Origin of the sequence: Acinetobacter sp. SFA (genome assembly GCF_001647535.1) — a bacterium.
GTDB classification, from domain to species: Bacteria; Pseudomonadota; Gammaproteobacteria; order Pseudomonadales; family Moraxellaceae; genus Acinetobacter; species Acinetobacter pecorum.
In genome coordinates, this window is sequence record NZ_LSZI01000019.1 from 57,672 (window position 1) to 115,342 (window position 57,671).

At 45.2% G+C, this 57,671-nt stretch carries 53 protein-coding genes and 1 riboswitch (2 of these 54 cut by a window edge); of the genes, 27 read left to right on the forward strand and 26 right to left on the reverse strand.

Annotated elements, in window-relative coordinates; genetic code table 11:
- On the reverse strand, window positions 1-123 hold the 5' end (the start) of the coding sequence (locus AY607_RS11370) for a DUF924 family protein (protein WP_064102587.1). It extends 417 nt beyond the left edge of the window; only the first 123 of its 540 coding nucleotides appear in the window; the start codon lies at window positions 121-123; the stop codon falls past the left edge of the window.
- A 215-nt stretch (window positions 124-338) separates the two neighbouring features.
- Between AY607_RS11370 and gshA the strand changes: the two genes are divergently transcribed.
- Together gshA and AY607_RS11380 are read left to right on the forward strand one after the other, a co-directional pair.
- Window positions 339-1,916: a glutamate--cysteine ligase gene (gene gshA, locus AY607_RS11375; protein WP_064102588.1), complete on the forward strand. Its 1,578-nt coding sequence runs from the start codon at window positions 339-341 to the stop codon at window positions 1,914-1,916.
- Window positions 1,917-1,934: 18 nt separating this feature from the next.
- The gene (locus AY607_RS11380) at window positions 1,935-2,462 is read left to right on the forward strand and encodes a disulfide bond formation protein B (protein ID WP_064102589.1); all 528 of its coding nucleotides are present in this window, start codon (window positions 1,935-1,937) and stop codon (window positions 2,460-2,462) included.
- A gap of 53 nt (window positions 2,463-2,515) precedes the next feature.
- Here the strand turns inward: AY607_RS11380 and AY607_RS11385 are convergent, their stop codons facing one another.
- On the reverse strand, window positions 2,516-3,847 hold the full coding sequence (locus tag AY607_RS11385) for a hypothetical protein (RefSeq protein WP_064102652.1): 1,332 nt from the start codon (window positions 3,845-3,847) through the stop codon (window positions 2,516-2,518).
- Window positions 3,848-4,093: 246 nt separating this feature from the next.
- On the opposite strand from AY607_RS11385, the gene AY607_RS11390 reads away from it, so the two are divergent.
- The 3 genes from AY607_RS11390 to AY607_RS11400 are packed head-to-tail and all read left to right on the forward strand — an operon-like array spanning window position 4,094 to window position 7,123.
- Window positions 4,094-4,687, forward strand: coding sequence for a YqiA/YcfP family alpha/beta fold hydrolase (locus AY607_RS11390; RefSeq protein WP_064102590.1), 594 nt, complete (start codon window positions 4,094-4,096; stop codon window positions 4,685-4,687).
- Window position 4,688: 1 nt separating this feature from the next.
- The gene (gene parE / locus AY607_RS11395; protein ID WP_064095105.1) at window positions 4,689-6,569 is read left to right on the forward strand and encodes a DNA topoisomerase IV subunit B; all 1,881 of its coding nucleotides are present in this window, start codon (window positions 4,689-4,691) and stop codon (window positions 6,567-6,569) included.
- Complete coding sequence (locus AY607_RS11400) at window positions 6,569-7,123, forward strand: DUF6714 family protein (RefSeq protein WP_064102591.1); 555 nt, start codon at window positions 6,569-6,571, stop codon at window positions 7,121-7,123. Before parE ends, AY607_RS11400 begins: the two co-directional genes overlap by 1 nt.
- A gap of 60 nt (window positions 7,124-7,183) precedes the next feature.
- Here the strand turns inward: AY607_RS11400 and AY607_RS11405 are convergent, their stop codons facing one another.
- From AY607_RS11405 to urtA, 9 genes are all read right to left on the reverse strand, one after another.
- Entirely contained in the window at window positions 7,184-7,480 is a 297-nt protein-coding gene (locus tag AY607_RS11405; RefSeq protein ID WP_064095103.1) for an FmdB family zinc ribbon protein, read from the reverse strand.
- Window positions 7,481-7,589: 109 nt separating this feature from the next.
- The gene (gene fmdA, locus AY607_RS11410) at window positions 7,590-8,768 is read right to left on the reverse strand and encodes a formamidase (RefSeq protein WP_064095102.1); all 1,179 of its coding nucleotides are present in this window, start codon (window positions 8,766-8,768) and stop codon (window positions 7,590-7,592) included.
- 31 nt (window positions 8,769-8,799) lie between these two features.
- Window positions 8,800-9,924, reverse strand: coding sequence for an AAA family ATPase (locus tag AY607_RS11415; RefSeq protein ID WP_064095101.1), 1,125 nt, complete (start codon window positions 9,922-9,924; stop codon window positions 8,800-8,802).
- A 26-nt stretch (window positions 9,925-9,950) separates the two neighbouring features.
- Window positions 9,951-10,994 carry an aliphatic amidase gene (locus AY607_RS11420; RefSeq protein WP_004813842.1) on the reverse strand — a complete coding sequence of 348 codons (1,044 nt, stop codon included), beginning with the start codon at window positions 10,992-10,994 and terminating at the stop codon, window positions 9,951-9,953.
- A 240-nt stretch (window positions 10,995-11,234) separates the two neighbouring features.
- Window positions 11,235-11,933, reverse strand: coding sequence for an urea ABC transporter ATP-binding subunit UrtE (gene urtE / locus AY607_RS11425; protein WP_064095100.1), 699 nt, complete (start codon window positions 11,931-11,933; stop codon window positions 11,235-11,237).
- Between the two features lie 10 nt (window positions 11,934-11,943).
- Window positions 11,944-12,702, reverse strand: a complete 759-nt coding sequence (gene urtD, locus AY607_RS11430) for an urea ABC transporter ATP-binding protein UrtD (RefSeq protein ID WP_064095099.1) — start codon at window positions 12,700-12,702, stop codon at window positions 11,944-11,946.
- Window positions 12,699-13,862, reverse strand: a complete 1,164-nt coding sequence (gene urtC, locus AY607_RS11435) for an urea ABC transporter permease subunit UrtC (protein WP_064095098.1) — start codon at window positions 13,860-13,862, stop codon at window positions 12,699-12,701. Before urtC ends, urtD begins: the two co-directional genes overlap by 4 nt.
- A gap of 17 nt (window positions 13,863-13,879) precedes the next feature.
- The gene (gene urtB, locus AY607_RS11440; RefSeq protein ID WP_064095097.1) at window positions 13,880-14,800 is read right to left on the reverse strand and encodes an urea ABC transporter permease subunit UrtB; all 921 of its coding nucleotides are present in this window, start codon (window positions 14,798-14,800) and stop codon (window positions 13,880-13,882) included.
- A gap of 83 nt (window positions 14,801-14,883) precedes the next feature.
- Window positions 14,884-16,122: an urea ABC transporter substrate-binding protein gene (urtA, locus tag AY607_RS11445; RefSeq protein ID WP_064095096.1), complete on the reverse strand. Its 1,239-nt coding sequence runs from the start codon at window positions 16,120-16,122 to the stop codon at window positions 14,884-14,886.
- A gap of 203 nt (window positions 16,123-16,325) precedes the next feature.
- Between urtA and AY607_RS11450 the strand changes: the two genes are divergently transcribed.
- Entirely contained in the window at window positions 16,326-19,781 is a 3,456-nt protein-coding gene (locus AY607_RS11450) for an ATP-binding protein (RefSeq protein WP_064102592.1), read from the forward strand.
- Window positions 19,782-19,793: 12 nt separating this feature from the next.
- Window positions 19,794-20,714, forward strand: a complete 921-nt coding sequence (locus AY607_RS11455) for a response regulator transcription factor (protein WP_064095094.1) — start codon at window positions 19,794-19,796, stop codon at window positions 20,712-20,714.
- Window positions 20,715-20,770: 56 nt separating this feature from the next.
- On the opposite strand, the gene AY607_RS11460 is transcribed toward AY607_RS11455, so the two are convergent.
- From AY607_RS11460 to AY607_RS11475, 4 genes are all read right to left on the reverse strand, one after another.
- Window positions 20,771-21,478 carry a phospholipase D family protein gene (locus AY607_RS11460; protein WP_064095093.1) on the reverse strand — a complete coding sequence of 236 codons (708 nt, stop codon included), beginning with the start codon at window positions 21,476-21,478 and terminating at the stop codon, window positions 20,771-20,773.
- A gap of 66 nt (window positions 21,479-21,544) precedes the next feature.
- On the reverse strand, window positions 21,545-22,267 hold the full coding sequence (locus tag AY607_RS11465; RefSeq protein WP_064095092.1) for a hypothetical protein: 723 nt from the start codon (window positions 22,265-22,267) through the stop codon (window positions 21,545-21,547).
- Window positions 22,268-22,439: 172 nt separating this feature from the next.
- Entirely contained in the window at window positions 22,440-22,952 is a 513-nt protein-coding gene (locus AY607_RS11470; protein WP_064095091.1) for a GNAT family N-acetyltransferase, read from the reverse strand.
- A gap of 81 nt (window positions 22,953-23,033) precedes the next feature.
- Window positions 23,034-23,780, reverse strand: coding sequence for an outer membrane protein OmpK (locus tag AY607_RS11475; RefSeq protein WP_064102593.1), 747 nt, complete (start codon window positions 23,778-23,780; stop codon window positions 23,034-23,036).
- Between the two features lie 996 nt (window positions 23,781-24,776).
- Here AY607_RS11475 and AY607_RS11480 point away from each other — a divergent pair.
- The 4 genes from AY607_RS11480 (at window position 24,777) to dsbD (ending at window position 28,454) form a co-directional block, all read left to right on the forward strand.
- Window positions 24,777-25,142 carry an HPF/RaiA family ribosome-associated protein gene (locus AY607_RS11480; RefSeq protein WP_064095089.1) on the forward strand — a complete coding sequence of 122 codons (366 nt, stop codon included), beginning with the start codon at window positions 24,777-24,779 and terminating at the stop codon, window positions 25,140-25,142.
- A gap of 130 nt (window positions 25,143-25,272) precedes the next feature.
- Window positions 25,273-25,815 carry a hypothetical protein gene (locus AY607_RS11485; RefSeq protein ID WP_064095088.1) on the forward strand — a complete coding sequence of 181 codons (543 nt, stop codon included), beginning with the start codon at window positions 25,273-25,275 and terminating at the stop codon, window positions 25,813-25,815.
- A gap of 25 nt (window positions 25,816-25,840) precedes the next feature.
- Window positions 25,841-26,596 carry a transporter gene (locus AY607_RS11490; protein ID WP_064102594.1) on the forward strand — a complete coding sequence of 252 codons (756 nt, stop codon included), beginning with the start codon at window positions 25,841-25,843 and terminating at the stop codon, window positions 26,594-26,596.
- Window positions 26,597-26,612: 16 nt separating this feature from the next.
- Entirely contained in the window at window positions 26,613-28,454 is a 1,842-nt protein-coding gene (gene dsbD / locus AY607_RS11495) for a protein-disulfide reductase DsbD (RefSeq protein WP_064102595.1), read from the forward strand.
- 29 nt (window positions 28,455-28,483) lie between these two features.
- Here the strand turns inward: dsbD and AY607_RS11500 are convergent, their stop codons facing one another.
- A complete protein-coding gene (locus tag AY607_RS11500; protein WP_064095085.1) occupies window positions 28,484-29,680 on the reverse strand; it encodes a GGDEF domain-containing protein in 1,197 nt (398 codons plus the stop codon).
- 344 nt (window positions 29,681-30,024) lie between these two features.
- On the opposite strand from AY607_RS11500, the gene AY607_RS11505 reads away from it, so the two are divergent.
- Window positions 30,025-30,594 (forward strand): FMN-dependent NADH-azoreductase, encoded by a 570-nt coding sequence (locus AY607_RS11505; protein ID WP_064095084.1) that lies wholly within the window; start codon window positions 30,025-30,027, stop codon window positions 30,592-30,594.
- Between the two features lie 63 nt (window positions 30,595-30,657).
- On the opposite strand, the gene AY607_RS11510 is transcribed toward AY607_RS11505, so the two are convergent.
- Window positions 30,658-31,569 carry an alpha/beta hydrolase gene (locus tag AY607_RS11510; protein WP_064095083.1) on the reverse strand — a complete coding sequence of 304 codons (912 nt, stop codon included), beginning with the start codon at window positions 31,567-31,569 and terminating at the stop codon, window positions 30,658-30,660.
- A 156-nt stretch (window positions 31,570-31,725) separates the two neighbouring features.
- Here AY607_RS11510 and AY607_RS11515 point away from each other — a divergent pair, with 156 nt between their 5' ends.
- The gene (locus AY607_RS11515) at window positions 31,726-32,163 is read left to right on the forward strand and encodes a DUF2147 domain-containing protein (protein ID WP_064095082.1); all 438 of its coding nucleotides are present in this window, start codon (window positions 31,726-31,728) and stop codon (window positions 32,161-32,163) included.
- 71 nt (window positions 32,164-32,234) lie between these two features.
- Here AY607_RS11515 and AY607_RS11520 read toward each other — a convergent pair whose 3' ends face one another.
- Entirely contained in the window at window positions 32,235-32,585 is a 351-nt protein-coding gene (locus tag AY607_RS11520) for a Spx/MgsR family RNA polymerase-binding regulatory protein (protein WP_064102596.1), read from the reverse strand.
- 492 nt (window positions 32,586-33,077) lie between these two features.
- A complete protein-coding gene (locus AY607_RS11525) occupies window positions 33,078-33,896 on the reverse strand; it encodes an exodeoxyribonuclease III (RefSeq protein WP_064102597.1) in 819 nt (272 codons plus the stop codon).
- A 40-nt stretch (window positions 33,897-33,936) separates the two neighbouring features.
- On the opposite strand from AY607_RS11525, the gene pyrE reads away from it, so the two are divergent.
- Window positions 33,937-34,587 carry an orotate phosphoribosyltransferase gene (gene pyrE / locus AY607_RS11530; protein WP_064102598.1) on the forward strand — a complete coding sequence of 217 codons (651 nt, stop codon included), beginning with the start codon at window positions 33,937-33,939 and terminating at the stop codon, window positions 34,585-34,587.
- 570 nt (window positions 34,588-35,157) lie between these two features.
- Here pyrE and AY607_RS11535 read toward each other — a convergent pair.
- Window positions 35,158-35,367, reverse strand: coding sequence for a cold-shock protein (locus AY607_RS11535; RefSeq protein ID WP_004281299.1), 210 nt, complete (start codon window positions 35,365-35,367; stop codon window positions 35,158-35,160).
- 551 nt (window positions 35,368-35,918) lie between these two features.
- Here AY607_RS11535 and AY607_RS11540 point away from each other — a divergent pair.
- Entirely contained in the window at window positions 35,919-36,254 is a 336-nt protein-coding gene (locus tag AY607_RS11540; protein ID WP_064102599.1) for a hypothetical protein, read from the forward strand.
- A gap of 214 nt (window positions 36,255-36,468) precedes the next feature.
- Here AY607_RS11540 and AY607_RS11545 read toward each other — a convergent pair whose 3' ends face one another.
- The 4 genes from AY607_RS11545 to AY607_RS11560 all read right to left on the reverse strand — a co-directional run bounded on the left by AY607_RS11545 (window position 36,469) and on the right by AY607_RS11560 (window position 39,958).
- Complete coding sequence (locus tag AY607_RS11545; protein WP_064102600.1) at window positions 36,469-37,416, reverse strand: copper resistance protein B; 948 nt, start codon at window positions 37,414-37,416, stop codon at window positions 36,469-36,471.
- Window positions 37,403-39,169 carry a copper resistance system multicopper oxidase gene (locus tag AY607_RS11550; RefSeq protein ID WP_064102601.1) on the reverse strand — a complete coding sequence of 589 codons (1,767 nt, stop codon included), beginning with the start codon at window positions 39,167-39,169 and terminating at the stop codon, window positions 37,403-37,405. Before AY607_RS11550 ends, AY607_RS11545 begins: the two co-directional genes overlap by 14 nt.
- 41 nt (window positions 39,170-39,210) lie before the next feature.
- Window positions 39,211-39,633: a hypothetical protein gene (locus AY607_RS11555; RefSeq protein ID WP_064095074.1), complete on the reverse strand. Its 423-nt coding sequence runs from the start codon at window positions 39,631-39,633 to the stop codon at window positions 39,211-39,213.
- Between the two features lie 124 nt (window positions 39,634-39,757).
- The gene (locus AY607_RS11560) at window positions 39,758-39,958 is read right to left on the reverse strand and encodes a DUF3565 domain-containing protein (RefSeq protein ID WP_064102602.1); all 201 of its coding nucleotides are present in this window, start codon (window positions 39,956-39,958) and stop codon (window positions 39,758-39,760) included.
- 142 nt (window positions 39,959-40,100) lie between these two features.
- Between AY607_RS11560 and gshB the strand changes: the two genes are divergently transcribed.
- Window positions 40,101-41,051 (forward strand): glutathione synthase, encoded by a 951-nt coding sequence (gene gshB, locus AY607_RS11565; protein ID WP_064102603.1) that lies wholly within the window; start codon window positions 40,101-40,103, stop codon window positions 41,049-41,051.
- Window positions 41,052-41,101: 50 nt separating this feature from the next.
- On the opposite strand, the gene AY607_RS11570 is transcribed toward gshB, so the two are convergent.
- Window positions 41,102-42,304: a CynX/NimT family MFS transporter gene (locus tag AY607_RS11570; RefSeq protein ID WP_064102604.1), complete on the reverse strand. Its 1,203-nt coding sequence runs from the start codon at window positions 42,302-42,304 to the stop codon at window positions 41,102-41,104.
- A 424-nt stretch (window positions 42,305-42,728) separates the two neighbouring features.
- Between AY607_RS11570 and murG the strand changes: the two genes are divergently transcribed.
- The 7 genes from murG to lpxC all read left to right on the forward strand — a co-directional run bounded on the left by murG (window position 42,729) and on the right by lpxC (window position 50,843).
- Window positions 42,729-43,826, forward strand: coding sequence for an undecaprenyldiphospho-muramoylpentapeptide beta-N-acetylglucosaminyltransferase (gene murG / locus AY607_RS11575; RefSeq protein ID WP_064095070.1), 1,098 nt, complete (start codon window positions 42,729-42,731; stop codon window positions 43,824-43,826).
- Between the two features lie 12 nt (window positions 43,827-43,838).
- Window positions 43,839-45,287: a UDP-N-acetylmuramate--L-alanine ligase gene (gene murC / locus AY607_RS11580; RefSeq protein WP_064095069.1), complete on the forward strand. Its 1,449-nt coding sequence runs from the start codon at window positions 43,839-43,841 to the stop codon at window positions 45,285-45,287.
- Between the two features lie 57 nt (window positions 45,288-45,344).
- Complete coding sequence (locus AY607_RS11585) at window positions 45,345-46,274, forward strand: D-alanine--D-alanine ligase (protein WP_064095068.1); 930 nt, start codon at window positions 45,345-45,347, stop codon at window positions 46,272-46,274.
- A 2-nt stretch (window positions 46,275-46,276) separates the two neighbouring features.
- Window positions 46,277-47,131 (forward strand): cell division protein FtsQ/DivIB, encoded by an 855-nt coding sequence (locus tag AY607_RS11590; RefSeq protein ID WP_064095067.1) that lies wholly within the window; start codon window positions 46,277-46,279, stop codon window positions 47,129-47,131.
- A gap of 70 nt (window positions 47,132-47,201) precedes the next feature.
- Window positions 47,202-48,464 (forward strand): cell division protein FtsA, encoded by a 1,263-nt coding sequence (ftsA, locus tag AY607_RS11595; RefSeq protein ID WP_064095066.1) that lies wholly within the window; start codon window positions 47,202-47,204, stop codon window positions 48,462-48,464.
- A gap of 159 nt (window positions 48,465-48,623) precedes the next feature.
- Window positions 48,624-49,814, forward strand: a complete 1,191-nt coding sequence (gene ftsZ / locus AY607_RS11600) for a cell division protein FtsZ (RefSeq protein ID WP_064095065.1) — start codon at window positions 48,624-48,626, stop codon at window positions 49,812-49,814.
- A gap of 126 nt (window positions 49,815-49,940) precedes the next feature.
- Entirely contained in the window at window positions 49,941-50,843 is a 903-nt protein-coding gene (lpxC, locus tag AY607_RS11605; RefSeq protein ID WP_064102605.1) for a UDP-3-O-acyl-N-acetylglucosamine deacetylase, read from the forward strand.
- 99 nt (window positions 50,844-50,942) lie between these two features.
- Here the strand turns inward: lpxC and AY607_RS11610 are convergent, their stop codons facing one another.
- Entirely contained in the window at window positions 50,943-51,383 is a 441-nt protein-coding gene (locus AY607_RS11610) for a DciA family protein (protein ID WP_064095063.1), read from the reverse strand.
- A 107-nt stretch (window positions 51,384-51,490) separates the two neighbouring features.
- Between AY607_RS11610 and AY607_RS11615 the strand changes: the two genes are divergently transcribed.
- The 4 genes from AY607_RS11615 to AY607_RS11630 form a co-directional block, all read left to right on the forward strand.
- On the forward strand, window positions 51,491-52,174 hold the full coding sequence (locus AY607_RS11615) for a M23 family metallopeptidase (RefSeq protein ID WP_064102606.1): 684 nt from the start codon (window positions 51,491-51,493) through the stop codon (window positions 52,172-52,174).
- Between the two features lie 328 nt (window positions 52,175-52,502).
- On the forward strand, window positions 52,503-55,205 hold the full coding sequence (aceE, locus tag AY607_RS11620) for a pyruvate dehydrogenase (acetyl-transferring), homodimeric type (RefSeq protein WP_064095061.1): 2,703 nt from the start codon (window positions 52,503-52,505) through the stop codon (window positions 55,203-55,205).
- A gap of 2 nt (window positions 55,206-55,207) precedes the next feature.
- On the forward strand, window positions 55,208-57,220 hold the full coding sequence (locus AY607_RS11625; protein ID WP_064102607.1) for a 2-oxo acid dehydrogenase subunit E2: 2,013 nt from the start codon (window positions 55,208-55,210) through the stop codon (window positions 57,218-57,220).
- A gap of 122 nt (window positions 57,221-57,342) precedes the next feature.
- Window positions 57,343-57,483: riboswitch (yybP-ykoY riboswitch) on the forward strand.
- A gap of 73 nt (window positions 57,484-57,556) precedes the next feature.
- Window positions 57,557-57,671, forward strand: the start of a protein-coding gene (locus AY607_RS11630) for a TMEM165/GDT1 family protein (protein ID WP_064095059.1). Its footprint extends 461 nt past the window's final position; 115 of the gene's 576 nt are visible here — the first part of the coding sequence; the start codon lies at window positions 57,557-57,559; the stop codon falls past the right edge of the window.

Below are 57,671 nucleotides of genomic sequence, written 5' to 3' on the forward strand. Positions count from 1 at the left end.
TGCCTGCCGATGGGTGCTCATGAACTGCTGTGCAATACTTTGGTCGAATTCATGACTCTGGCTAAACCATAATGGCTGGCTGTCCGCATGAAACCAGAAGTCTAAAATATCTTGATAATTCATAATATTTACAATTCATTAGCATCTATTTGTTAATAAAATCACAAATTATCCATGTCTTATAGAGGAAGTTTGTGTTAAATATTTGCCAAATTAAAAATCAAAGGTTTGCCTGAAAACTAGGCAGCCTGTCATATGCCGGCATGAAATCACGTTATACTGATTAAACTGATGATTTTAATTTATTTAATAGTTTAGCCCCCTTAAGCGAGATTGTAATGAGTCAACCTGAATCGACTTCCCTAAATGTGTTACCGACCTGGGTCGAGTCGTCACTCATCAAAGGCATGCTGCGTGGTATTGAGCGTGAAAGCTTACGCATGCAAAGTGATGGATTCCTGTCACAGGCAGCGCATCCTCGTGCCTTGGGTTCAGCCTTGACTCATCCCCATATCACGACGGACTATTCTGAAGCATTGATGGAGTTCATTACTCCGCCACAAGACAGTATTAAAAAAGCGCTGGATTATCTCAGTGATATTCATGCGATTGTGCATCGTCATCTGGAAAATGATGAAAAACTCTGGCCCTTGTCGATGCCGTGTATGCTGGACAGCAGTGATGACAGTATTCCGCTGGCACAGTATGGCAGCTCGAACATCGGCCTATTCAAGACCTTGTATCGTCATGGTCTAGGTGTGCGTTACGGCCGTCGTATGCAGACGATTTCAGGCGTGCACTATAATCTGTCTTTTCCGGATCATCTGTTCGAGGCCTTACAGCAGCAGGAACAGGACGAATCTCTCAAGGCATTAAGCTTGCAGGATTATCGCAGCCACCGCTATATGGGGCTGATCCGTAACTTTATCCGCCTGACCCCACTGGTCATGTTCCTGATCGGGGCCAGTCCGGCAGTCTGCCAGTGCTTTATGACCGGCCGTGACCATTTCTTGTTGCCATTGGTCAAAGGCACCCTATATTCTCCATATGCGACTGCACTGCGTATGGGGCGTTTCGGTTATCAGAACTCTGCGCAGAAACAGCTCGGTATTCACTACAATAATTTGCAGGACTATCTGGATGGACTGCAAAAAGCCGTCAAAACGCCCTATGAGCCGTTTAGCCGTTTAGGATTGGACGATGCAAATGGTCAGCCGATCCAGATCAATGACCATGTGCTGCAAATCGAAAATGAATATTACAGCTTGGTGCGCCCGAAACAGGTACCGCAAGCGGGCGAAACACCGTCCCAGGCCTTGGAAAATCGCGGGATTGCCTATATCGAGTTGCGTGCCGTCGATGTCAATCCTTATAGTCCGACTGGTATCAATGAAGATACAGCCGGTTTTCTTGAAGTACTGGCCCTGTACTGTCTATTGCAGGACAGTCCGGCACTACTCGGTGATGAACAGGACCTCATTGAGCAGAATCAGGCCGAGGTCGTCAACCGTGGTCGTGCGCCCAATGCGGCGATTATAGAAAATGGTCAATCTTATCTGATTGAAGACTGGTGTGGCATGCATTTGCAGCGCATGCTGCCCCTAGCCAAGCTACTTGATTCGACCTATGACATCACCGTGTATACCGATGCCCTCAAAACCATGATGCTCCGGGTCGATGAAGTTGATGCTACCCTGTCTGCCCTGGTGGTCGGGGATATACGTAAACAGGGCGGTATGTGGCATTTTGGCCAACATCTGGCACAGCAGCACAGCCTGGTCTATGAAGAACATCAGCTCAGTCCCGAAACACTGGCTTATTTTGAAGAAATGTCACAAAAGTCATTGCAGCAGCAACAGCAACTCGAGCAAGATAGCAGCATCAGTTTTGCTGATTATTTAGCCCAATATCGATAAAAAACAAGAGGATTCACCATGCAATGGGGTTATCGCTTCGTGAGTGGGGTGTTGTTTCTGGCTGCTGTCATCGGCATGGCATTTGCCCTATATCTTGAGCATGTACAAGGGCTTGCACCTTGTCCGCTCTGTGTGTTTCAACGTGTCGGATTAATTGGACTGGGGATTATCTCCCTCATCGCATGTCTGCATAACCCTGCATCCAATCTCATGAAACGGTTTTATGCCTTGCTGGGTTCGCTCAGTATTTTGTGGTCTGTGGGGGTGGCGGCGCGGCATGTCTGGCTGCAGAACCTGCCCCCAGATCAGGTGCCGAGCTGTGGTCCCGGTCTGGAATACTGGCTGGAAACCTTGCCGATGCAGTCTGTATTACAACAGGTGCTCAATGGTTCAGGGGAATGTGCCACGGTTGACTGGACCTTCTTGGGCCAATCCTTGCCTGTCTGGTCCTTGATCTTTTTCAGTATTTTACTGCTGGTCAGTGTATGGCAATTGCTGCGTAAATATAAAACCGTACCGGTTAAACGACTGAGAGACAAATATTAATTCAGTCAGTCACAAAAAAGCCCTTAATCGAGGGCTTTTTTATATGCTTGAGTTCAGGTCAGGGCAATGCCTTTCAGGCTGTCCAGGTCCATTATATATTCATGAATCTGATCAAAGGCTTCATCTTCTATACTTGGATAAAACCAGCGTACGATCTGTTCGGCCACCAGTGGATGATACTGAATTTCAAAATGGTTCAGGCCATAGAAAATAGCCTTATGTGCATCCGGGACTTTGAGCTGGAAACGAGGATTAGGGTGCTCGCCCAAAGCACTTTTCAAACTGACCAGATAATCGCCAATCATATGCAGGGTCTTGTTCTTGCGGTGTTCAAACTCGATGGTACCTGCAACCAGATAGGTATCGATATGAGAGGGAATCGGGGCAGGTTTGCGGTGATCATCCATAAGGCCGATCCGAAGCGGATTATGCTCCCAGTCATCATCACGAACGCTACCATGGCGTAAATCCAGAATCCCGTTACTGCGGATATTGACCAGATGGCCAATTAGCCGGATCAGTGGAAAATGTCCAAGTTTGTCCTGCAGGCTAAAGCCAAAACGTTCCAGTACCGCACCATGATGCGGTGAACCCAGACAAACCAGATTCTCCACCATGTTGACCCAGCCATACATATTTTGCTTGCCATAGAACAGTGCACTGCGTGAGACCAGTCCACCCATACTATGTCCAATCAGGTCAATACTGGTAATTCGCGGATTGCGGGTGACCAGTTCCTGTAAGGTATTTGCCAGACTGCGACCATTGGCAGAAATCCGGCGTCCGGTATTGTAGTTCAGGTAGAGCATGGTATTGCGGCTGCGCTGCGCCAGTAATTTTTCACCGATTCCTTCATATTTGCGATTTGACCAGTCTAAATGGTTCATGCACAGGCCATGTACAAACAGGGTAATACGGCCGCTCAGCTCACCTTTTTGCAGCGAGCCATAATGGTCATAGATCACCATCGGTAGGGCGAGAGGGTTTTGATATTTCAGCAGGTAGTCCCCGATAATGCCATTTAAGGCACTGACCAGGAAATGCAAGGAAGGGGTCAACGGTTTGTTGTGCAGTTTTGGAAACCGTTCAATGATCTGGCGCAAAGCGGGAGCAATCAGGGTATTGCCATAATGAAACAGCATGTCATAAGACATTTGGTAGAGCCGCACAATCGAAGGAATATTCTGAATTTTCTGTGAATTGTTTTCACTTAAACCAAAAATACTCATTAAAATTTCGCGTTGAAGACTTTTGACCAGCTCCTGGATCACATCATTAAAGCGCATCGTGACCAGCTGCGCCAGACCTTCCAGTACATCGGCCTGACTCGGCGGGGTTCGGTCCCAGCGACAATAGGTTTCATGTAACGGTGTCAAACTTGGCATCTGATCCTGTCCTTTCATTGAGCCGCGTGTAGTACTGTCTTTCTTTTTAAAGAACTTCGCGGTATAAATTCTTTTTCTTGTTGGGTTTCCAGATTTTTAAGAGCCTTCGATTAAAATAACGAGAATGAGAAAAGATTTTGAGCTTTTTTGTCAGACAATTTAAGCAATTAACAGGTTATAAAAAGTAGTGTACTTCACATTTTTAAATTAAATTTTGATGATTGATGGGTTTTTTGTTGATAGTTGATGAATATCATTTATTTGCATGGATTTAAGAGTAATTCGAACTCGATCAAGGGGAGATTGCTGCAACACTACTGTGCACAGTATCCAGAGATCCGGGTACATTTACCTGATTTAAACATGCCACCGAATGCTGCCATTGCACATGTGTCCGCGCTGATTGAGTCAATGCAAAAGGTCGCATTGCTGGGCAGCAGTCTCGGGGGATTTTATGCGACACATCTGGTCGCACAGCATGCTGTGCCTGCTGTACTGATCAATCCGGCAATGCGACCATGGCAACTGTTTCGTGAACTGTTTGATGAGCAGTTACCTTATCAGGTACATCCAAACTGGTGTCTGGATGAGGCAGATCTGACACAACTGCAACAATTGGCCCTGCCGGTTGCACAAGATGCAGACAAAATACTGGTTCTGCTGCAACAAGGTGATGAAGTTTTGGATTATCGTGAAGCACATCGTTATTATAGTGCTGCGCATCCCCCGGCTATGCTGATGACTGAAGCGCATGGCAGTCACGGGATGGATGATTTTGCGGAAAAAATTCCGTTCGTCTTACAGTTTTTATTGGACTGCATAAAAAAGGAAACCGAATAACGTGTCTCAATATACGGCTCAATCTCTCGAAGTTCTGTCTGGTCTGGACCCGGTCCGTCGTCGTCCGGGCATGTATACCGATACTTCTCGTCCCAACCATTTGGCCCAGGAAGTGATTGATAATGCTGTCGATGAGGCACTGGCAGGGCATGCCAATAAAATTACCGTCACGGTCTATAAAGATGGTTCTTTGTCAGTCGAAGACAATGGCCGTGGTATGCCGGTAGATATACACCCGGAATATGGCCAGAGCGGTATTGAAATCATCATGACCAAACTGCATGCCGGCGGCAAGTTCAGTACCGATAACTACCAGTTTTCCGGTGGCTTGCATGGCGTCGGGATCTCGGTGGTGAATGCACTGTCGACCCGTGTTGAAGTTGCGGTACGGCGTCAGGGTAACCTGTATAAAATGGCCTTTGAAAATGGCGAACCGGTTGCACCACTTGAAGTACTGGCAGGTAAGGCACCAAAACGGGTATCCGGGACAACAGTTCACTTCTGGCCAGAAGCTAAATATTTTGATTCGCCTAAATTTGCCTTAAAAGCGTTAAAACATAATCTCAAAGCCAAAGCTGTTCTGGCCGCAGGTTTACAGATCAATTATATTGATCAGATCAATGATGAAAAGATCACCTGGCAGTTTGAAAATGGTCTGGTTGACTATTTGATGGATGAGTTGGAAGACCGTGAAATTATTCCGGCACCAGCTTTTGTCGCCACAGGTGATGCAGAGCGCGCCAGCGCAGAATTTGCGATTTGCTGGAATGTTGAAGGTGGTGAAAGTGTTCAGGAATCTTATGTCAACCTGATTCCGACCGCGCAGGGCGGCACCCATGTGAATGGTTTGCGTTCAGGCGTGACTGATGCGATGCGCGAGTTCTGTGAACTGCGTAATTTGCTGCCGCGGAATATGAAACTCTCTGCCGAAGACGTCTGGGACGGCGTGAACTATATCCTGTCACTGAAATTCCAGGAGCCGCAGTTCTCAGGTCAGACCAAAGAACGTCTGTCGAGCCGTGAAGCAGTAGGGATTGTGCAGAATATTGCCAAAGATGCCTTTGCATTATGGTTGAACCAGAATTCTGACATTGCCATGCAACTGGCTGAAATGGCCATTTCCAAAGCCGGTCGCCGTCTGAAAGCGGCCAAGAAAGTTGAGCGTAAGAAGATTGTCGCGGGTCCAACTTTGCCGGGGAAACTGTCGGATTGTGTAGGCCATGATCTAGACCAGTCAGAATTGTTTATTGTGGAAGGGGATTCTGCGGGCGGTTCGGCCAAGCAGGCGCGTGACAAGAATTTTCAGGCGATCATGCCAATTCGTGGCAAGATTTTAAATACCTGGGAAGTCTCTTCTGATGAAGTACTGGCATCTCAGGAAGTACACAACATCGCGATTGCCATTGGCGTGGATCCGGGTTCAGATGATCTGTCTGAGCTGCGTTATGGCAAGATCTGTATTCTGGCCGATGCCGACTCGGATGGTCTGCATATTGCGACCCTGCTTTGCGCCCTGTTTGTGAAGCATTTCCCAACTCTGGTCGAAGAAGGGCATCTGTATGTCGCCATGCCGCCTTTATTCCGGATTGATGACAACAAAGATGTGCACTACGCTTTGGATGAAGACGAGCTGAACAGCATCCTGAAAAAATGCAAAACCAAGAATCCGCAAATTACCCGATTTAAGGGTCTGGGCGAGATGAATGCCAGCCAGTTGCGTGAAACTACACTTGATCCGAACACGCGCCGTCTGGTGCAGCTGGATCTGGATGATGCGCATTTTACCGCAGGTCTACTGGATAAACTCTTGGCAAAAAAACGTGCCAGTGACCGCAAAGACTGGCTGGAGCAAAAAGGTAATCTGGCAGATTTGGTGGTTTAATGCAGACCTATCCTTCACCTGCAGATATTCAGGAGATGAAGCAGTGTGGTTATGATCGTTCATTCATAGCCGATGCTGAAGAAACGCTCTATTTATGGCAGGCCATGAAGGATATTCAGACGCAAATTGAAAATGCATTTGCTGATGTTACTCTTGGTGATGGCATTGGCTTATGGCAAGCACAAGGCATGGATGATTATAAAAGCGCAGAAGAATGTCTGGCTTTGCGTCAGCGTGATGAAAAAGTAGATTGGTCCAAAATTCCTGTTCAGGATTTAAAAGACTGTCACAGCAGTTTAAGTTTCTTTGATGCAGAAGGTATGCGTTTTCATTTACCAGCGTTTCTGATTGCCGATCTGCGTGGTGAATGGCTCTTTCACCTGACTTTTTACTTGTGCAGACCAACTGAACAGATGCAACAGTTTCATTTATTGAATCAGGCACAGCGAGAAGCTGTTAAGGCTTATCTAAACTGGATTGCATCAGATCGGGATTTTTCTTTGAACCGCGATTTGATTCTTCAGGTCCTGAAACAAGGATATTGGTCTCATTAAGCTTAGTTTTTGCCCATAAAAAAATCCCGCAAGTGCGGGATTTTTTTTAATGAATAGAGATTAGATATCGCATAAAGAACAGTTGACGCCGCGGCAATTATGTAAAACCGAGCTGCGTGCGCTATTTTTATTGGTACCTGGACCTTCTACCAGAGGTCCTGCAAGTTGTTCAGCGCCCGAACCCGGACGCCATTTGCTTTTCATATTGATTTGCTGATGACCGGTGATCATCGGTTTTGCTAAAGTCTGCTGTTTACAATAATTACATTCAATCGTATCGGTCGAGATACGGGCAATTGGAACACGTTGTTCAAAAATTCCCTCGCAATGCTCACAGCGGAAATCATATAACGGCATTTCTGTACTCCTGTAGCATGTAGGCCTCAAATTAAAAAGACGGGTAGCCGAAGGCTTTAGGTTGGATGACTACCCGTTGCGAAGCCAAAACAGCAATAAATCGTAAAACCTAGCGTTTATGCCCCCAGAACTTGTCATCGTTCAGTGCACCCTGAGGCAGGATGTTCTGTTCGAAGATTGAAGTTGGCAGAGATACGGTACAGGCACAGTTTGGAATATCCACGATACCGCCGATACGGCCTTCAACTGGTGCGGCAGTCAGTAACATGTATGCCTGTGAGCCGGTAAAACCAAAATTCTCAAGGTATTTGATCGCTTTTAAGCATGCCTGACGATACGCTACAGTGGCATCCAGATAATAGTTAACGCCATCTTCAACGCTGATGCCTTCAAAGGTCAGCCACTGGTCATAAGCCGGACGGACATTACTTGGCACGAAGATTGGAGAATCGATATTGTATTTTTCCATACCGCCCTTGATCAGGTCGAAGCCGACACGGGTAACACCGTCCATCTCGATCGCGCCACAGAAGCCAATTTCACCATCCCCTTGTGAGAAGTGCAGATCGCCCATCGAGAAGCCAGCACCTTTCTGGTAAACAGGGAAATAGATACGGCTACCTGCTGCCAGGTCTTTAATGTCCGTATTTCCACCATGTTCACGCGGTGGAACAGTACGTGCAGCTTCAGCCGCCATACGGTCGAATTCGGCACCTGTTACGCCACGTAGAACGGCAGTACGCGGATCAGGCGGGTTAGCCTGGCCTTTAGGCACCAGTAGTGCCTCGCGACGGTTCCATTCTTTTAGCAGGTCATGTGAGGGTAAGGTTCCCATCAAGCCTGGGTGTTTTAAGCCGGCAATACGCACGCCCGGAATATGACGTGAAGTCGCAAATAAGCCTTTCAGATCCCAGATGGCTTTGTCAGCCTCAGGGAAATAGTCAGCCAGGAAGCCGCCGCCATTTTCCTTGGCAAATACGCCCGAGAAACCGACATCTGAAATTGGCTGGATGTCGAGCAGGTCGATTACCAGCAAGTCACCTGGCTCAGCGCCTTCTACATAGAAAGGTCCGGTCAATGGATGGGCACGGGTAAGGTCGACATTTTTGACATCAGAAATGTCATCAGTATCTTTAATCTGTGCATCCAGGAAATCCAGACTTTCAATCAGGATTTCTTCACCTGGTTTTACCGAAGTCAGAAATGGCAAATCCGGATGCCAGCGGTTATGTCCAATTTCCGCCTGTTCTGCCAGCGGAACCCCCGGTTTAATTTTAATATGTTGCATGGTTTATCCCCTGTGTTGAGGTCGAATAAAGCTAGTTTTTGATGTTATTGCCCGTGTCATCCATGATGAACAGCAGATCTTCGATCACGCTTTCAACAGGAACTGACTGAACCTGGATCGTTTTACCGTCATAATCGATGATGATCTGACCGGCTTCTGGATGCTGAATAAAAAATCTGGCAAGTTGCGGCTCGACTAGAACCCGAAAATGGCGACTCAAGCCTCGTGCTCCGAAACGGACATCGTGTCCGGTAGACAGAAACTGAGTTGCAGCTGCTGTAAGTTCAACCGTACGGCTCTGCTTGCGGAGTCGCTGATTCAGTTTCTGGATTTCCAGACTGACCAGTGTTGGCGCAAAATCAGCTTCTACCGCTTCATAATGCAGAATACGTTCAATACGATTCAGAAACTCTGGATCGAACTTCTTGTACAGTGCACGTTCGGTAATCTGGCTATCATCCAGTTTTGCCAGTCGAGCCAGTTTCTGGATCGGTTTTGGAAGCTTGGCCAGCTGTCTTAAACGTGCCTGAGCATTTTTGGCACCGATGTTACTGGTCATAAAGATCATGCAGTTTTGAAAATCCAATACTTTGGTCCCTGCGGTCAGCTTTAATGTTCCGGTTTCCAGAACATTCAATAGACCACGAATGACTTCGGTACTGGCTTTTTCAATTTCATCAAACAGCACAATACCTGGCTTGGAAAAACTGCCTTGAATATGGGCTTCATCAAACAGAGTATTGCCTTCCTTGGAGCCGACATAGCCCGGAGGGGCACCTGTCAGTGCTGCAGCATAATGTTCCTGTGCCAGTGTGTTCATGTCGATCCGGCAGAATGCATCGGGCTTGCCATGAATCGCTTCCGCAATCAGCCGAACCGTTTCGGTTTTCCCAACACCCGTCGGCCCGAGCATTAATGTGACTGCCAGTGGCCGGGTAGGGGCATTAAAATCTGCCTTGACGGTTATGAGCATGTTTTCGATTTCATCCAGGGCAGCGCGCTGCCCGATAATATGACCACGGACATGCTGCATGACTTTTTCAGGATCGAAGCTAAAGCGAGAGGTACGTGCAATACGTTCTTTGCTCTGCATCTCATAACGCTGTTTCGCCAGGGTTTCCTGATTGGCACTGATGCGGTCACTGGCAAATGTCATATCGAATACCTCCTCTCAGACCAAACTTAAGATGCTTCTTTTTCTAAGCCTTCATGTGGCAGATTGCCGATTGGGCATTCCGCAACACCGATGGTAGAGCGGGTAATTTTTTCCACGTTCTCTTGCGCTTTTTGAGCATCCAGAACCCAGGTCTTGTAGAAGTCGAATGGACAGTCCGCAACGCCTTTATCGCCGTCACCGTTGTTATAGACACCGGTATAGCCGCGGTGCAGCAATTTAAATAAATGGTTTTGTGACTGGTCGTATTTACGTGCATCACGAATTTCATGCAGTGACAATTGTGCGTATTGGATGCCGTTTTCTTCCGTACCACATTCACCCAGGGTACGGCCGTCGAAGCCGACTACTGCAGAGTGACCGAAGTAGGTGTAGACCCCATCAAAACCGGTACAGTTGGCAACAGCAACGTAAACGTTATTTGCCCATGCCATGCATTTCGCCATGTTGATCTGCTGATCTGCAGCCGGGTACATATAGCCTTGGCAACGCACGACCAGTTCAGCGCCTTTCATGGCACAGTCACGCCAGATTTCTGGATAGTTACCGTCATCACAGATGATCAGTGACATCTTGATGCCCTTCGGTCCTTCGGTCACATAAGTGGTATCACCTGGGCACCAGCCTTCAATTGGGCACCATGGAATAATCTTGCGGTATTTCTGAACGATTTCACCTTTATTATTGATCAGGATCAAGGTGTTATAAGGCACCTTGTTTGGATGTTCCTCATGTTGTTCACCGGTAATCGAGAACACGCCCCAGACGTTGGCTTCAATACAGGCTTGCGAGAAAATCGCGGTTTCATCGCCTGGAATGGTGGCAGCAGTTGCCATCATCTCGTCATGGTCGTACATAATGCCCATGGTGCTGTATTCAGGAAAAACAATCAGGTCCATACCTGGAATACCCTGTTTGATTCCTTTCAACATCTCAGCAATTTTTTTTGCGTTCTCAAGAACTTCCGCTTTGGTGTGCAAACGAGGAATTTTGTAGTTTACAACTGCTACCCCTACTGTATCTGGGCTGCTTGAGATATCACCGTGACGCATTCAAATTTCTCCAACTCTTTTATTGATTCAACTTTATGATTCGAGTGTCGCGTGAAATGCGTTACAGCAAAATACGTTGAATTGCGTATATGGATGCGTAGACGGGAAGAAATTTTTAAATGTGAATAATCAAATAAAATAATAAAACCAGATACCAATTAATTAAGTGAAGTAGAAATTAAAAATCCCCCGACGAATCGGGGGATGTGGAAAAATTATAGCCAGATTAAACCGGGAATATTAAACAGAGAGATATTTACTGATAGTGGTCTCATCGACATTTTCACGGACATCTTCGTAGGCAAAACGACCTTTGTCGATCACCAGGAAGCGATCGGCCATCGCGATGGTAAAACTCAGCACCTGCTCGGAAACCACAATGGTCAGATCACGCTGGTCACGGATTTCTTTCAGAGTTCTGGCAATATCCTTGATGATAGAGGGTTGAATCCCTTCCGTTGGTTCATCCAGCAGAAGTACCTTCGGATTAGTCGCTAAGGCACGGGCAATTGCTAATTGCTGCTGTTGTCCACCCGATAAGTTTCCACCTTTACGTTTGCGCATATCCCAAAGTACAGGAAACAGTTCATACAGGTCATCCGGTACTTTGCCGTGCGCAGAAGCCGGTAAACCGGTCTGGATATTTTCCAGCACCGACATGGTGGAGAAAATCATCCGGCCTTGAGGAACATAAGCCACACCATTTTCTACGCGCTGGTAAGGATCCAGTTTTTCCAGATTCTTGCCATCCAGCTTGATTTCACCTTTGCTATTTTTAATATCTCCAATCAGGGTTTTGAACAGGGTGGTTTTACCCATGCCGTTACGGCCCATGATCGCTACGATTTCCTTCGGTTGGATTTTCAGTTCCAGGTCGTGAATCACCTGACTTTGTTTATATCCTGAACACAAAGAATTAATTTCTAATAATCCGCTCATAGTGGCCTCCTTAGTGTCCCAGATAAACTTCAATCACTTTTGGATCATTTTGCACATCGTCCATTTTGCCTGCTGCCAGAATTTTGCCCTGATGCAGTACCGTGACTTTGTCCGCAATGGTTTTGACGAATTCCATGTCATGTTCAATCACCAGCACAGAACGTCCTTTGCTAATCTCCCGCAACAGTTGTGCCGTCTGCTCACGCTCCGAGACACTCATCCCTGCGACTGGTTCATCGAGCATGAGGAGCTCTGGATCTTGCATGAGTAACATGCCAATTTCCAGCCACTGCTTCTGGCCATGAGAGAGCAGACCAGCTGAGGTATCCAGAAGATCAGTCAGGAAAATCTTGCCAGCAACTTCACGAATACGGTCATCAACATCTTTAGTCCGTCTGAAAAATAGCGCACCAAATACGTTACGGCCACGCGGGAAGGACATTTCCAGGTTGTCATAGACCGACAGGTTTTCATAAATATTCGGGTTCTGGAATTTACGCCCAACCCCTTTACGGACAATGTCGAACTCTTTCAGTTTGGTCAGTTCAATATCATTAAACTTGATGGTGCCTGAAGTTGCTTTGGTCTTGCCACAGATCAAATCCAGCACTGTGGTTTTGCCGGCCCCATTGGGACCAATCACCACATGTACTTCATTTCTATCCAGATAGAAGTTGAGATCACTGACTGCCTTGAATCCATCGAAGGACACGGTGAGATCTTCAATGACCAGAATCGGTTTATTCATTTCTACGCCGACTTTATTCATTTGACACCTCCTTCCACAATTGGATCGATAGTTTTATCCGGATCAGTACTTGGCGGTGGCAAAGTGCTGTCGATAGGTTTCTTTTTCAGGAACAATGGACGTACATATTTTTCATACAGACCTGCTAAGCCATTCGGTAAGAACATGACAACACCGATGAACAATGCACCGAGGAAGTACAACCATACTTCAGGGAAGGCTTCAGAGAAGTAAGTTTTGCCAAGATTCACCAGAATTGCACCATACACAGCACCGATCAGCGACAGACGACCACCAACCGCAGCCAGAATGACCATTTCAATCGAAGGCACAATGCCGATAATCGTTGGTGACATGAAGCCGACTTGCAGGGTAAACATCGCACCACCAATAGATGACACCACAGCAGCGAAACAGAAAATGAATACTTTGTACATTGCCACGTCATAACCAGAGAAACGCACACGTTCTTCTTTGTCACGCATCGCAGAAAGTAGACGTCCGAGTTTAGAACTGAGGACAAAACGGCTGATCATGATCACTGCAATGAGCAGCAAGGCATTGATGTAGTACAGAACATACTTGGCTTCGTCGGTACGGATATCCCAGCCATGCAGTGTTTTTAAGTCGGTGATACCGTTAATACCGCCAGTGAAACCTTGTTGACCAATAATCAAGATGGTCAGGATCGCCACAACCGCTTGCATGATAATCGAGAAGTACACATCACCGACACGACGGGTAAACATCGCGAAACCAATGATAAAGGCAAGCAAGATTGGAATGATGATGATGGCGAACAGGGTAAAGCCGAAACTATGGAAGGGTTCCCAGAAGCCTGGCAAGCTGGTGATCTGGTTCCAGTCCATAAAGTCTGGAATACCTGGTGTGGTTTGTGCTGCTGTAGATTGCATGTCCGAAGCTTCAAGTTTCAGGAACATGGCCATACAGTAGCCGCCAATGCCAAAGAAAATCCCTTGACCTAAACTTAAAATACCACCGTGCCCCCAGCACAGTACGAGACCAATTGCGACGAAAGCAAAAGTCAGATATTTACCCATCAGGTTCAGACGGAAAATATCCAGGAACATCGGCATCACCAGCAGGATCAGTACAGCTAGAATCACCAGACCAATCGCGCCTTCTTTGCCACCTAAAAATGCATTTGCAAAATTTTTCATAATATCTCTCCTGAATCCTATTTACGTACTTTGATTGAGAAGAGACCCTGAGGACGTAGCATCAGGATGATGATCACCGTCGCGAGTGTCAGGACTTTGGCTACAGAACCGGACAGGAAGAACTCCAGAACAGACTGTGCTTGAGCAATACTAAAGGCCGATGCCACAGTACCGAGTAAGCTTGCAGCACCACCGAATACCACCACCAGGAAGGTATCGACGATATACAGCGAACCTGCTGTTGGACCAGTAGAGCCGATGGTGGTGAAGGCTGCCCCGGCAATCCCTGCAAGACCACACCCTAAAGCAAAGGTTAAGCTGTCAACGCGTTTGGTGTTGATCCCTACCGCACCACTCATAAAGCGGTTCTGGTTGGTTGCACGCAGTTGTAAACCCCAGCGTGAACGATAAATCAGGAAGTAGACAAATGCAGTAACACAGAGGGTGACACCGACCAGGAACAGGCCGTTGATTGGAATATCGATGGCTTCAGTCGGTTGATATGAACCCATTAACCAATCTGGTAGGGTAGGACTGACTTCTTTAGGACCAAAGATAGAACGGAAAAGTTGTTGCATGATGAGGCTTAAACCCCATGTTGCAAGAAGTGTATCGAGTGGCCGTTGATAGAGCCGGCTGATCATGAGCCGTTCCACCATGTAACCGATAATGCCTGCTGTGAGGAATGCTGCAATGATGGCAATGAGAAAGTAATACGGTAAAAGTTGTGGAAACAAGCTTTCAGTTAAGGTGGAAATGAAAAATGTCGTATATGCGCCAATGGTCAGAAACTCACCATGTGCCATGTTAATTACGCCCATTTGCCCAAAGATAATTGCAAGGCCGAGCGCCATCAGTAACAGCACACAGAACACAGAGAGACCATTAAAGCCTTGCATGGCAAATATTGCACCGAATTCTGCAAATGATATATCCATCGCATCATCCTCCAAGCTTTAAAAAAATTGTGTGGAATAAAAAGATCAGGAGAATGACTTCCCCTGATCATGTGGCTGTTAACTTAGTAACCTTTAGGGAATGGGTTTGGTTTGATTAGACCTTTAGATTCATAAACCACCTTGAACTGACCATTTGGCAGGACCTGTGCAATACGGGATTTGCTCCATAAATGGTGGTTCGGGTCAATTTTCACGTAACCTTCAGGTGCTCGTTTCATTTCTAAGCCTTTAGATGCCGCTGTTACTTTCGCAACATCGAAGCTACCTGCTTTTTCAACTGCAGCTTTCCATAACCATGGACCAAGATAAGCAGCTTGAGTCACGTCACCAACGACGGCTTTAGGACCGTATTTTGCTTTAAATGCTTTAACAAAAGTCTGGTTATTCGGGTTGTTCAGGCTTTGGAAGTATTTCATTGAAGAGTAGAAGCCCTTCATGTTTTCACCGCCAATACCGAGTAACTCATCTTCAGTCACTGAAAGGGTAAGCAGTGTTTGCTTGTCGCCTGTTACGCCTGCAGCTTTCATTTGTTTATAGAAGGATACGTTTGAACCACCGACAACCGCAGCGAAGATGGCATCAGGTTTTTTCAATTTGGTCTTGTTAATGAGTGAACCGAATTGTGTGTGACCCAATGGATAGTATTCTTCGCCCACCACTTTGCCTTTCAGCACTTTTTCAATGTGCGTACGGGCAATTTTCATGGTGGTGCGCGGCCAGATGTAGTCAGAACCAATCAGATAGAAAGTTTTGGCTTTTTTCTCTTTTGCCAGCCAGTTCAGGGCTTCAAGTACCTGTTGAGTTGCTTCCTGACCCGTGTAGATTACGTTTTTAGATTGCTCTAAACCTTCATAGAATGTCGGGTAGTAAAGCAGGGCATTATTACGTTCAATAATTGGAAGCACAGCTTTACGGGATGCTGAAGTCCAGCAACCGAAGATCGCAGCAACGCGGTCTTTTTCAGATAACTTACGTGCTTTTTCTGCAAAGGTTGGCCAGTCAGAAGCCCCATCTTCCTGAATGATTTTGATCTGACGACCGAGAACACCGCCTTGTTTATTAATCTGTTCAATTGCCAGACGCTCTGCCTGGATTGAGCCAGTTTCAGAAATCGCCATGGTACCGGTTGCCGAATGCAGCTGACCCACATACACAAACTTGTCATCTACTTTAAGTTTGGTGGTATTGACCTTTGCCGTTGCAGGGGTGCTGGCATTTGTTAATACTGGAGCCAGCAGGAATGGAACAGCAAGTAAACCTGCCAGTAATCCAGATGTCTTTACTTTTGATTTCAAGCTCATGTCGGTTCCCCTATAGAATTAGATGTGCTGATGCGCTTAATCATTGGTTTGCGCTTGGTATGCAACTAAGCCTAAGGGGAGTTAAAAAATGAGCATATACGTCACTTTACGTATATACCGTGCAGCCGGATTATTTTTAGATACTGATAGGCTGGGCATAGTTTTTGCTTTTAAGACCAGATATTTAGCTTTATTTAATCTGTATGGACCCAACAGCCAAGACCAGTCAGGCACCGCAGCGCGTCATTCATACCCGGCGTAAATACAATACTTGGGTGGTTGATGAAAGCATCGAAGACTATGCGCTTCGCTATGCGCCTAAATCCGTCCGGAAATGGTCACTGTGGACAGTGACCAATACGGCGCTTGCGGCCGTTAGTTTCCTGGCAATGGAGGCACTTGGGGCGACCATGCTCTGGCAATACGGGTTTAGTAATGCTTTCTGGGCATTGGTGGTGGTATCCATTATCATTTTCCTGACCAGTTGGCCGATTGGTTATTATGCTGCCCGTTATAATGTCGATATTGATTTACTGACCCGTGGTGCCGGATTTGGTTATATTGGCTCCTCCATTACCTCGGTCATTTATGCCAGTTTCACCTTTATCTTTCTCGCCTTTGAAGCCGCTATCATGGCGCTGGCATTGAAGCTAGGCTTAGGGATACCCCTGAGTATTGGCTATCTGATTTCAGCACTGGTGATTTTGCCATTGGTGGTAAAAGGTATTGGCTTTATCAATAAGGTGCAAGCAATCACCCAACCACTGTGGTTATTTCTACTTTTATTGCCCTGGTGCTTTGTCTTGGTGAAGCAGCCTGATTTGATCAGCGATCTTGCACTCATTGAGGGCGCAAAAAGTCAGAGTGCTGCGTTTAATCTGTCCTTTTTTGGTGCATCCTGCACAGTACTATTTGCTTTGATCACCCAGATTGGTGAACAGGCGGACTATCTGCGATTTTTACCCGATAAAAAACATATTCAGCGTAAATGGAATTGGGCGGTCTTTTTGGGTGGACCAGCCTGGATTCTGGGTGGATTTATCAAGATATTCATGGGCATGCTATTGATGGCATTGGCAATGAAATATCTGGTCTCCGATTCTGAACTGAGTAACCCCAATTATCTGTACTGGATTGCCTATCAACAGGTAGTCAATCATCCCGGTATTGCTTTATTCCTGACGGTTCTATTTGTCTGCGTTGCCCAGATCAAGATTAATGTCACCAATGCCTATGCAGGTTCATTGGCCTGGTCTAATTTCTTTGCGCGTCTAACACATAGCCATCCAGGGCGCGTGGTTTGGCTGGTATTTAATATCTTTATTGCCTTGCTATTGATGGAGCTTGGGGTAATCCATGCTGTGGAGCGTGTACTGGGCTTATACAGCAATGTAGCCCTTGCCTGGATCGGCGCCCTTGTTGCGGATCTGGTGGTCTGTAAACCGCTAGGGCTGAGTCCAAAAGGTATCGAATTTAGACGGGCCTATCTGTATGACATTAATCCAGTTGGGGTCGGTAGCCTGATCATTGCCTCGGTCTTATCCATGTTGTGCTATTGGGGGATTTTCGGAGATATTGCCCGCTCACTGGCTGGTTTTATCGCACTCGGTACAGCAATGTTATGTGTACCGCTGATTGCTTGGTTTACCAAAGGTAAATATTATCTGGCACGTCAAGAAAAGCCTGAACTGAATCTGGTCGAGACCCAGACTTGTGTAGTCTGTGAGCATGATTATGAGACAGCCGACATGGCCAGTTGTCCGGCCTATAGCAGCCAGATCTGTTCTCTGTGCTGCACGCTTGAAGCACGTTGTCATGATCTGTGTAAGCCGCATGCACGCTGGTCTTCACAGCTAAGAATTTTTGCGGCTTGGTTCCTGCCGAAATACTGGGTACAACATATTAATACCCGCTTAAGTCTGTATATCCTGCTGATTTTTGTCTTGAGTGTGGTGCTGGCGGTCAGTCTGAGCCTGATTTATTTACAGGAATCTGCCAGCTTGGGTACCCTGTCACAGCAGCAGGATGCACTGACGATGCTGTTCATCAAAATCTACGCAGTACTATTCCTGCTACTTTGTGTGGCTGCCTGGTGGCTAGTACTGAATGATGAAAGTCGACGTCAGGCGCAATTGGAAAGCAATACCCAGACCCAACTGCTGATGGATGAAATTGAAGCGCATAAAATTACCGATCGCCAGTTACAGGATGCCCGCATTCAGGCAGAAAAGGCCAATGAAGCCAAAAGCCGTTATGTGATTGGCATCAGCCATGAGTTACGGACACCGTTGAACAGTATTCTCGGTTATAGTCAGCTACTGCAGAAACAGGAAAAACTGTCTGAACAGGGCGAGTCTGCCCTTGGCGTGATTAGCCGTAGCGGTCAGCATCTCACTTCTCTGATTGATGGTCTGCTCGATTTGGCACGGATTGAAACCGGCAAAATTTCATTGGAAAGTTCCAACATTGACCTGCCAAAATTTCTTAAACAGATTGTGCATATGTTCGAGCCACAGTTTGCTCAGAAACAGCTGAAGTTTGATGTGGAGATCAGCAGTAAAATTCCGCAATATGTGCGTATCGATAAGAAACGCTTAGAGCAGGTACTGATTAATCTGCTGGGCAATGCCTTGAAATTTACCCTCAAGGGTGGAGTGAAATTTAAGGTCGATTACCGTTTTCAGACCGCTTATTTTGAAATTCATGATACGGGTTGTGGTATTGCTGAATCGGATGTTGAGCGGATCTTCCAACCTTTTGAACGTGGTCGAAATGTAGTACAGGGCAGTTTTGCCGGTACAGGTTTAGGACTACCGATCGTGAAACTTCTGGTTGATATTCTCGGAGGCGAGCTGACCCTGAGCAGCCAGTTAAAACAGGGTTCAGTGTTTAAAATAAAATTGTATTTACCTTCTAAATCCCTGATCCATCCGATTGCTGACGTTGCCTCTAATACCGTGACCGGTTATACCGGAGAACGCCGTAAAATACTGGTTGTTGATAATGAAGCAACCGACCGTGGTCTGGTTTTAAATTTCCTGAAACCACTGGGTTTTATTTTAGAAGAGGCAGAATCAGGTTTAGCCTGTTTGCGCCAGGTTCCAGAATTTAATCCTGATCTGATTCTGATGGATTTGAGCATGCCTATACTGGGCGGCTGGGAAACAGCAAAATTGCTGCGCCAAAATAAAATTACCAATGTACCGATTATTATTATTTCTGCAGATGCCAATGAGCGGATGATCAATCCGGAAACCGATGTTCTCAACGAAGACTTTTTAGTAAAGCCGGTCGATCTCAATTTATTATTGAACAAAATTGGTGATAAATTGGGCTTAAACTGGCTTCATCAGCATGAGCAGAATCCAGAACAAGAACAAGCTTCTGATCAGGAAGAGCAGCCCCTCACTGTGGGGGTTAAAAACAAAAAAGAAGTGCACCAATCAATCCCATTGTTAAATGTGGCAGAGGCAGTTATTCAGCTGGAACAGCATTTAAGTATTGGTTTTATTCGGGGTGCGAAGGATGTGCTGCATGAGTGCGGACAGCACTTTGAACAATATAACGATATATGGCATCAGATTGAACGGGATTTACAACAATTTGATTTTAAAAAAGCAATTCAGCGACTTCATGAGCATGCAGATGTGTTGAAGTAGAGGGGAATGAGCATGTTAGAAAGTATTTTGATTGTGGATGATATACCTGAAAATCTATGCCTGTTGCATGAGAGCCTGGATCAGGCTGGCTATCAGGTACTTGTGGCGACCAATGGATTTGATGCAATTGAAATTGCGCATCGCATTCAACCCGACATGATTTTGCTGGATGGCAGTATGCCGGAAATGGATGGCTTCGAAACCTGCACCCAGCTTAAGGCCAGTCCAGTAACTGAACATATCCCGGTGATTTTTATGACGGGTCTGACTGAAACCGAGCATATTCTTAAAGGCTTTCAGGTAGGTGGGGTAGATTACGTAACCAAGCCATTAAATATTGATGAAGTTCGGGCGCGGGTAAAAACTCATTTATTGCAGGCGCGTCTGATGCATCAGCAGCGGCAAATGCTGGACGCAACAGGTAGCGCGATTCTATCGCTGAATCTGGAAGGTGAAATTATCTGGCAAACGCCCATTGTCAGTGAATTACTGAACAGCCATCAGGTGGATGTACAACACTTTCAATCCAGTTTAAATCACTGGTTACAGGATTTGCTCAAGCAGCCCGATCAAGCACATTTACTGCATGGTCAGTACGGTCATGGCCATCAGCAGTTACAGCTCAACCTGCTCACCAAACTGTATGCAGGACATATCTCTAAACATGTCTTGGTACAGTTGAAAGAGCAAACCCAAATGCCGAGTGCAGAGGAAATCGCACAGGCTTGTCCGAATCTGACGCCGCGTGAAGCAGAAGTCATGCATTGGGTCACGATGGGGAAGACCAACCGGGATATTGCCGAGATCTTACAGCTCAGCCCACGTACAGTGAACAAGCATCTTGAGCATGTATTTGAAAAGCTCTATGTAGAAACACGGACGGCTGCAGTATTGCATGTCATGTCAGCCTGTCAGAATCAGGCAGTGGCTTGATACTTTTGGCTATCAAGTTCCCTTTTCTGGAAGGAAAAGGAACTTAAAGTTTTTCTTTAAATCTCGGTATTTTCATTCCAAAGGAAGTACATGCCAAATTGTCCGGTTCTAAATTCACCGCCTATCGCTTTGCCCGTATCCGTTAAAAAGTGCTTATCATTTTCAAGTTTAAGATAGCCTTTATTCACCAGCTGTTCGAGCAAATCAGGAGTCTTGATTCCAAATTTAGAAGCAAGTTTTGCTGTGGTTAATTTCTTGAATTTTACATTTTCTTGTTCTATTTCGCGCTCATTTTGCACTTCAACCTTATCTATTCTAACTTCATCTAAGCTAATGCGAACTTCTTCACTAATCCGAATAATGCGTTGCGCTTCTTCGTACGCATCTTTGAAAACTTCATCATCTTCATACTTACGAACTGAAATGCCCATTTCATTGTTATTGACCTGGCTAAATTCATAGAGGTTTAAACTGGAAATAATACATTCTGATTCATTGAGATAGCACTTTGCATGCAGGTTTTTGCAGAAACTTAAACGAACATAATCTAATTTTTGTATCCATTTAATTTCTTCAGGATGTAAATCACTTTTGCCATAAACAATTCGAACATCAATTTTTAACCGGTCTTTGTCTTCTAGTAATTCTTTGATACGGTCATTGAGCCGCAAATAAGGACTGATTAAAATTAAACGCTCTTTGGCGTTTTTAATAAGTTCTTCTAAGAAAAAATTGGTTGCACTGGTATTTAAAAATTTAGCCATATTTTTTCCTGCAATATTTGAATTTTATGTTTGTTATAGGGCAATAAGATATCGCTGAATCAGTAATCACTCAACCTTTAAATACTTGCCATCTGCTGAAACGTTATGCCCAAAACCGCAAGACATCGGATTTCTGCTATTGACCATAATCTGTTGTCCAATTTGAGCGTTAAACTGAAATTTCAAATCAATTCTGCAGTCGTCATAACGATATTGGGTATGTGTTTTGTTCAGTGGCATGCGGGTTGAAAATTCTCCCATATTAGGACCATAAATCAGACTGCGTAAACCCATATAGAGTCCATTAAACTCAATCTGGTAGGCATTCGAAGCCTGTTTAACTTCCATCGTATTCCACTGACCAAAACCTGCATAGCGGACATATTTCCCTGCAAGACTCTTCGGTTTTTTTGGTACAGGTAACTGTTTTAGATTGAACTGGCTGGCTTTAGCATTCGGGAAAACGGAAAACCAGGCGCGTGCCCATTGCGGCTTGCCTAGCTTGGCATAACTTATACCGACATTATTAAACGCCGTGGTGATATCACGTTCAGAAAAAGCTGTACCGCCATCTTCTACATTCATCGCACAAAAGGATGACCAGGCCGCTTGTTGCTCAAATTGCGCGATGGCCTTTTGATATTGTTTCTGGTCGTAGAATTTCTTGCCATTATTTGCGTAACTTTGCACTTTGCTACAGCCTGAATGCAATTCTTTCTCGAACTCTGAATCAGCAAAAGTGAGCGCGCTTAAACTTAAAAGAGCAATAGAAAATAGAGATTTGTACATGGTGTTATTCGGTATGAGTTTAATTCGAATAAAACATAGCAAGCCTGTGAAGTAAATAATATCTCTGTTGTAATCCAATCCAGTAAAAATCAGATAATATGAAAGTGATAAAGACAGTGGGAGGCTGATGTTAAGAAAATAGATCAAGAGAAGAATTTAAAATAAAAGTGAATTAACCCTGATCCAGATTGAGTTGTAATAGGACCAAATCACGCCATTGCCCAAACTTCTGTCCAACTTGCGGCATATAGGCAGTTTGAACGAAACCCAGTTTTTCATGCAGGCGAATTGACGAGGTATTTTCTGAATCAATTGCGGCAACCATAATATGCAATTTCTGTACTTGAGCCTGTTCAATTAAATACTGCAATAATTTAGAACCCAGACCTTGTCCTGCATAATCCGGATTTAAAAAAATGGAATGTTCAACCGTCTGTCGAAAGCCCTGAATACTGCGAAAATGATCATAACAGGCATAACCAGCCACGACCCGATTTCGAGTATCTTCAACCACAAAAACTGGAAAATTCTGATTTTTAAGCTGCTTAAACCAGATTTTGAAATAGTTCAGATCAAAGGCTGTTCTGTTCCAGGTCGCAGTGCCATAGAGCACTTCCTGATTATAAATCTCAAGGATGGTTTCAAGGTCACGTTCGGTCGCAGGGCGAATGTCAAAATCAGGCATATTCTTGTTCTGTTAGGATAAAGCTGAAATTATGGTTTAAAAAAAAGCAGAACCGAAGTTCTGCTTTTGATCATACATCAATTAGAAGTGATACTTCACAAGGGCACTGACATTGTTTTCGTCCGTACCTTTTACAGCATATTTGTTATTCCAGACAGAATGTTCAATACCTAGGTATAGACGGGTTTCTGGAGAGATATGTTTGCCCAGATTCCACTTGTATTGGGTGGTCCAGTTAAGCTCGCTCGCATGACCATTTTTTTCAGCAGTAGACCAGTCAAGGAATCCGTCAACAAGAAAGTCTTCGGTGCCAACTTTGAAAGGAATAGCGTACACCACAGTCATTTGGTAATCGTCTTCAGAGCCTTTTTCATTATCGGCCTTGTAGAAGTTTAGCTGAGTATACTGAAAATACGGAATTTCAAGGTCAAAGCCAACACCATACAGATAATTGTTAAAATCACTGCCAGGATAGTTAGCGCTATTGCCTTCCCATGTACCCGCAATCAATACATCTTTAATCGGTCCAAGTTCAAGCTTTTGACCGGTGACAGCACCCAGACTCAAACGAGGTGATACTTCAAAATACGTTGCATTACCTGAGTCATTATGAGTACGGTCAGCAAAACCGAAGAAATCCCCGTAGTTCAACTTGGCAGCATATTCAAAGGTTGCAGTGGTTTGCTGGTTATCGTCACCTGCACCCGGGAAGGCATAGTGTTCACCATAAAGACCAGTAATGCTGAAGTCCTGCCATACAGGTTTTGCTTGAGCAAATACTGCAGTTGAAGCCAATGCACAAAGTGCTGCGAGTTGTGTAAATTTCATTTAAATCTCTCCCCCAAGAAAGCAGAATAAGCATACAGATTAATAAGTAAAAATAAAGTTAAAATTGCGGATCTAGCCAAAATATTCAGGGAGTCATGACCGCGGAGGAATCAGTCTTATTACTGCTATTCCGGTCTGAATTTTCTAAGTCTTTATTTTAAAAAGTCGAAAAAGAGTGATCTTTGTTTGCTTGTTAAGACGGCAAAACATTATTTATCTATAAATAAGCATAGAAAATCCAGTAGGTATAAGAGGGTTATCTTGGTTTTAAATTGTTAAAAATAATAGGATTTTTATCATAAAATATTATTTTCAGGTAAGAGCAGATGAAAAGAACTCATGGCTTGGTACTTACAATCTTGAAGGTATTGCTCTTTTAGATTTTATTCACCATTGATGTCATAAAACCGGGTCTAAAATTTTAGATTATTGGTTACTTGTCCAGCTTTATTCAGATAAAAAAGTATCTGGATTGTTTAATCTTGCTGCTTAAACAGCCAAAACTAAGCTTTTTGCAAAGCTGTTTCTGCTACGGCACACTAGAATGAAAAAATAATCTGCTTATCCGTAGTGATTCTAAATACAAAATCTATTATTTTTAATAATTTGCTCTCATTTTGTATTCTTGGGGATAATGGGCGGCTGCAAGTTATAAGCAGATTTTATAATGAAGAGTTCAATACCCAGTCACATAAATAATATTGCAACTACACCATAACTCATCAGTTGTTTTTAACTCGGTAAGTACTTGTCACAATCAATTATTCTTTTGCTAAAAATCCAAAATACCACTTGCATATTTTCCAGATAGGGCCGATATTCTAGATATAAGGACACGATTCTGCAGACTCAAAAAATGTGTTCATCATTCAAAGTGGAGGTTAGAAGTCCAGTCATTTGGAGATGTAAAATGCAATGTGAAACAGCAAGTTAAGAGCGTGCCAAGATAAAGAATTTTGCACTAAAAAAGTTACAAAGATTCGAGGGTGGTAATTTATGAATATTGAAATCCGTACAGATAAGCACATTCAGAATAGCGATCGTTTAATTGAGTATGTACGTGCAGAATTGAATCAGGAATTCCAGCGCCACAGCGAACGTATTACCCATTTTTCAGTCCATCTTAGTGATGAAAATGGCGCCAAAGGCGGTGAAGACGATATTCGCTGCATGATTGAAGCACGGCCTGCAGGATTGAAACCAGTAGTGGTCAATCATCGTGCACCGAGTGTAGCGACTGCGATTAGTGGTGCTATTGACCGGCTGAAACGCAGTCTGGAGCATGTTATCGAGAAAAATGATGACCCTCGTGCAGGTACACTGGAACTTGCAGATACGGATACAGTAGATACAGAAAACTGATTTCGGAACGATTTGAAAAGAGCCCTGCGGGGCTTTTTTCATATTAAAACCAAAATATACTTGCTGGAAATACAACAAAAGCCTCTTTATTCGGCATAATAGTCGAAAACGAATTAAAGTGAGTTCCATCATGTTAACTGCGCAACAACAGCTTTTTGTGCAAGCACTCGAAGAATTGAATCTGGAACAGGTCAAACAGCTGCTGGCAGGTGGACTCAATCCAAATTTTGTAGATCATGACAAAGGACCGGTGATTTCGGTCTGGTCGGATGGCCTGTTTAAATGGTGGGAAGAGGTGTGCGAGTTGTATGAAGCCGGCACCCCACTTTCAGAAGATGAAAAGCAGGCACGTTTACAAGTGCATTTACAGATTCTGGAAGAGCTGATCCAGGCCAAAGTAAATCTGCATCTCTGGGATGCTGAAGAAATTTATGGTCCGCTTTGGGATGCTGCAAGTGCCGCATGTGCACCTGCCGTACAGCGTTTACTTGATGAAAAAGTAGATCCGAATAGCAAAGATGAAGATGGCATGACAATTTTATCTTCAATTAGTGACCTGTTCTTTGACTGTGATTTTGATGAAATTAACTGGTCAGAAGCCCTGCAAGAAGAAAAACAGACGCTCGAACTACTTCGTAGTCATGGCGCAAAAATGACCAAAGAGCTTGGTTAAATACATTTTATAAAAGAGCCTGGATATGACAACATTAAGAATTTTGGGTCTGATAGCACTGGCGAGTTGTAGTGCCCAAATTTTCGCAGCTGATTTTGAATTTGACCGGCCTGGTGAAGGTCTCGGTACCGGCATCACTCCCGTAGGAAAGGTAGCCTGGGAACAGGGATTGCCCACAGTTCAGTATAGCGATTCAGGCGAGCAGACGATTACCAGACTTAATGCAGATATGTTGTTACGTACCGGGATTGCCAAGGATTTAGAACTACGTCTGGGCTGGGATGGTCCTGGATGGAAGCAAGTAAAATCCAATGGTCAGACCGATGACGAAGACGGCTTGGGTGATATCAGTATCGGTCTAAAAAAAGCCATTGATCTGGATGATGACAAACTGAGTATGGCCTTGCTGGCTGAAGCAATTATTGCGACAGGCAATGCCGGTTTTAGTAATGAAGAGGATATTTACAGCCTCAGTTCTGCAGTTTCTTATCAGTATAATGACTTGGTAAGCACAGCAATCACCATGCGTTATGAATGGCAGGACAGTCACTGGGCAGTTGTGGCAGTTCCATCTTTAGGCTACCAGATTAAAGATCGCTGGTCAGGCTATTCTGAACTGGTTTACCGTAAGGCTGAAGGAGTCAATAATGAATACGCGCTTGGCACTGGAGTGATGTATGCATTAAACGATCATGTCCAGTTGGACGCCAGTGTAGGTGTAGATCTGAATGGTATAGATCGAAGCTACTTCTCAGGCCTAGGCTTATCTGTCCTGTTCTAAGCGGTTTAGTTTACAGATGATCAAATACTCGCAGTTTCCGGTCTGGGGGAAAGTACTTGTCCCGCTCATTTTAGGCTGCTCTGTATTCAGTAGTCCTGCTCAGGCGGAAACGGCATTGTTGTCTGCCGAGCAGGCTTTTCCGTTAACTGTGATCTCCACCAGTCAGCAGCAGGCTGAACTGAGCTGGCAGATTCCAGACAATTATTATCTGTATCAGCATAAAATTGAAGTGCGGCAGGGCAATCAGGCATTAGTGCTTGAATTGCCGCCAGCTGAAGATTTATATGATGACAACTATGGGCATACCCAGGTTTATTACCAGCAGTTAAAGTTTCAGGTTCCGACCCAGGCGGGGCAATCCTATCAGGTCAGTTGGCAGGGCTGTGCTAAAGACCGGATCTGTTATCCGCCACAAACCATCCAGTTCAAGACCGATTTATCTGGTCTGGTACAATTTGAAGCAGCCGGATCAGGAACAAAACGTTTACTTGATTTGAATAGCGCCTCACCGCAACAAAATACCCTGTTTAATACAGCAGGTTCCTCAGAGTCTGCTGTAGATAACCTCTCCGCATCAGACTGGCAAACCGGACCCTATGCAGCACAAGACCAAAAATGGTCAGCCCAGCTGCTTGAACGCTCTTTAGGTTATGGGCTTTTGCTGTTCTTTGGTTTAGGAATATTACTGGCTTTTACCCCATGTTCCTTGCCGATGCTGCCGATTCTAACGTCGCTGATTGTACGAGACAGCAAAGGCCTGAAAGCTTGGATGATTGCACTGACTTTCGTCAGCAGTATGGCTGCTGTCTATGCGGTACTTGGCTTAATTGCATCTTCAGCCGGCCTGAACTTCCAGCGCTGGTTGCAGCAACCCGCCACCTTGATCGGGTTTAGTCTGCTATTTGTCCTGTTTGCCCTGAATCTGTTTGGCCTGTTTGAAATCAAACTGCCCCAAGGTCTGGTGCAGCGTCTGGACCGGGCACAGGCCATGCAGCAGGGAGGTAGTCTGGTCAGTGCGGGTATTATGGGAGTGATTTCGGCACTCCTGGTCGGGCCATGCATGACTGCACCACTGGCCGGTGCATTGTTGTTTATTTCCCAGACCCAAAGTCAGTGGCAGGGAGCTCTACTACTGTTTACCCTAGGTTTCGGAATGGGTGCACCTTTACTACTGGCCAGTATTCTGGGGGCGCGGATTCTACCGAAAGCCGGGCACTGGATGAATCAGATTAAAGTGCTCTTTGCCTTTATCATGCTGGCATTGGCCCTGTATTTTATTCGGCCGCTGATTTCAGAAGCTGTTTTACAGTGGTTATCCCTAGCCTTGGGCATGGCCTTTGTTGCCTATGTACTATTCCGGATTTTCTGGCATCGTACTGGTCTAAGATGGCTGTATATCCTGTGTTTGGCATTGGCCGTGCCTTATATTGCTTATAGCCAATATCAGCATAGTCAGCGGTTTTTTGTGGAGCAGGCGAGTACAGAAGCCAAGTGGCATGTGGCCCGTAATGCGGCCGAATTTCAGCAGATTTTGGCCAAGGTTCCACAAGGGCAAAAGGTCATTATTGATGTCTATGCCGACTGGTGTGTCGCCTGTCAGCCGATCGAACACCGGATTTTAAAATCTGCAGCGGTACAGCAGGCCCTTGCGCCATATTTCCTGATCAAGCTGGATTTAAGCCAATATAATGCTTCTCATCAAGCACTATTAAATCAATGGGAAATTCTTGGACCGCCGACGTATTTATTCTTGAATGCGCAGCAGCAGGAAATCCGGGGGTTGCGATTGACCGGTGCATTTAGCGAAGCTGAATTGCTGGCCCAGTTGCAAAATTTGGCGCAAAGCGAAAAGCCTTAGTATTCAATATTATCCAGAAATTTGGCTGTTTAGGAAACTTGCATCTGGGCAGTCAATGGCTCAACATAGGCTTTGACCAGATTACGTCCATCCGCTTTAGCCTGATAAAGTGCCTGATCGGCCTGACTCAATAATTGTTGTGGGCGTAAATCAGCCGTCGAAATGGCAATCCCGAAACTGGCAGTGACCGGAATCAGCTCACCCTCATCACTGAAAATCTGCAATTGCTGAATGGCAATGCGGCAGCGTTCAGCCACTTGTTCGGCTTTTTCCAGACTGGTATTTTTTAGCACCAGAATAAATTCTTCCCCACCAAAACGGCCGACCACATCACTTTCACGCAATTGCTGGTTCAGCACGGCGCTCACTTCTACTAGGGTTTCATCACCCTTATGATGGCCAAAATGGTCATTAATCTTCTTGAAATGATCCAGATCCAGCAATACCAAGGCATAATTGGGAGTCGCTGCGGCATTCAGTTTGTCCAGACACTGATTGATGCTACGACGGTTAAACAGGTTGGTAAGCGGATCGATCTGGCTCAGCTGTTTGATCAGCTGCTCGCGATGCCGCCACTGACTGAGCAGAATCTCGAATAACACCATGCAGACGGCCAGAATTGGCAAAATGAAATACAGCATCGATAACAGCCAGAAGCCATTATAGAAAAGCTCGCCATCGAGATTAAATAGCGGTGAATAAGGCAATTGATGGCTGAAACTTAAATAGGCACATCCGCCTAGGAAAATGGATGCTGGAATCAGCATGCTATAGACCAGTGTACGATGGAACAGCACCAGTCCCACCATAATTAAACAGACATAGGAGGTCGTGGCCACAGGGCTGATCACCCCGACGAGATAGGCGTCACGACACAACGAGATAACAAAAGTACCCACTGCCATGTAGGGCAGATACCGTTCAATCAGCTGATTCCCCTGAAATTTATAACAGGGAAAAATCAGGAGAAATAGAATTACCAGAAAGCTGCTGTTCAGAGTAATTTGTGTATAGACCCGTTCTAGATGCACATATTGCCAATATTCGGGATTTAATAACACGAAAATATCCCAGCCGAGCCAGGTCAGATGTACTCCGCATCCCAACGCCAGCATCAGGATGCACTTTTTTAGAATACTCCAGTTCATCACGACTTCATCTTCGACCAGATATTTCGTGATTTTATGCTTCAGTATTTTTTCTGGTACAGGCGATATTCGCTTCATGGTCCCGGCCTGATTTTAATTGCTATGGCAGTTTTTTTTAAGACTTATCGGATATTTATGGCGTTATTTACATAAGATAACATAAGTTGGAGTACTTGATAAACAACAATATTTAACCCAGTTTGGTTATTTTTATATCTTGTCTGTTGGGCTTTAGCCTGTGATGCAGGTACTCAGTGTTATGCCAAAGCACCCTTAATTAAAAATCGGAGAGCTTAAGCAGTACACAGTTTTGTTCTAAATTCAGGATGATGTGTTTTATTGGTGCTAATTATTTCATTATGACGAATAGTTAAAATAGCTGAATTAATTATCCAATAGAACCGTAAAGAAAGAGCCACATCATGAAAGTTTTACAGATAGATTCCAGTATTTTAGGAGAAGCCTCAATTTCGCGTCAGTTGACGCAGGCTGTGGTAGAGCAATTACAGCAAAAATATGCCGAGGTAATTGAAGTTGACTATCTGGATCTGGCTGCACAGCCCATTCCACATCTGAATGCTGAAATTTTAATGGGTCAAAATGCAGAACAGACCGCCTTGGGTGACAAAATTTTACAGCAATATTTGCAGGCTGATATCTTGGTCATTGGTGCCGCGATGTATAACTTCGGTTTACCCTCGACTTTAAAGGCCTGGATTGACCGGATCTGTGTCGCAGGACGTACCTTTAAATACACCGAACAAGGTCCTGTGGGTCTGGCGGGAAATAAGAAAGTATATATTGCCAGTAGCCGTGGTGGTGTTTATGGCGAGCAGAGCCCGGCTGATTTTCAGGAAGCTTTCCTGAAAACCGTATTTAACTTTACTGGGGTGACGGATATTGAAGTGATTCGTGCCGAAGGTGTTAACATGGGCGAAACTGCCAAAGCACAAGCGCTGCAAAGTGCATTACAGCAGGTTCAGGCTATTTAACTCAGCCCTTTCCTTTCTGAATAAAGTCAGCTGCGGCTGACTTTTTTACATACTGAATTATATTTAATCCCGATCCAGACCATGGGCAAATTCAGCAAGATCACCTAAGGCCTGTTTGGCTTCATCGAACCAGGCACTGAACATCTGGAAATTATGCCACATGCCGGTATATAGTTTGAATTCAACCTCGATACCTGCCTGCTCGGCTTTTTCTTTAAAACGGGTCGCATCATCCAGCAGAATTTCCTTGGAACCCACCTGAATATGGATCGGGGGCAAGCCGTTTAAATCGGCAAAAAAAGGGGAAACTTCCGGATCGCCACGGTTAATTGAGCGCGGGACATAATATTCAATTCCGGTTTGAAGTGTTTCCAGAGAAAGCAGGGAATCATGTTTCTGGTTATAGCGTAAAGATTCGCTGGTTAAGGTCAGATCCAGCAGGGGAGACAGGAGAATCAAACCGCTGACTTGTGGGAGATTTTCCTGCTGTATTTTAAGTGCCAGCGCCAGTGCCAGATTGGCTCCGCAAGAGTCTCCGGACAGGATGATATCTTTGGCCTGAACTCCTTGATCCAGGAGCAGGTGATAAACATCAAACAAGGCTTCCAGGGCTTCCGGATAGGCAGATTCAGGGGATAGCGGATAATCTACATGTAGGACCTGCATTTGGGTCCGAGCTGCAATTTGCGTCATAAAAGCACGATGGGTTTTTAAGGAACCTAAATAAAATGCCCCACCATGAATATGAAAAATCAGCTGGCTGGATTCCTGCTGTGGTTTGATTTCCTCAGCACGTAGCCCCGCCAGACGTAGGGAGCGAATCTCCACAGTTTTGTCCTGTGGGAAAAGTTTGCACATTTGTTCCAGTGCAAGACGCATAGAACTAGGTGGAAGATTCAATCTGCTCGGGGCACGAATGGCTGTTTTTAAAAAGCTTTCTGTAATTAATTGTTTCGTTAGCGCGTTTATCTTCATTTTCCTTCCATCTTTTTGTGCTTTTATTAATCATGTAGATTATTTACCAACCATATTTACAAGGTTACACTAAATAGTCACAGCTAAAAATTGAAAATTTGTTGTGACTTTTTAATACTAGATTGGTCTATTTTCAGACTAAGGAAATGAAGAAAAATGAAAAAAATAGCGCTTATGTTAGGACTACTAGGCTTATCTGCATTGGCTAATGCTGCGGATCCTTTAAATGGCACGGTATGGAAAACCATTGATGACAAAACCAAGCAGCCGAAGGCGATGGTTAAATTCACTGAACAAAAGAATGGCACTTTGTCAGCTAGCATTCAGTCGGTGTTAACTCCAGGTGAAGAAAATGCCTGTACCAAGTGTGAAGGCCCTTACAAGAACAAATCACTCAAAGGCTTGACTATTGTCAAAGGTCTTAAAAATACTGGTGGTACCAGCTATGACAGCGGTTCAATCCTGGATCCACAATCTGGTAAAACTTATAAGTTGAAAGGTCAGCTAGCTGATGGTGGCAAGAAGCTTGAGCTACGTGGTTTCATTGGTGTAGCGGCATTGGGTCGTAACCAGACCTGGATTCGTGCCAACTGATTTATTTAAGTAGATATTTAAAAGCCTGATGGATGTCAGGCTTTTTTTATGGCGCTTGTTTAAAAAAGGAATCAAGAATCTAAGTTACGATAGGCAGATTCATCAAAACCCGCAATAAATCCTGCAGAGGTCGCCAAGATAGGGCGTTTAATCAAACTGGTGTGGGTGGTTAATGCATTAATTAAAGCATCTTCACTCGATAGGGCCATCTGTTGTTCTTCTGCGCCGAGTTTACGCCAGGTAGTGCCTTTCTTGTTCAAAACTACATCCTGACCCAGGGCGTCCAGCCAGATTTTCACTGTTTCAGCATTGATGCCCTGTTTTTTATAATCATGAAATTCATAAGCGAGACCTTGCTCATTAAGCAGATCAAAGGCTTTTTTCATTGAACTGCAATTTTTAATTCCGTAAATTTTTAACATAGCTGTCATCTAGAAAATTTAAATCATGCATTAGCTTAACCAAATTGGCCACAGCAGACCATGTAAAACCCAACCAGGAAAAAGAAATTTTTTAAGTATCAGTTTTAAATACCCGCCAAGCCCTGTCATTAAAATGACATCAAGCTGCTCTAACATTGGTGGCAAGAAAAAGAATAATCTGCATCATAAAAAATGAAATTGAGGTGTAGCAGAAGTAATAAAAATAGAAAACCCGCATTTAATCATCCTGATCATGCGGGTCTCAATCCAACGTCCAGTGTCACATCCATGCAAAACAGGCTACATCTATAGTCTGTTTTATTTTCGTCCTACGGCGTCCTGTCCTTATATGGTCATCCTGACCTGTCCCTGTGCCGTAGCGCTATAATGCTATGTTATTACATGGAGATAAACCCAAGAAATACGTCATGTCATGTAAGAGATAAACCCTAACTGAGTGAACATATGTTTACTATTTTGCATCATTCGGATTTATAGTTTGTAGTCAATAATCACGGGAGCATGGTCACTAAACCATTGATCTTTATAGACCCAGGCATTCACAGTACGCTCTTTCCAGTCTGGAGAACAGGCCTGATAATCAATTCGCCAACCCACGTTCTTGGCGCGTGCTTGACCACGGTTTGACCACCAGGAATATAACTCGGCTTCTTTGCGCACTTCACGGAAAGTATCGACATAACCCAGCTCATCGTAGATATGATCCAGCCAGGCACGTTCATGCGGCAAGCATCCTGAAGATTTCTGGTTACCTGACCAATTTTTAATATCAATACGTTTATGCACGATATTATAGTCGCCACAGACAATCACTGATCTATTTTCATCACGCCACTGTTTCAGGATTTTCGCGTATTCTTTCAGAAAGTGATCTTTACGTGCTTGCGCTTCATCTCCTGATGAACCGGAAGGCAGATACAGTGAGCAGATCTGTACAGTTTGCTCTAGACCCAAGTCAAATTCAGCGGCAATAAAACGGCCTTGTGAATCAGCCAGTTCAAAACCCAGGCCATCGGTTAAAGACACAAAAGGCAGGCGGCTATAAATGGCAGTACCAGCATACCCCGGACGTTCGGCAGGAAACAGATGCGTGTGCCAGCCTTCAGGTTTGAATTTATCCGTCCACTGCGCATGCGTGATCCGGCTTTCCTGCATGCAAATTACATCAGCTTCAGACTGTTCCATCCATTCTAATAGGCCTTTGGTGACAGATGAGCGTAAGCCGTTGACATTAATTGAAACGACGCGAAGAATTTTTTGATCACCTGGATAGCTACTCTTTGGTATCATGCGCAAGTCTTACCTTAATTAATGGATTTAGGAGCACCTCATGTCAACGCCAGCTCAATTTAACCCGCAAGCTTTTATCGAACTCGCATTATCACGCGGTGTGCTTAAATTTGGTGAGTTTACTTTAAAATCGGGACGTGTGAGTCCCTATTTTTTTAATGCGGGTTTGCTGAATGATGGTGAAGCCTTGACCCTGCTGGCTTCTGGCTATGCTGCGAAACTGACTGAATGTGACCATGTGGAAGTGATCTTCGGCCCTGCATATAAAGGTATCCCTTTTGTGGCAGCTACGGCGGTGGCCTTATCGCAAAATCATGGGGTGAGTGTGCCGTGGGGGTTTAACCGCAAAGAAGCCAAAGACCATGGTGAAGGTGGGGTATTGGTCGGTGCTTCTGTAGCAGGTAAAAAAGTCTGGATCATTGATGACGTGATTACCGCAGGCACAGCAATTCGTGAAGTCGTTACCATCTTGAAGAATGCCGGTGCTCAAATTGCCGGAGTTTTGGTAGCGCTAGACCGCCAGGAAAAAGGCCAGGGGGATTTATCTGCGATTCAGGAAGTACAGCAAGAGCTTGAGATCCCTGTACATGCCTTAATTACAATGAAAGATTTAATGGACTATCTGGAAGCGAAAGGCGACTTAGATGCGTTGGCGAAAATGGAAGATTACCGGGTTAAATACGGTATCTAAGCCTTAATCATGAGAAAAAAGGAAGTTTTGACTTCCTTTTTTTATTTACAGGTAACAGGACCTACGATCAAAACTATTGCTCAGAAGAAGGAATCAGACCGTACATTTTTATTTTAAGATTCAATTTAATTATAAATTCAGCCATTTAATAGCTATCTAGGTTAAATCAAGTAAAATAACTGAAATTTAAGTTAATCCATTGTTTTATAATAATAAAATAAATTAAAAATACTGGAGATCGAAATTAATATTTCATTATTTTTTGTACGCATTTGCTTACATCAATTCAGGCACTTTGCGTCTATACGAGCTGCCCATCATTTCCTATGATGAAGTCATCAGGAACAGGATGTTCCATAGAAGAATAACCAGAGATAAATACAAGGAAAGTAAGGTACGACAGGAGTTATACCAAGCAAACCAACACGGAAAACCCCTGGCAGGATGCTGGGGGTTTTTCACTTTTATCTTTTTATAAAGTCCAACTCAGAACAGCAGTGGCTCAAAATTATTTATCTTCAGAGCTAAAAAAAAGCACCTTCAGGTGCTTTTTTTCATTGTTGGGCTAAATTATAGCGCAACGATATTGATCGCATTTGGACCTTTTTGACCATCAACGACGCTAAAAGAAACACGTTGACCTTCAAACAAAGTTTTGAAACCAGAACTGCTGATTTCTTTAAAGTGTGCAAAAACGTCAGGACCTGATTCTTGTTGAATAAAACCAAAACCTTTAGTTTCGTTAAACCATTTTACTGTACCGGTAACTGTAGTAGACATAATATAAACCTGTTAAATTTTTAATAATTTTAGTCATCGAAATGACTATGGATAACTTGGAAAAACAACAAGAATTGAAATAAAGATCTGAAAAAACTGAGGATTATAAATAATACTGCGGCACTTAAAGAAGTTTAACTAAACAACGCTTTTTTCTAGTTAAAGACAGCATAACCTAAATCATAAAATATTCAAGTTTTTTATATTTATTATTTATTTTGCTTATAAAAATGAGTCGAATTTTTAGCTTTTAAATTTTGTCCTGATCCATTTGAGCTTTATGCAGAGCATTTCAGCATCAGCGAACTAACCCTCCTCCTAAATCTATGTGGTGGTTAAGTTGTTTTATGTTAATCAAAATCGTTTTTTAAGTAATAATGTTTTTATAAGTATATGAATTTTATTAATTTGGTTAAAATAAGGTTTTTGTCTTTAAGTGAGTTATTGTCATTGCCGAGATATAAGAATCCACCTATATTAAAAATTAATTGGAAAAATTAACTATAAGAATTTCTTAATTTTAATTTAAAACCATAACAAGAGTGAGTCTCATGGATTACTGGAACGGCGTGTTGCTTATATCCATCATCACCATGGTTGGGCTGGCCATGATCATCCTGTTTGTCGGATGTAAAATGTGGAAAAATCTGGTGGTGACTTTGCTGATAGCCACCTTGATTGGTTTTCTGATTATGTGTGCGATCAACTTTATCTTTGGTAACCGTCTGCAATTTTTTTGGGATATGCCTCAAAGTCACAATAGTAATTTCATGCTGGAAATGGGGCTGATGAGCCTATTAATCGGTGGCGTGAGTACTTTTATCATTATGCTCGGCACGCTGGTAGCAAAAAGTAATAATAGAAATCAAAATGATGAAGACTACTAACTACTATACTAGTTGTTATCAAACTAACAGATATCAGCATAAGCGGGAACGTACCGGAAAACCCAAAAAGTATAATGAGAATGCTTATAAAATCTAAAATCAAAAAAAATTATCTTCAGCCCAAAACACAGCAGCATAGGGCTACGGAGTATGAATGTAGTTTCATCTTCCGTAGCGACATGATTAACCTGTAAAAAATTAAATTTAAGAAAACTTAGAACATCATTCTCAGGCCTGCCCCATAGATCCAGCCTTTTTCAGAGTCAGAGCTTTGCTGCCAGTCCGTCTGTTTATTACCTTTACTGTATTCATAACCCACTTCCAGATAAGGCATGAGCTTTTTTCTCAACTCATAACGTGTTTCCAGACCCAAGGTTGCATGACGAAGACCGGTTTTTTTCGCATTCGCTGCCTGATCATTCAGGGTGAGATCCAGCTCGATAAAAGGCTGCATAATCAGTTTCTGCGTCAATAACAGGTCACGTTCCGTTTCCAGCTTTAATCCCACAAAGTCATCTTCACCGATATACAGATAAGCATCAGTTTCAAAAAAGTAGGGAGCCAGGCCATGCAGGCCAAATACCGCATCGAAACGCTCGTTCTGTTGTCGTATTGCAGCCCCAGCTAAATTTTCCTGACGGTAACGCACACCGGCCTGTACATCCCAGAAATCAGAAATATTTCGGCTATACAGCACTTTGGCATCATATTCGGCCGGATGGGATTTATGTTTGTCGGCTTCTAGCTTGAGGAAAATTTTATTTTCATCCGTGCCGACTCTGGCCTGGTTCTTGGACTTGAATGCTCCATTTCCCTCTGAACTATGCTGCCATTTCTGGTCCAGAATAATCTGGCTATAAATCTGTGCGCCATGTTCTTTACGGTGATCGTGTTCGCTGGCAGAACTGACTGAATTTTGTGGTGTGTTCAGCGCCTGCTGTTGATGCAATAGCTTTGGTGGCGGTTGATAGGATGCTTCATCTGCAGTTTCAGTATGCTGTGGGTAGTCATCAGCCATGTTTTGCATGGCATGATGTCTGCTATGATGCTGATGTTCATTATGACCCGTATGCTCGCTAGAAGCTGCCGCAAAAATACTCAGACTGCTTAGGGTAAGCGCACTACTGAGCACTGACTTTACCAAAAGATTAGTGATGTGCATGGCTTTCTCCTTGAGCTGCTGCTGGCTTTGACGGCATTTTTTGTGAAGAGGAGTGAGACGCTTGATCTTCGTCAACCTGTGCCACAATCAGCTTGTTCATCATGCCGGCACTCATGTGATAGAGCAGATGGCAGTGAATCGCCCATTCTCCCAGTTCGTCAGCTGTGAGCAGGGTCGTGACCGTTTTCCCGGGCGGCACAATCACGGTGTGTTTATTCGGCATATTTGCAGCAGACTGACCATTTTCCAGCTGCATAAACATGCCATGCAAATGCATCGGATGGGCCATCATGCTGTCATTGATAAATTTCAGCCGGATCCGCTCGCCATATTTCACCTGAAGTGGCTCGGCATCACTGAATTTTTTACCATTAATAGTCCAGATGTAGCGCTCCATGGTTCCACCCAGACGAATCACCAGTTCACGTTCTGCTGCGCGGGTATCAGGTTGCGGTGTCAGGGCTTTGAGGTCTTGATATTGCAAGGCTTTGTGTCCTGCAGGCGTAGACATATTGGCCCAGCCCTCAACCGGCTGATGAGGCTGATTGGTTCCGGACATGGCACTATGACTTGCATGCATGTCGTGCTGGGCATGCTCATCATGTTCACTTGTGGCAGTCTGCGTGGTCTGGCTGCTGTGTGTGTCATGCGACATATCATGCTGCTCAGCATGTCCCATATCTTCCATGGTCAATAAGGCACGAGGGCGCGGTGTTGGTAATTGAACCGAAGCCGGGGTTTTGCTTGAATCAGTTGCCTGATGCAGACTGCCAATGGCAAAGCCTGAGCGGTCGATCGATTCTGCTTCAATCTGGTAATGCGCTGCAGGGGGTTCCACAATCACATCATAGGTTTCAGCAGTTCCAATCCGGAATTCATCTACAGCGACAGGCTGTATAGCTTGTCCATCGGCACTGACCACGGTCATTTTTAGCTGGGGAATACGCACATCGAAAAATGACATGGCGGAAGCATTGATGAAACGCAGGCGGACTTTTTCTTTGGGCTGGAACTGGCCACTCCAGTTCTGTTGTGGTGTTTTTCCATTGACCAGAAAGGTATAACCGGTAACATCAGACAGGTCGGTTTTCAGCATGCGCATCTGGTTCCACATCTTGCGGTCTGACCAGGTGGCCTTGAGGCCATCACGTTTCACCTGCTGGAGTACATCGCCTACGGTTTCGCGCTGGGTCTGATAATATTCGGCCGATTTTTTTAAATTGTTTTGAATCTGCTGGCTGCCCTGTTCGTGAAAATCCGACAGCATCACCACATAATCCCGCTCGGTCTGTTCATGTGCAGGTAGCAATGTCTGGGCTTTGGGGCGAATCACCAATGCGCCATAGAGGCCGTCCTGTTCCTGACCTTTGGAATGTGCGTGATACCAGTAGGTGCCGTTTTGACGAACCTTGAAACGATAAGTAAAAGACTGTTTCGGTTTGATCCCCTGAAAACCGTTAAATCCAGGGACGCCATCCATCAGCCCGGGCAGGAGCAGGCCATGCCAGTGCAGCGAGGTATCCTGATTGTTCAGGTTGTTTTGTACATGAATGACTGCATCATCACCTTCTTCAAATTCCAGCAAGGGTGCAGGGAATTTTCCGTTTACAGTGATACGCTTGACCGTCTTTCCGGTGAGATTGATCGGGCTTTCATCAATGACCAGATGATATTCTTTTACGGCTGCAAACAGGGCAGACGACGAGATGAGACCGAAGCCCAGACACAGGCTTTGACTGATTTTAAGCAACATAACTTAATCCTTAATGAATAAAAAAATTTAAAAATTCAGGATCAAGCTTTGGGTGGGCGTAAGATTTCTTGCCAGTAACCGGCAAGGTGCTTGGCATGGTAAGCAGGGAGGAGGGTTTTTTCCGGATAACCGTAATCAGGCACGCTTAACTCGGGCGTTGCAATGGGCAGGCTGGTGACCAGGTTCTGGCAGGCCATAGTGCCACAATCCAGACAGTCTGATGACTGCTGGGTGCTGTCACTGACACAATCCGGTTGTACCAGAATCTGATCTTGATGATGATCAGTCTCATGCAGCGAGTGAGAAGCAGATGGTTTTTTCATTTCCAGACAATGACTGCTCATTTTTTCAGTCGACATGACCAGATGCATGGTGTTTGCAGATGCGACAGACACACTGCTCCAGCCTATGGCAAAAACCACAAGCATCACCAACCAGATCTGTTTGACGAGCCGTATGAGCAAAAGTACACCCTGAAAAAATGCGCTGCATGTTTGAGCAATAAAAGCATAAACGCAGTAACTCAAATTAGCAAATTCTGGACAAGATTATTTTTTAGGTCACCTACATACTACTTTTTTCATAGGTTCAGGTTTCAGTTTCGCACTTTTCACACTTTTTACAATCCAGCAGTATCCCGATCTTTTCCTTGCGCCCTTGCTCGGTCATCACCCAAGGACGGTTTTGCCATGGCGGGGTATGCCGTACATGCTGGCCATGTCCGCAGGCCAGCCCTGCAACCCAATGCTGTTCTTCATCCAGATGAAAACTGATAATGGCCTGTTGCATGGTATACCTCCTGTGAGTTCAATCTGCCTCAGTATTGTTCTAAAAACCTATATAAATAAGTCATGCAAAATCCCCATAAACAAAAGAATCGACACAAGCTATACTGCTTGCCAAGTCATTTTTTGAAAAAGAGCAGAGACACATGCGCGTACTTGTTGTGATGGATCCCATCGAAAATGTAAACCTGAAGAAAGACTCGACCATGGCCATGCTATGGGCAGCGGCACGTCGCGGGCATGAACTCGGTTATGCATTGCAGCAAGATTTATATATCGATCAGGGCAAGGCCTTTGGTCTGATCGCACCGTTACAGGTATTTGAAGACTACGACCATTATTATGAACTTGGCGAAAAACAAAAAGAGTCGATCGCTGCTTATGACGTGGTCTTGATGCGTAAAGATCCGCCTTTTGATATGAACTTCGTCTATACCACTTATATTCTGGAGCAGGCAGAGCGCGAAGGAGCATGGATCATCAACAAACCGCAAAGCCTGCGTGACTGTAATGAAAAACTGTTCGCGACCCAGTTCCCGTATCTACAAGTTCCGACCTTGGTGACTTCACAGCAAAGCCTGATTCGTGAATTTCTCAAAGAACAGGTCGATGTCATTGTAAAACCGCTGGATGGCATGGGCGGCACCGGGATTTTCCGCCTGTATCAGGACGGGATCAATATCGGTTCAACCATTGAAATGCTGACCAATAACGGCACCCAGCCGATTATGGCGCAGCGTTATATTCCGGAAATTGTCGAAGGTGATAAACGCATCCTGATGATTAATGGCGAGCCAGTGCCGTATTGTCTGGCCCGTATTCCACAAAATGGTGAAGTGCGCGGCAATCTGGCCGCGGGTGGCCTAGGCGAGGCACGCCCACTGACTGAAACTGACAAAGCCATTGCAGCAAAAGTAGGGCCGTATCTCAGAGAGAAAGGTCTGGTCTTTGTGGGGCTGGATGTTATCGGAAATTATGTCACTGAAATTAATGTAACCAGTCCAACCTGTATCCGTGAAATTGATACGCAGTTTGGCACCTCGATTGCGGATGATCTGTTTGCCGTGTTGGAAGCGGGGCAGGCCAATCAGGTTTAAAGGTAAAATCAGGTGAAAGAAGAGTCTGCTTGCAGGCTCTTTTTACCTTTTTATTTCGGGTAACGCTTAAATAAATATGCCGTCATTACCATGCCTAGCATCGAAAGGCAGACGGTGATAATGGCAAGATTGGCCCAGTATTGGGTGGCAGATATCAGCGCAGCGCTCAGGGTCGGTATAAAAAACTGTGCGCAGGCTGAAATTTGTAAAACCAGACCCACACTGGCCGCTGCTGCATAGGCGCGTGGTGCATAATGCAGGGTAATCGCAAAAACAGTGGTCGGGATCATCCCGCCAATCAGTGAAAACAGCACGGCACTGACAACCTGCAATTCAAATGAGAGCCAGGAATTTGCGGCAAATACCAAGCAACTGCTACAGAGCATTGCCACAAATCCGGTACTCAATAAGGTGCGCGGTCTATAACCCTGTTGCAGCAACATGCCTGCGCCAAAAGTACCACCCAGATTGGCCAGAACGACCATCGAGACCAGCATCCCTGCGCGTTTTAAGTCCAGCCCCTGTTCAACATACAGCGTAGGCAGGAAGCCCGTGACAGTAATCCATTGACTGGTATAACAGGCAAAAATAATCGCCAGACAGATAATGGGAGGATGAGTCAGGGTAATTTGAACAATCTGCCAGAATGAGGTGTTTTCTGTAGCTGCCTGGGTAGAGTCTGGCTGTGTTACCAGGGCAGGTTCAATATTTAAATATTGTTTGATCATGCCAGCAATGACAAGGCACAGGCAGCCCAAAATGGCCCAGATCGTTTGCCAGTCCAGATATTCAAGCAGGAGAGGAATCATCAATACGGCCAGACTGACACCGATGCCCATATAGGAACTCCAGAGTCCCATCTTGAAATTCAGTGTTTCAGCGCGGCTGGTACGTTTTAAAATTGCTGGCGCACACAAGGAGATGGTTAAAAACCCGATTCCTTCCATAAAACGCAATACATATAAAGTGGCAGGCTGCGTAATCCAGAGCCCGGCAAGACTGCTCAGCCCTAAAATGATTAAGGCCATGATCAGGCAGCGCTTTAATCCCATTTTTTCCGAGAAGGCGCCAATGCATAGCGCAAACAGCATTCCGGCGGCCTGCACCAGTGCTAACGAAAAACCAGCCTGAGTAAAACTCAGGTTTAAATCCTGCTGCAACACAGGAATCACGGCCGAAAGTTTGCCCACATGGATCGCAGCCAGATAACCGGCCAAGATAATCCATACATCACGCAATGAGATTTTTGACATCTATCCGAACTGAGTCCATTTAAAGCATCTGCTTGTACATCAAGCATCATTCATATATAGATATGAATAACATGAAAGTTTTATAAAATTTATAGGTTTTAAGCCTAAGCTCATTAGTCGATGATAAGACATGGATTGACCGGGAGTGAGCTGTAAATGGTTCTAAATAAAGCCCTATCCGGGGCAAGATCATTGATAATATAATGAAAAGTGAGTTTAAAATTGATATGATATGTCACTTAAGTCGAAGGAAAAGTGCAGACCTTATAAATAAAACGAGTCCAAACTTGAAATTTGCGTGAAAAAAACAATTAAAGCCTTGTTGAAATAAAGTAAATAAACTTTCATGGCCTGAGGTTTGTGATTACAATTGATTACTTAAATCAGATTTCCTGCTCCATTTTTAGTATTGAAGAATTAAACCGTGACCGACGCTCAGCAAAAACAGCCTAAACATGTCATGATGATGGCCGCAGGTACAGGTGGACATGTGTTTCCAGCGTTAGCTGTTGCCAAAGATTTACAACAAAAAGGTATACAGGTTTCATGGTTAGCCACCCCCACAGGCATGGAAAACCGCCTGTTAAAAAACCAGAATATTCCCATTTATCACATTGATATTCAGGGTGTGCGTGGCAATGGTTTCTTACGTAAAGCCTTGGCGCCTTTTAAAATCATGAAAGCCACCTTCAGTGCCATGAAATTCATGAAACAGCTTCAGGTCGATGCCGTGGCAGGCTTTGGCGGTTATGTGGCAGGCCCGGGTGGTTTGGCCGCGCGTATCTTAGGCATTCCGGTGCTGATTCATGAACAGAATGCAGTCGCCGGTTTTACCAATACCCAATTGTCGCGTGTGGCAAAGACGGTGTGTCAGGCTTTTCCAAATACCTTTCCGGCCCAAGAAAAAGTCGTGACTACAGGTAATCCGGTACGACAAGAAATTAGTGAAATTTTAAATCCGTCCTGGCGTTATCAGGAGCGTGACAAGGCAGGACTGCCCTTACGTATTCTGATTGTTGGCGGATCTTTGGGGGCGCAAGCCTTAAATGAACGGGTTCCGGAAGCTTTAAAGCAACTCAATGTGCCATTAAGCGTCTATCATCAGTGTGGGCAAAACCATGCCGAGTCGACACGGGCACGTTATGAAAATGCACCAGCCAGTTTGCAAGTTGAAGTACAGCCCTTTATTGAAGATATGGCCAAAGCCTATTCTGATGCCGATCTGGTGATTTGCCGTGCCGGAGCTTTGACTGTAACTGAAATTGCCACTGCCGGCGTAGCTGCGATTTTTGTGCCGCTTCCAAGTGCAGTGGATGATCATCAGACGGCCAATGCCGGTTTCCTGGCCAATATCAATGCGGCAAAGATTTGCCCGCAGGCCACAATGACCCCGGAAAGTTTAAAAACATTATTAGAGCCGATGCTGAATCGCCAACTGTTAATGGAAATGGCCGTGAAAGCACGCCGACAGGCTCAACCCGATGCGACTCAACATGTGGTCCGTTTAATTCAAGAATTGTAATCCGAGTAAACTATGTCTCCAACAACCCCAGCTGAACAAGCGAAAAAGTTAATTAAAGTGCCAGAAATGCGCCGTATCAAACACATTCATTTTGTGGGGATCGGCGGCGCAGGCATGTGTGGTATTGCGGAAGTGCTGAAAAACCAGGGCTATAAAGTTTCCGGTTCAGATATCAAGACATCCAATACCACCGCACAGCTGGAAGCGAATGGCATTAAAGTCTATATCGGACATACTGCAAATAATATTAAGGGCGCCAACGTGATCGTGGTCTCTACCGCGATTGATAAGGAAAATCCGGAAATTAAAACCGCGATTGAAAACCGTATTCCTGTGGTTCGCCGTGCGGAAATGTTGGGTGAACTGATGCGTTATCGTCATGGTATTGCCGTTGCCGGCACGCATGGCAAGACCACGACCACCAGTCTGATCACCTGTATGCTGGCTGAAGAAAACATGGATCCAACCTATGTGATCGGTGGTTTGCTGAACCGTACCGGTATGAATGCAGCCTTGGGCGCCAGCCGTTATATTGTGGCCGAAGCCGATGAGTCAGATGCTTCTTTCCTGCACCTGGAACCAATGGCTGCCGTGGTGACCAATATTGATGCCGATCATATGGATACCTATGGCGGTAGCTTCGATGTCCTGAAAGATACTTTTATCCAGTTCCTGCAAAAACTGCCATTTTACGGCTTGGCCGTAGTCTGTGGTGATGATGCCAATATCCGTGAAATCATGCCGCGGATTGCACGTCCATTACTGACTTATGGCTTCAATGAAGACAATGACATCCGCGCAGTAGATGTTGATCAGGATGGCATGCAAACCCACTTTACCGTATTGCGTAAAGAGCGTGAGCCATTGCGTGTAACGGTCAACCAGCCAGGTTTGCATAATGTGCTGAATGCCTTGGCTGCGATTGGTATAGCAACTGATGAAGGCGTGTCTGATGCTTCAATCTGCCGTGCACTGGAAGGTTTTAGTGGTGTGGGTCGCCGCTTTGAAGTTCAGGGTGAGTTTGCGATTGAAGGCGGTGACGTGAAACTGGTGGATGACTATGGTCATCATCCAAAAGAAGTCGAAGCGACGATTAAAGCTGCGCGTCAGAGTCATCCGGACCGTCGTCTGGTAATGATGTTCCAGCCACACCGTTATAGCCGTACCCGTGACTGCTTTGATGATTTTGTGGAAGTACTTTCGACTGTAGACCAGTTATTGTTGCTGGATGTTTATCCTGCTGGCGAAAAACCGATTGTCGGGGCGGACAGCCGTACTTTGGCCCGCAGCATTCGTCTACGTGGTGAAGTCGAGCCAATTCTGGTCGATGCGGCGGACGGCAACCTGAATCAGATCATGAGAAAAGTATTGCAAGCAAATGACTTGTTATTAACCCAGGGCGCAGGTAATGTTGGAGCAATCTCAGTCGAACTTGCGCAAAATCACTTATATATAAAATAGTCATCTTGCGTGACTGAATTGAATTGACCAGATTGAAAAAAGTTTAAGGATATAAACGTGTCAAATGCTTCAAAATTCGGAAAAGTTGCCGTGTTGCTTGGTGGTAAATCTGCAGAGCGTGAGGTTTCTTTAGACAGTGGTACGGCGGTACTTGAGGCATTAGTGCGTTCAGGGGTCAATGCGGAAGCGTTTGATCCGCAGGAGCGTAGTGTCACAGAATTGGTGAATTATGATCGTGCATTCATTGTATTGCATGGTCGTGGCGGGGAAGACGGCCAGATCCAGGGTGTACTGGAATGGCTAAACGTACCGTATACCGGTACGGGTGTACAGGGTTCTGCCATCGGCATGGACAAGGTCAAGACCAAACAGGTCTGGCAGGGCTCGGAATTGCCGACAGCACCGTATCGTATTGTCACCAAAGATTCCGATGCGGCTGACATTGTTAATTCTTTAGGCTTGCCTTTGATTATCAAGCCGGTACATGAAGGTTCCAGTATCGGTATGAGCAAGGTCGAAAAAATTGAAGACTTTGCCGAAGCGATTGCCAAGGCAACTGAACACGATGCCGTAGTGATGGCAGAAAAATGGATTACCGGTCGTGAATTCACCATTGTGGTTTTAAATGGTCAGGCGCTGCCGGTGATTCGTCTTGAACCGCCTCAAGATGTTGCCTTCTACGACTATGAAGCTAAATATAACCGTAATGATGTGCAATATGGCATCCCGTGTGGTTTAAGCGAAGCTGAAGAGCAGCAGTTAAAAGCCTTGAGTTTACGCGCGTTCCAGGCAGTCGGCGCCAGCGGTTGGGGCCGGATTGATGCCATGCAGGATGAACAGGGCAATTTCTGGCTGCTTGAAGTCAACACCGTGCCGGGTATGACCAGTCATTCTCTGGTGCCAAAAGCGGCAGCTGCAGTCGGATACAGTTTTGATGAGCTGTGTGTTGCGATTCTGGAACAGACTCTGACCGGTTCGGCACACTAAATATGGCTCAGCTTCCTGTTTCCATGCGCCGTAAACGTGCTGCAATTACCTCGATTCACGACAAGCCGCCAACACGCAAAGAAAAGCTGGCTAATTTTGGTGGTTGGTTATTGTTGTGTATCGCGGTGCTGGTACTGGCCGCTGGAGTATGGGGTTTATATAAAGTCATGACCAATACTGATGTAGCAGAACTGGGCGTAGTAGGTACGCGCTCGGCTGCTGAACAGCATCAGGTCATGCAATATGTATCACCGATTGTGACCGAAAACTATTTTACTTCGGATTTGGAAGCGATCCGCGACCGTACCCTGGAATTGTCCTGGGTGGACCGGGTCGTGGTTTCTCGAGCGTGGCCAAATGGTATTCGGGTCAGGGTCATGCCGCATCATGCAATTGCACGTTGGGGAACAGGGCGTTTATTAAGTGACAGTGGCGTGATTTTTACGGAAGTCACACCCAAGAATTATCAGGCATTACCGTTACTACATGGGCCGGCGAGCCATGCAGAAACCATGATGCGTCGTTATAATGAAATTAATCAGTTATTTTTACCACAAGGCATTCGTCTAAAAGAATTATACCTCACCGAGCGAATGACCTGGTTTATGCAGTTTGATTCGGGTTTAAGAATAATTGTGGATAAAGATCAGACCATGAGCAAATTACAGCGTTTGAGTCAGCTGTCCCAGCGTGATTTGAAGCCGGTCTGGTCTAAAATCTCGGCTATCGACCTGCGTTATCGCAATGGATTGTCGATACAGTGGAAAAATTCAATTTCGCCTAAAATTGTAAATGGACATTTTATTGTAACCATTAATGACATGGGCGTTGAGAATAATGTAACAGTAAAGCCATAATGACCGGCTTTAAAAAATAGAGGCATTTAAAGCCATAAATCTAACAAACACGTAATGGTAGTAGTGAATAATGAGTGAAGCTGTTCCCTCGGTTGTGGCGATTGACATTGGGACACACAAAGTTTCAGTTTTGATTGGCAAGGTACACGCGCCAGACAATATCCAAGTGATTGGTATGGCCACCGCTCGTAACCGAGGCATGAGTAAAGGGAAAATTGTCAGTCTCGATAAAGTTATTACTGCAATTAAAAATGCCGTTCAAGAAGCAGAAGATATGGCAGAATGTCGAGTACATTCTGCCTGGGTTTCTATTCCAAGTGCCGAATTAAAAAGCTTTTATGCATCGGGGCGTACCTCGATCGACAATAGCGAACATGCGATTACCACCAGCGAAGTGGTACGTGCACTGGAGTTGGCCAAAGCCAGTCATTTGACTTCAGACCATTATCTGGTCAGCGCTGTGCCTCTGGGCTTTGAGCTGGATGATTCACCGGAATGGGTGCTGAATCCGATTCGGATGTCGGCACATAGCATGACCGGACATTATCATCTGATGATGCTGCCGATCAGTACCATGCAGAATATTGACCGTGCCCTGAAAGGGGCCAATATCGGCGTAGAAAAAATGGTGGTGTCGAGTCTGGCCACCGCTGAAGCCAGCCTGCTCAAAGACGAAAAAGAATATGGCGTATGTCTGGTAGATATTGGGGCTGGCACGACCAATGTTGCAGTGTATGTAGATGGCCGTCTGGCCTTAACCCATACTTTCCAGCGTGGCGGTGAACATGTGACCCGTGATATTGCAGCAGTATTGCAAACCACAACCGAAGAAGCTGAACGTCTGAAATTGCTGTACGGCTGTGTTGACCTGAAAGTGGTCAAGCCTGACCATATGATTCAGTTCCAGGGCATTGATGGACCACAGACCATCAGCCGGATCGAGCTGACTGAAATCATTATGGCGCGTTATGAAGAAATTCTCGGACTGGTGCGTGATGAGCTGGTGAAAAACGGTGCTCTCCAGGGCTTATATCATGGGGTAGTCCTGACCGGGGATGCCAGTCATATTGAAGGAATGGTGAGTTTTGTCCGCCGTACCATGGGAGTCTCGGCGCATTTAGGTAATCCGCCGACTCAGGTGTATGCGGATGAACCTCATCAGGCCGCTTTGCGTCGTTCGCAATATAGCACTGTGGCTGGTTTGTTGATGTTTAGCCAGAGTGATACCCAGGACACGATAGTGGAGCAGGATGATGTAGAACGGTTGTCATTGGCTCAGCGGGTGAAAAGAGCCTGGTCTGGCTTTAACGACACCTTGAAATCCATCTTTTAAGTCGATTTTTATTGTGAATATTGTTGAGAAGATGTAGTTAATCGGGCTTGTACTTGACAAGTGAACGCATGAGCAGCATTCTTAAAAACAATTTTATCAAGATTAAGGCAGTATACGGGCTTAGTGACTGCCAATTATGAATTAGGAATTTTATAGGTCATGGCCTCATTTGAATTTTTCGAAGACGATCATAGCGATAGCAATGGTCAAGCCCGTTTCACTGTATTTGGTGTAGGTGGTGCGGGTGGTAATGCTGTACAGCATATGTTGCAGTCCGATATTCAGGGTGTAAAGTTTGTTTGTGCCAATACGGACAAGCAGGCACTGGATCGCATGGAAGCTGAATTTAAAATTCAGCTGGGCGAGCAGAGTACCCGTGGTCTGGGTGCCGGTGCAAATCCGCAAGTGGGCCAGACTGCAGCGGAAGAAAGTCGTGAACTGATCCGCCAGCAGCTTGAAGGCACAGATATGGTATTTGTGACAGCAGGTATGGGTGGTGGTACCGGTACCGGTGCTGCGCCAGTCGTAGCTGAAATTGCCAAAGAAATGGGTATCCTGACTGTAGGTGTGGTAACTACGCCCTTCAACTTCGAAGGTAAACGTCGTTTACAGTCTGCTGAAAAAGGTATCGAAGCCCTTGAGCAGCATGTAGACTCATTGATCATCATTCCAAACCAGCGGTTATTGAAAGTCTTTCGTGATATTTCAATGAAAGATGCATATAAAAAAGCGGATGATGTGCTACTGAATGCTGTACGCAGTATTTTTGATTTAGTGGTACGTCCAGGTCATATCAACCTTGACTTTGCTGACTTGAAAACCGCTATGAGCACACGTGGTTATGCCATGATGGGTGTTGGTCTGGGTCGTGGTGAAAACCGTGCCCGTCAGGCAGCTGAACAGGCGATCCGTAGTCCATTGCTCGATAACGTGACCATCATGAATGCCAAAGGTATTCTGATCAATGTAACCGGCGGCGATGATGTGACTTTTGGTGAAATTGAAGAAATTACCGATGTTGTCAACCAGATTGTCGATTTAGATGAAGGTCAGGTGTTCTACGGTACCGTTTTTGATCCGGATGCACGCGATGAAATCAGTGTGACCGTAATTGCAACAGGTCTCACCCGCCATGCAGCCGATTCAGTTGAGCCGACCAAACGTACCAATGTACAGGCAACTCGTCCAGCTGCTGCACAGGCCGTGGTTGAAGATGACGATGTGCCGGCAATTCAGCGTCAGCAGCATGAAACAGGAGCAGCAGCGAACCCGGCAGCAGCTTCAGTTTCCAGCCCGCGCCCAACGCCAATGAGTATTCAGGATTATCTTAAGAATCAACAACGTAAATAACATGTAACATGATGTGTTTACTTGGATTACACAGTAAAGGTGGCTTAAAAGCCACCTTTTTGTTTTTTATCAATGGCCAAATATGCTAACGTATAGCGGTTTTATAGATGAACAGATGATAAAAGCATGTTGAAACAACGCACCCTGAAACGTATCGTGAAAGCGAGCGGAATCGGTCTTCACAGTGGGCAGAAAGTCATGATTAACTTTGTGCCGCACCATGCCGATGGGGGAATTGTGTTTCGTCGTATTGACCTGAATCCGCCAGTCGACATTCCTGCCGATGCTATGCTGATTCAGGAAGCCTTTATGTGCTCGAATCTGGTTCAGGAAAATGCCAAAGTGGGTACGATTGAGCATGTCATGAGTGCGATTGCCGGTTTGGGAATTGATAATCTGATAATTGAAGTCTCTGCCTCTGAAGTACCGATTATGGATGGCAGTGCAGGTCCGTTTATTTACCTGTTAATGCAAGGTGGATTACAAGAGCTTAATGCCGCCAAAAAATTCGTCAAGATTATTAAACCGGTTGAAGCACTGATTGATGACAAGCGTGCCGTTTTTAGCCCCCATCAAGGCTTCCAGCTTAATTTCACCATCGATTTTGATCATCCTGCCTTTAAAAAAGAACATCAGTCCGCCAGCATCGATTTTTCTACTGAAACTTTTGTTTATGAAGTCAGTGAAGCACGTACCTTTGGTTTTATGAAAGATCTGGATTATCTCAAAGCCAATAATCTGGCGTTGGGAGCTAGTCTGGAAAATGCGATTGGAGTGGATGAAACCGGGGTCGTTAATGAAGAAGGCTTGCGTTTCTCGGACGAATTTGTACGGCATAAAATTCTGGATGCCGTCGGTGATTTATATCTGCTCGGACATCAGATTATTGCCAAATTTGACGGTTATAAATCTGGACATGCCTTGAATAATCAACTTTTACGCAATGTGAAAAGTGATCCAAGCTGCTATGAAATTGTAACATTTGATGACGAGTCTAATTGTCCAATCATGTATGTGAATGTGACATAAGTCATTGTGTTTGTGTCTTTATGTTTTTATTACTGCGTTAATACTGTGATACAGGTCACATAATGGTTACTTTTTAATTTATTACATTTGATTGCTATGTTACTTTTTATTGCTTGCCAAACGTAGTAAAGCTTGGCTAAGCTTAGGGTCGCTTATAAAGTCAGCCGCACTACGAAGTAATTCCTGTGTTTCTGCATTTAAGGCTCTTTCAGGTGTTACTGGAGCAGGGGGCATTTGCGAAGGATTCCGCAAGCAAACTTGAATTTTAGTGAGATCTGTTAATTCATTTATTTGAGAGAGTTGTGAGATGTATTGCTTTTGAAGATAGGCCAGTTGACTGATCATGGCCTGGTTTTCACCAGTAATCGTTAACACACCATTTTGATAGCAAACAACTTGCCAGCGTTCCGGTTGGGGCAACAGCGGTTGTACGAGTTTCGTAAGTTTCTGCCAAGCGGCAACTTGTGATGAGAGAAACGAAAAGTTTCCTGTTTTTATCTGCTTTCTTGTTTGTTGAAAAACGTTGACAGGTTCAGACATACATTGTTCCTACATATTTATGTCTTAATCTTATGCGCTTCTTTTAGTGGATATCAAGGATAGAGATCTTCAAGAAACTCGATTAAAGCAGTTTAGAGAGGTTTTTTATGCATATGCGACGTATTTTGTTGGCATTTTCTTTGTCGGCTTCAGCTGCCTCGGTAGCGTTTGCAGATTTAGTCAATCTAAATCAAGAAAATGGTTCAACAGATCGTATCGAGCAATTGACACGGACTTTGGCACAGGGTGCATATACTCATCCAGATGATATCGATATCCCAGCGCAAACCAAATTAAATGTTCAACTGCGTGAGAAACCTGTTGAGCTTAACAATCGAACATTTGCTCAGAAGTATGCCAGTACTTCCTCTAACAAAGCGGCAGCAAACAGCACTTACTCTTGGTTGATTTCCCATCCTTTACCTAATTCTCGCATAAGTTCAAGTTACGGCGGGCGTACCATGGGTGGCCGTGCTGAAAATCATTCAGGCCTTGATCTCGCTGCACCAAGCGGTACACCGATCTATGCTACTGGTCCCGGTATTGTGACCAAGTCAGGTTGGGGTACAGGTTATGGCCAATATGTTGAAATCAATCATGGCAACGGCTATTTAACACGTTATGCTCATGCTTCACGACTTATTGCACGTGTGGGAGAACAGGTGCAAGCGGGTGATCATATTGCCAATGTAGGCTGTACTGGTCGCTGTACCGGTCCACACTTACATTATGAAGTAGTAAAAGACGGTCAACGTAAAAACCCATCGACTTATTTGGCCATGTTACCTTAAATATAGTCTGGGATAGCGAGATATATCTCTATACATAAATAATCTCCATTAAGCAGTTTTAAACACTTAATCTGAAAGCTCTTCAAATCAAATTGAGGGGCTTTTTATTTAATCGCTTTTAAATATCATATTATCACCAACTATTATAATGATTGTATAATAAATCGCCTTTATTGGCTGTTTTTTGTTATGTAGTGTAATTATACGTCACCAATCATTTAGTTCCTAAATAGTACTGCCAAATCGCATTCAGCTAGGGCCATACCAGCTGAGGTCTCAAATATGGTACATATAGGCTATTAGATTAGGCTTTTAGGAACTGTAGATTATGGCGTTTTATGGTGATACAGACGCGCAAGAAACCCAGGAATGGCAAGATGCATTTGATTCGGTTTTGCAGCATATGGGCACTGAGCGTGCAGCATTTTTATTAGAAAAACTTTATCAACGCGCAATCGCAAAGCATGTTCCTATTCAGCGTTTAAATACTCCCTACTTAAATACGATTTCTGTTGAAGAACAGCCTGCCATGCCGGGTGATCAGGATATGGAGCGTCGTATTCGTGCGCTGATCCGTTGGAATGCTCTGGCAATGGTATTGCGTGCGAATAAAACCGGTGATGACCTCGGTGGTCACCTGGCGAGCTTTGCTTCTTCTGCGACCCTTTACGATGTCGGCTTTAACCACTTTTTCCGGGCCAACAGTGACCACTTTGGCGGTGACATGATCTATTACCAGGGCCATTGTGCACCGGGTATTTACGCGCGTTCATTTTTGGAAGGCCGTCTGACCGAAGAGCATCTGAATAATTTCCGTCGCGAAGTCGGCGGTAAAGGTCTGCCATCTTATCCGCATCCTTATCTGATGCCGGACTACTGGCAGTTCCCGACTGTATCGATGGGTCTGGGTCCAATCATGTCAATTTATCAGGCACATATTCAAAAGTACCTGATGAACCGTGGCCTGATCAAAGAAGAAGACCGTAAAGTCTGGGCTTATCTGGGCGATGGCGAGATGGATGAGCCGGAAAGCTTGGGTGCAATTTCTCTGGCCGGTCGTGAAAAGCTCGATAACCTCATCTGGGTGGTGAACTGTAACTTGCAACGTCTGGATGGTCCGGTACGTGGGAATGGCAAGATCATTCAGGAGCTTGAGTCGCTATTCCGCGGTGCAGGCTGGCGTGTAATTAAAGTCGTGTGGGGCCGTCACTGGGATCCATTACTAGCGAAAGATAAATCTGGTGCACTGAAAGCAGTGATGGAAGAAGCGGTGGATGGCGATTTCCAGCGCTACCAGGTAAAAGGTGGTGCTTATGCACGCGAAAAGTTCTTTGGTAAATATCCGGAAGCCAAAGAGCTGGTGAAAGATTTAAGTGATGAAGATATTGATAATCTGAACCGCGGCGGTCACGATCCGTACAAAGTCTTTGCGGCTTATGCCGAAGCTTGTACTGCCAAAGGTCAGCCGACCGTGATCCTGGCGAAAACCGTGAAAGGTTATGGTTTGTCGGAAGAAATCGAAGCAGTTAATAAAACGCATCAAATCAAGAAGATGCAGATTAATTCTTTGAAATATGTGCGCGACCGTTTCAATCTTCCTTTCACTGATGAACAGCTGGAAGAAGTGCCGTTCTATCGTCCTAGTGAAAATTCTCCTGAAATTAAATATATGAAGGCTCGTCGTGAAGCGCTGGGTGGTTATCTACCTGCACGTCGCAAAGACAGCGAGCAGTTGGCAATTCCTGAGCTGTCTGTATTTGATTCGGTCTTGGCGGGTTCGAACGGCAAAGAACAGTCCACCACGATGGTGATGGTGCGTTTAATCTCGGCACTTCTTAAAGAGAAAGCGATTAAAGATCGTGTTGTGCCAATCGTACCTGATGAAGCACGTACTTTCGGTCTGGAGGGCATGTTCCGTCAGTTGGGTATTTATGCCGCGCATGGCCAGAAATATACTCCGGAAGACCAAGAACAGCTGATGCATTACCGTGAAGCCAAAGACGGTCACATGTTGCAAGAAGGGATTAACGAAGCCGGTGCCATGAGTGCATGGGCGGCATTAGGCACCAGTTATTCAACCAATAACCTGCCAATGATTCCGATGTACATGTACTACTCGATGTTTGGTTTCCAGCGTATCGGTGATATTGCATGGGCTGCAGGTGATGCACAGGCACAAGGTTTCTTGCTGGGCGCAACAGCAGGCCGTACCACACTGAACGGTGAAGGCTTGCAGCATCAGGATGGTCATTCACATATCCTGGCCAGTACCATTCCAAACTGTGTCGCTTATGACCCATGTTTCGGTTATGAGTTGGCAGTGATCGTGCATGACGGTTTACGACGTATGTATGTGAATCAGGAACGTGTGTTCTATTACCTGACCGTAATGAACGAAAACTACGAACATCCTGAAATGCCAAAAGGTGTTGAAGAAGGTATCAAGCGCGGTATGTACCTGCTTGAAGAAGATGAGAAAGCTACCGTTCAGTTACTGGGCTCAGGTGTGATTCTGCGTGAAGTGATCAAGGCAGCGAAGATCCTGCGTGAGGAATACCAGATCCACTCGAATGTCTACAGTGTGACCAGCTTCAATGAACTGGCACGTGACGGCATGGCATGTGAAGAATACAACCGCTTGCATCCGCTGGCTGAAGACGTGAAAGAAGCATGGGTATCGAAACAGCTCCGTGGTACTGAAGGTATTGTGGTATCTGCAACCGATCACATGCGTGCCTATAGTGAACAGATTCGTGCTTATCTTCCGGATAACCGTCCATTCGTAGCACTGGGTACTGACGGTTATGGCCGTTCAGATACACGTGGCAACTTGCGCAGCTACTTTGGTGTTGATGCTGCACATATTGTAGTGGCCACCCTGAAAAAACTGGCTGATGAAGGTGAAGTTGATCCGCGTCTGGTTAAAGATGCGATCTCGACTTTCGAGCTTGATACCGATCGTCCAGTGGCTTGGGCACCGCAAGAAACTCCATCAGTACATGCTGTTGCTGACTACAAAGAGGAGAACTAAGCATGCAAATTACGACTCCCGATATTGGTGTAGATAAGGCAACAGTGGCCGAAATTCTGGTCAAAGTCGGTGATACGATTGCGGTCGATGACAGCATCGTATTGCTTGAATCTGATAAAGCCTCTGTTGAAGTGCCTAGCACTTCCGCCGGTGTGGTGAAAAGCATTCTGGTCAGCCAGGGTGATGAAGTGGCTGAAGGCGCGGTACTGATTGAACTGCAAGCTGAAGACGGTAGCACTGATGTGGTCGAGCCACAGCAAGCAGATGCATCACAAAAAACTTCAGAAAATACGCCAACCGCATTGCCTGATCAGGAAATCATGCAGGAAATCGCTTCACATCAACCCAAAGCTTCTGCTGCTCCTGAAGCGCAAGCAGGCTCAAAAGTGGTCGATGTGCAAGTGCCTGATATTGGTGTAGAGAAAGCCACAGTGGGTGAAATCCTGGTCGCTGTCGGTGATGAAATTGAGGTAGATCAAAGCATCGTGGTGGTGGAATCAGACAAGGCGACTGTTGAGGTGCCAAGTACGGTTTCAGGCATGGTGGAATCCATCGAGATTAAAGACGGCGACACGATCAAAGAAGGTGTAGTCATTCTGAAAGTGAAAACGGCTGTTTCGGCAGCGCAAGCACCGACAGAAGCACCTCAAGCACCAGTTGCTCAAGCGGCGACCCAAGAGAAAGCAGTCGAAGCACCACAAACGCCAGCAGTACCTGCGGGGGATATTGAAATTGCCGTGCCTGACCTGGGTGTAGACAAGGCGGCTGTGGCTGAAATTCTGGTTCAGGTCGGAGATACGGTTGAAAAAGACCAGAGCATCATCGTGGTTGAATCAGACAAGGCGACTGTTGAAGTACCAAGTACTGCGGCCGGGGTGATTAAAGCCATTCATGTTGAACTGGGTCAAAATGTCTCTCAAGGTCTTGCACTGGTGACGATCGAAGCAGAAGCTGCTCCTGTTGCAGCCAAGGCAGAAGTAGCAAAAGCAGCAGAAGAATCAAAAGTGCCTGCTACAAAAGCAGTACCGGCACCTGCGGCATCTTCTAATCCGGCAGTCGCGACGTCGGATAATGTCGACAAGCTGACCAAAGAGCAGAATGCGGCCAACTCGAAAGTCTATGCCGGTCCTGCTGTGCGTAAACTGGCTCGGGAGCTTGGCGTCGTGCTGGCAGATGTCAAGGCCTCTGGTCCACATGCGCGCGTCATGAAAGAAGACCTGAAAGCCTATGTCAAATCGCGTCTTACTGCGCCGCAGGCGGCTCCTGTCGCCGCTGCTGCCCAAGTCGCAGGACTGCCAAAACTGCCAGACTTTAGCGCTTTTGGTGGAGTGGAAGAGAAAACCTTGACGCGTTTGCAACAAGTGTCCATTCCACAGTTGTCGCTGAATAATTTCATTCCGCAAGTGACCCAGTTTGATGCAGCAGATATTACGGAACTGGAAGCATGGCGTAATGAACTGAAAGGCAACTTCAAGAAAGACGGCATTGGTCTGACCATTATGGCGTTCATCATCAAAGCAGTTGCGCACTTGTTAAAAGAAGAGCGAGAGTTTGCCGGTCACTTGGCTGATGATGGCAAGTCAGTATTGTTACGTAACGAGATCCATATGGGTATCGCGGTCGCAACGCCAGATGGTTTGACCGTGCCTGTGCTGCGTCATCCAGATCAGAAGTCAATTAAACAGATTGCAGTTGAGCTGGGAGAACTAAGCCAGAAAGCGCGTGACAAGAAATTGTCACCGAAAGATCTGCAAGGCGCGAACTTCACTATTACTAGCCTGGGTTCAATTGGTGGTACGGCATTTACACCGTTGGTCAACTGGCCACAAGTGGCGATTCTGGGTATTTCACCTGCAACAATGCAACCGGTCTGGAATGGTGAAGGTTTTGATCCACGCTTGATGCTGCCGCTTTCATTGTCATACGATCACCGTGTGATCAATGGTGCAGATGCTGCTCGTTTCACCAACAAGCTGACCAAGCTGCTTAAAGATATTCGTACTTTGCTCATCTAAAACCTTATCTCTAGGCCTTTGTTTTTCTCTCTGGGAGAAAGACAAAGAGGATATAAAAAACCCTGCTTCGGCAGGGTTTTTTGCTGCTGCATTGAAAAATAATCTATTTGATTCTATACTTGGCGCACTTCATTGGGGAGTAGCCGCCTTTTGCGCAAAGCAGAAGGGTGATGGTCAACATATTTGCTCAACCGGGCATGGTCATCATAGCAAAGAACCAAGTCAGCTTTTCCAAGCTTTCTTTTGTTGGCAAGACCTTTGATTTACCACTCTGCAGATTTTGGCTAGCAGGAGCGGTGAGTCATTGGTATTGGATGCTAGCCAGAGAAAAACCTCATGTATGAATTCCTACTGTCGACTGCAATCGTAGCACTGGCTGAAATGGGTGATAAAACCCAATTGCTGGCATTGCTGCTTGCCGCACGCTTTCGCAAACCTGTTCCTATTTTAG

What these genes read in the sequence shown, in the direction of transcription:
- gshA (WP_064102588.1), top strand. Translation starts at nt 339, where the DNA reads ATGAGTCAACCTGAATCGACTTCCCTAAATGTGTTACCGACCTGGGTC.
- AY607_RS11380 (WP_064102589.1), top strand. Translation starts at nt 1,935, where the DNA reads ATGCAATGGGGTTATCGCTTCGTGAGTGGGGTGTTGTTTCTGGCTGCT.
- AY607_RS11385 (WP_064102652.1), bottom strand. Translation starts at nt 3,847, where the DNA reads ATGCCAAGTTTGACACCGTTACATGAAACCTATTGTCGCTGGGACCGA.
- AY607_RS11390 (WP_064102590.1), top strand. Translation starts at nt 4,094, where the DNA reads ATGAATATCATTTATTTGCATGGATTTAAGAGTAATTCGAACTCGATC.
- AY607_RS11400 (WP_064102591.1), top strand. Translation starts at nt 6,569, where the DNA reads ATGCAGACCTATCCTTCACCTGCAGATATTCAGGAGATGAAGCAGTGT.
- AY607_RS11405 (WP_064095103.1), bottom strand. Translation starts at nt 7,480, where the DNA reads ATGCCGTTATATGATTTCCGCTGTGAGCATTGCGAGGGAATTTTTGAA.
- fmdA (WP_064095102.1), bottom strand. Translation starts at nt 8,768, where the DNA reads ATGCAACATATTAAAATTAAACCGGGGGTTCCGCTGGCAGAACAGGCG.
- AY607_RS11415 (WP_064095101.1), bottom strand. Translation starts at nt 9,924, where the DNA reads ATGACATTTGCCAGTGACCGCATCAGTGCCAATCAGGAAACCCTGGCG.
- AY607_RS11420 (WP_004813842.1), bottom strand. Translation starts at nt 10,994, where the DNA reads ATGCGTCACGGTGATATCTCAAGCAGCCCAGATACAGTAGGGGTAGCA.
- urtE (WP_064095100.1), bottom strand. Translation starts at nt 11,933, where the DNA reads ATGAGCGGATTATTAGAAATTAATTCTTTGTGTTCAGGATATAAACAA.
- urtD (WP_064095099.1), bottom strand. Translation starts at nt 12,702, where the DNA reads ATGAATAAAGTCGGCGTAGAAATGAATAAACCGATTCTGGTCATTGAA.
- urtC (WP_064095098.1), bottom strand. Translation starts at nt 13,862, where the DNA reads ATGAAAAATTTTGCAAATGCATTTTTAGGTGGCAAAGAAGGCGCGATT.
- urtB (WP_064095097.1), bottom strand. Translation starts at nt 14,800, where the DNA reads ATGGATATATCATTTGCAGAATTCGGTGCAATATTTGCCATGCAAGGC.
- urtA (WP_064095096.1), bottom strand. Translation starts at nt 16,122, where the DNA reads ATGAGCTTGAAATCAAAAGTAAAGACATCTGGATTACTGGCAGGTTTA.
- AY607_RS11450 (WP_064102592.1), top strand. Translation starts at nt 16,326, where the DNA reads ATGGACCCAACAGCCAAGACCAGTCAGGCACCGCAGCGCGTCATTCAT.
- AY607_RS11455 (WP_064095094.1), top strand. Translation starts at nt 19,794, where the DNA reads ATGTTAGAAAGTATTTTGATTGTGGATGATATACCTGAAAATCTATGC.
- AY607_RS11460 (WP_064095093.1), bottom strand. Translation starts at nt 21,478, where the DNA reads ATGGCTAAATTTTTAAATACCAGTGCAACCAATTTTTTCTTAGAAGAA.
- AY607_RS11465 (WP_064095092.1), bottom strand. Translation starts at nt 22,267, where the DNA reads ATGTACAAATCTCTATTTTCTATTGCTCTTTTAAGTTTAAGCGCGCTC.
- AY607_RS11470 (WP_064095091.1), bottom strand. Translation starts at nt 22,952, where the DNA reads ATGCCTGATTTTGACATTCGCCCTGCGACCGAACGTGACCTTGAAACC.
- AY607_RS11475 (WP_064102593.1), bottom strand. Translation starts at nt 23,780, where the DNA reads ATGAAATTTACACAACTCGCAGCACTTTGTGCATTGGCTTCAACTGCA.
- AY607_RS11480 (WP_064095089.1), top strand. Translation starts at nt 24,777, where the DNA reads ATGAATATTGAAATCCGTACAGATAAGCACATTCAGAATAGCGATCGT.
- AY607_RS11485 (WP_064095088.1), top strand. Translation starts at nt 25,273, where the DNA reads ATGTTAACTGCGCAACAACAGCTTTTTGTGCAAGCACTCGAAGAATTG.
- AY607_RS11490 (WP_064102594.1), top strand. Translation starts at nt 25,841, where the DNA reads ATGACAACATTAAGAATTTTGGGTCTGATAGCACTGGCGAGTTGTAGT.
- dsbD (WP_064102595.1), top strand. Translation starts at nt 26,613, where the DNA reads ATGATCAAATACTCGCAGTTTCCGGTCTGGGGGAAAGTACTTGTCCCG.
- AY607_RS11500 (WP_064095085.1), bottom strand. Translation starts at nt 29,680, where the DNA reads ATGAAGCGAATATCGCCTGTACCAGAAAAAATACTGAAGCATAAAATC.
- AY607_RS11505 (WP_064095084.1), top strand. Translation starts at nt 30,025, where the DNA reads ATGAAAGTTTTACAGATAGATTCCAGTATTTTAGGAGAAGCCTCAATT.
- AY607_RS11510 (WP_064095083.1), bottom strand. Translation starts at nt 31,569, where the DNA reads ATGAAGATAAACGCGCTAACGAAACAATTAATTACAGAAAGCTTTTTA.
- AY607_RS11515 (WP_064095082.1), top strand. Translation starts at nt 31,726, where the DNA reads ATGAAAAAAATAGCGCTTATGTTAGGACTACTAGGCTTATCTGCATTG.
- AY607_RS11520 (WP_064102596.1), bottom strand. Translation starts at nt 32,585, where the DNA reads ATGTTAAAAATTTACGGAATTAAAAATTGCAGTTCAATGAAAAAAGCC.
- AY607_RS11525 (WP_064102597.1), bottom strand. Translation starts at nt 33,896, where the DNA reads ATGATACCAAAGAGTAGCTATCCAGGTGATCAAAAAATTCTTCGCGTC.
- pyrE (WP_064102598.1), top strand. Translation starts at nt 33,937, where the DNA reads ATGTCAACGCCAGCTCAATTTAACCCGCAAGCTTTTATCGAACTCGCA.
- AY607_RS11535 (WP_004281299.1), bottom strand. Translation starts at nt 35,367, where the DNA reads ATGTCTACTACAGTTACCGGTACAGTAAAATGGTTTAACGAAACTAAA.
- AY607_RS11540 (WP_064102599.1), top strand. Translation starts at nt 35,919, where the DNA reads ATGGATTACTGGAACGGCGTGTTGCTTATATCCATCATCACCATGGTT.
- AY607_RS11545 (WP_064102600.1), bottom strand. Translation starts at nt 37,416, where the DNA reads ATGCACATCACTAATCTTTTGGTAAAGTCAGTGCTCAGTAGTGCGCTT.
- AY607_RS11550 (WP_064102601.1), bottom strand. Translation starts at nt 39,169, where the DNA reads ATGTTGCTTAAAATCAGTCAAAGCCTGTGTCTGGGCTTCGGTCTCATC.
- AY607_RS11560 (WP_064102602.1), bottom strand. Translation starts at nt 39,958, where the DNA reads ATGCAACAGGCCATTATCAGTTTTCATCTGGATGAAGAACAGCATTGG.
- gshB (WP_064102603.1), top strand. Translation starts at nt 40,101, where the DNA reads ATGCGCGTACTTGTTGTGATGGATCCCATCGAAAATGTAAACCTGAAG.
- AY607_RS11570 (WP_064102604.1), bottom strand. Translation starts at nt 42,304, where the DNA reads ATGTCAAAAATCTCATTGCGTGATGTATGGATTATCTTGGCCGGTTAT.
- murC (WP_064095069.1), top strand. Translation starts at nt 43,839, where the DNA reads ATGTCTCCAACAACCCCAGCTGAACAAGCGAAAAAGTTAATTAAAGTG.
- AY607_RS11590 (WP_064095067.1), top strand. Translation starts at nt 46,277, where the DNA reads ATGGCTCAGCTTCCTGTTTCCATGCGCCGTAAACGTGCTGCAATTACC.
- ftsA (WP_064095066.1), top strand. Translation starts at nt 47,202, where the DNA reads ATGAGTGAAGCTGTTCCCTCGGTTGTGGCGATTGACATTGGGACACAC.
- ftsZ (WP_064095065.1), top strand. Translation starts at nt 48,624, where the DNA reads ATGGCCTCATTTGAATTTTTCGAAGACGATCATAGCGATAGCAATGGT.
- lpxC (WP_064102605.1), top strand. Translation starts at nt 49,941, where the DNA reads ATGTTGAAACAACGCACCCTGAAACGTATCGTGAAAGCGAGCGGAATC.
- AY607_RS11610 (WP_064095063.1), bottom strand. Translation starts at nt 51,383, where the DNA reads ATGTCTGAACCTGTCAACGTTTTTCAACAAACAAGAAAGCAGATAAAA.
- AY607_RS11615 (WP_064102606.1), top strand. Translation starts at nt 51,491, where the DNA reads ATGCATATGCGACGTATTTTGTTGGCATTTTCTTTGTCGGCTTCAGCT.
- aceE (WP_064095061.1), top strand. Translation starts at nt 52,503, where the DNA reads ATGGCGTTTTATGGTGATACAGACGCGCAAGAAACCCAGGAATGGCAA.
- AY607_RS11625 (WP_064102607.1), top strand. Translation starts at nt 55,208, where the DNA reads ATGCAAATTACGACTCCCGATATTGGTGTAGATAAGGCAACAGTGGCC.